A 57233-nucleotide genomic window follows, 5' to 3' on the forward strand; every position below is an offset into this window, starting at 1 on the left:
CTGGTCGACTCCACCCTCAAAACGCGCCTTCGAGACCTCCTGGGCGTCGAGAACGTGGAGATCGAACGCGCAACGTCCTCCCCACTTCAAGACGTTCCCGCCCAAGAACCCCCCTGACCCGGAGAACAGGTCAGGGGAAAACGAGTTCAGAGAATGCGCACCCTCACTGGCCAGGGCGCACCTCGGGAATGATCACCGTATTGACGGCATGCACCACCCCGTTGCTGGCCTCGTGGTCGGTTTCCTCAAGGGTCGCTTCGTTCACCATCACGGCTCCCTGCCCGACGGCGATCGACAAGGTCGTGCCCGCGCTGGTCGACACCACCTCCGAACGGAAATCAGAACTCATCGTCTTCCCGGAAACAACGTGACCCAACAAGATGCGGCGCAAAGTCGCACGATGCGAAGGCTCAAACCACTCTGCGAGAACCCCATCAGGCAACTGCCGGAAAGCTTCATCCGTCGGAGCAAACACCGTATACGGCCCCTTGCGATCGAGAACCCCTTCCAATCCCGCCACCTTCAGGGCCCGGTGAAAGATCTGGAACTCGGACGATTCTCCCAAGTTGACACCCACAGTCTGGCTGCTGTCGAAGTTCTCGGGCATCACTCGGTCGAACAGAGATTTGCCCGGAACGCCCAAGCTCACCGGCATGCGGCTGCGGAACTCGGTCGATACCGGCATCGGCTCCTCCGTCCGCTCCACTTGAGAGCGTTGGGCAGGATTGCCAAAAGGTCGGTTCACTTGCGCCTGCACCGTGGACGGCACGACCACGGCCCAGATACTCATCAGGCTGAGAACAGGGATCGTCTTCATCGTAAAATAGGAGTTGGTGGCGGGGTCCGGCGGCTTCGGAGAATTCGAACCCAGAGGACCATCGGCCGTTGCCTTCACTCCGCAGGTCTCGTTCCCAAACCGTCTCTACCACTGAAATCCCCCTGACCTTAAATCACCTACGGCCCAAACCGTATCAGGTAACGAGCCGCCTTTCCCGGCCGCTTTCATTGCAAGTCGGGCGCCTCATCGTGCAGATCGCACCGCTGGGTCACTTCCAGCGCTGTGCCATCACCAACGAACCCAGCACGAGCACCGCCCCCACCACCAGGCCCCAGCCAGCGCTTTCTCCCTTCAAAAAGATCAGCGACTCCGCCATTCCACACAGCGGAATCAAAAACCGGTAACCCGCCAACAACGGCACCGGATGCCGCGTCGACAAATGATTCCACAACCCGAAAGCCGCCGCCGAAACAAAAGCCAGCCAACAGGTCAGCCCGATCACCGGAGGCGACATCAATTCACCCGCCCGGGCAAAGGTCGAGCCACCTGTCGCCAACAGCATCAGCCCACCCACTCCCAAGGAGAACCCGGTGGCGGCACGGGCACCGATCGTGCCCTTCATTTTCCCAAATTGGAGAATGCCCACCGCGCCCATCCCGGTCGCTCCCACCATCAATAGCGCACCCAGAACCGGTTGCCCAGCGCCCGCTCCCGGCGCGGCCGTCGCCAGCGCGATGCCCGTGCCTCCGATCCCGATCGCCAGCCACTGCCTACGGCTCGGCCACGGAGCCCCCGTCATAAGGGGAGCCAACAACATCCACCAAAAACTTCCCGTCCCCGCCAACAATCCCGCCAAACTCCCACTCGCGATCGCCACCGCAAAATAAAACATCAAATACTGACCATAGGTCTGCGTGAGCGTGAACCCCCACAACCACCGCTTCGGCGTTGCCTTCACCTCCGTCCATGGCTTCCGCGCGACCAGCCACAGCATCAAACCCGCCAACGAAAACCGGACCCCGGCAAACCACCAATACTCCGGTAACCCCACCTCAATGCCCTGCTTCTCCCAGATCGCATAGACCGTTTTGATGCTCGGAAACGCACTGCCCCACAGCGCCGCACAAAACATCGTCGCCGGCAGCACCTTGAACCATCGATGGTCTCCCTCCACGCCGCGGAACTTTGGTGAGCAGATCGAATCCCGCAAGACTTCCCGATTTCCGCTTCCACCCGCGGCATTTCCCGCCCAACCTCCGCCCGCAACGAACCAAGAAGCATTTCTGTCATGGCTTACGATCTCATCGTCATTGGAGGAGGACCCGGCGGCTACGTCGCCGCGATCCGCGCCGCCCAGCTCGGAAAAAAAGTCGCCTGCGTTGAGGCCGATCGCGCAGGGGGTACGTGCCTCAATTGGGGCTGCATCCCCACCAAGGCCCTGCTGAAAAATGCCGAGCTTTACCACACCCTTTCCCACCGAGCGAAAGAGTTTGGATTCTCCTTCGACAACCTCAGCTACGATTGGTCATCCGTCGTCGGTCGCTCCCGCAAGGTCTCTGACCGCCTCGCCGGTGGCATCGAATTCCTCTTCAAAAAGAACGGCATCGACTACGTGCGCGGCCTCGGCGCCGTGACGGCCCCCGGGAAAGTGGAAGTCACCGCTGCGGATGGCACCAAGACCCAAGCCGAGGCGAAGCACATCATCATCGCCACCGGTGCCAAGTCCCGCCAGCTGCCGCCCCTGCCCTTCAACGGCACGTCGGTCATCAGCTCCAAGGAGGCCATGGTCCTCGAAAAGCAGCCGGAAAGCATGATCATCATCGGCGCCGGCGCGATCGGAGTGGAATTCGCCTACATCTACAATGCCTTCGGCACCAAGGTCACGGTGGTTGAAATGGCCCCCACCATGGTCCCCGTCGAAGACACCGAAATCGGCGAAGCACTCGAAAAGTCCTTTACCAAGCAAGGCATTCGATGCCTCGCCAACCACAAGGTCACCGCTACGGCTGACAAAGGCACCCACGTCGAAATCACCGTGGAAGGAGCCAAGGAAAATGGCACCTTGAAAGCGGATGTCTGCCTCGTCGCCATCGGCGTCCAGCCAGTTCTGCCGGGTGGCGAACAACCGGCCCTCACCGATCGCGGATTCATCCAAGTCGGCGACCGCTACGAAACCTCCATCTCCGGCGTCTACGCCATTGGCGATGTGACCGGTCCTCCGCTCCTCGCCCACACCGCCTCCTTTGAAGCCATCCAGTGCGTCGAAGGCCTGTTCGTTGAGGGTCACAAGGTCCGCAAGGTCGGTAATTTCCCCGGCTGCACCTACTGCCACCCACAGGTCGCCTCAGTGGGCAAAACCGAGCGTGCCCTGAAGGAAGAAGGCATCGAATACACCGTCGGCAAAATCCCCTTCATGGCCATCGGTAAGGCCATCGCCGCTGGAGAACCCGACGGCTTCGCCAAATTGCTCTACGGCAAAAAACATGGCGAACTGCTGGGAGCTCACATCATCGGTGACAACGCCACCGAACTCATCGCCGAAATGGGCTTGGCGCTCGATCAAGAACTCACCGCCGAGGAGATCCACTCGACCATCCACGCTCACCCGACCATGAGCGAGGTCATTCACGAGGCGACCCTCGCCGCCGAAGGCCACGCGATCCACTTCTGATCTGGATCTCTGATCCTTCCGCCTTTTTCATCAACGCCCGCCGGTTCGCCCGGCGGGCGTTTTTTGCCGCGCGGCGGGGGCTTGCCGAAACAACCGCGCTGCGATTACATCCGCTCCATGAGCCAATGGTATTACTCGCACGACGGACAACAAAAGGGCCCGGTTCCGGTCTCCGAACTCTCCCGACTCGCCTCCGTCGGCGAATTTGATCCGGAAAAAGACCTCGTGTGGCGGGAGGGCATGCCCGACTGGCAACCCGCCGTCACCGTCGATGACCTTCCCTTTGGCGAACCGGCTGCACCGCCAGAAGTACCCGCGACCCCGGCTCCTCCGGCTCAAGAAGTCGCCTCGCCCTATCAGGCCCCCGTCTCCCCTCCAGCCCCCTCGGCTGGCTCGACTTCTCCGGTGGCCACCACCTCCGGCCTCGCCATCGCCTCCCTCGTCTGCGGGCTCTGTGGCTTCTTTACCTGCATTCTCTGGTTCCTTTCCCTCCCCATCGCGGTCGCAGCGATCATCACCGGTCACATGGCCCATTCCCAGATCCGGGCTCTTCCCGCAGAACGGCAAGGCAAGGGCCTCGCGACCGTCGGTCTCATCCTCGGATACCTTTCGGCCCTCCTCGCGGCCCTTTCCGCCGCCTTCGGCATCTGGATTGCCACCCAGACACCCGATCAAATCCGCGGGCAGGAAATCATTCCTGAAAACCTGCGCGAGGAATTCGCGCGTCAATTGGAACGCCAACAACAATTCCTCGAGCAACACGAAGAGTCCAAGCAGCCCTAATCGGGCCTTCTTCTTCCCACAACCTCAGTCTCCTTACCCATGAATCCCTGGTACTACGCCCGTAGCGGGAAACAATTTGGGCCAGTCCCGGAGCCGGAACTCGAACGCCTCGCCCGAGCTGGCGAACTCGATCCCCTTGCCGACCTCGTCTGGAAGGAAGGCATGGCTCAATGGATGCGCCCTTGCGAAATCCCGGAACTCATCTGGGCTCGACCATCCCCCACGCCCTTCCCCTCTCCCGAACCCGCCCACAACCCCTACTCAGTGGGAGAAGCGGGCATCGCGGCCGGCACCCCTACCGCAACGGCTCCTTGGGTGGAGATCCCCCCAGGAAGCAGCCAATTGGAAGTCGGTGCCTGCATCTCGCACGCCTTCCAACTGACCAAGCGGTCCTTCGGAACCATCATTGCCGTCGGCGCCATCTACCTCGGTCTCATCATCGGGTTTGGGATCCTTCAAACAACGATCACTGCCATTCTGGGCATGGGATCTTCGGGAGACACCTTTGCCGAAATCAGCACCGGGTCCACCACCCTCTCTCAACAGGCTCCACCTGCAGCCCAAATCGTCCACTGGCTTCTGGAAATCGTCTCCCACGTCTTTTCAGTGTTCCTGGGTCTCGGCATCACCCGCATTGGTCTCAACATCGTCGATAGTCGGCCCGTGGAAATCTCCATGATGTTCGGAGAATCTTCCAAACTCATCCGCGCCTTGGTAGCGGGCTTCCTATATGGAATCATGGTCGCCATCGGGTTAGTGCTTTTCATCGTTCCCGGCATCTACCTGGCACTACGGCTTGGCCAGTACCATAGTGCCATTGTCGACCGAGACCTCAGCATCGCCGACGCCTTTGGCTACAGCTCGAAAATCACCGAAGGGAATCGTTTGAACCTCTTTGGATTAGGACTACTGTCATTCCTCATCGTCATCGCGGGAGTGATCGCGCTCCTGGTTGGACTCATTTTTGCCTACCCCATCGTCTGGCTCGCGGGGCTCGTGGCGTATCGCTGGTTGCAATACGGACCAGCAGTCCTCCAGCCGCCAGCACACGCTTGATCCACCCGATCCTCCTTCTCACCGCACCGGGCAACCCGGTGCGGTTTTTTCGTTTTCGGATGAATAGTTCTCACCAACCCACGGTCGAAGAAAGCGAATCAGGAACTCCTTCGAATATCATGAAAAGACTCCTTCATCTGTTGACTCTCTCTTCCATTCTGTTGGGTGCCGCCACCACTGCCGAGGCCCACGGAAACTCCCGCTCCCACCGCTACGTATCCCATCGTACTTCTTGTGGATGCCCCGTGTATGCCGAGCGCTACGTCGCCTTCTACGATTCCTGTGGTCATCCGGTCTTCCGCACTCGCCGCATCCCGGTCGCCCACCAGTGCCGCCCCGTTTGCCCGCCCCCGCGGCCCCATCGCATCGAATACCAACAACCCAACCGTTCTCGAACCGTCGTCCGGGTAAGCCACAACACCCGACTCCCCATTCCGGTGCCGGTCCCAGTTCCTGTGCCTCCTTGGCACCGCTAATCGTGCTCCATCATCGGGCCGGCTCCCCTGCGGACCGGCCCGTCTATTTTCCGGCCTCTCCCCTCTTGGCGACTCGAGCCCTCATCATCACATCCGATCCGAATCGCTCGAACACGACCTCGTCGAGCGCACAGCCTTCGTCAAAACCTTTGCCCTCTAACGGAGGAACCGCTCCTCCTGTCAACATGGGAGCCATGAATGCCACCACCTCGTCGATCAGTCCGGCATCCATCCAACTTCCCGCCATTCTTCCACCACATTCGAGGAGCACGCTGTGAACTCCACGCTCCTCCACCAAGTCCCGAAGCATCTTCTCCGGATTCCCCCGCGGCACCACCAACGTTCGGTCCCGCCATGCATCCGTGAACAATGGCGCATCCGCAGGCAAGGAAAGTGGATCTTCCGTCGCCACCACCCTCCAGGGCGTTTCACGACCCTCCAAATACGATGGGTCCCGTAAATCCAAACGCGGGCGATCCGCCCGTACTGTCGCGCCGCTCGTCACAATCGCCTGCACCTCGGCACGCAATGCCTGAACTTTTTGCCGCGATTCCGGACCAGTCAGCCACATCCCTTCCCCGGGAGGACGCGTCAATCGGGCATCCAAACTCATCGCCGTCTTCCAGATAACCCACGGAAGCCCCGTCAACATCGCCTTGCGAAAAGGTCGAATCCAACGCTTCGCCTCCTCTTCCATCACACCCGAAGTCACTTCCACACCGGCGGCACCTAACACTCGATTTGCGCGACCTGCATGTCGTGGATTGGGATCCATGGCCGCATACACGACCCGCCGCAGACCTGCCTCCAAAATGCCATCCACACAGGGAGGCGTGCGACCCTGCGTCGAGCAGGGTTCCAAGGTCACATAAATCGTCGCTCCACGCAGCTTTTCCTCGTTTCCCCGGCGCCGCGCATCTGCCAACGCCTCCCGCTCCGCATGGGGAAGCCCCGCTCGGCGATGCCATCCAGCACCCAATTCCTCCCCGTCCTTCACAATCACCGCCCCCACCGGAGGATTTGGTGCCGTGCGCCCCATTCCCTTCTGAGCTTCTTCCAATGCCCTCCTCATCCAGTGTTCATCGGCCTCCATGCCTCTTTCCATGGAGATTTGCGGGCTCACTCGCAACTCCGAGATTGAATCCCGACTCGATTGGATCCATGTTTTTAGATACTGGGAAAGGATGTGATTTCCCGGTTTGAACGCAACTCAATGGATTCCATGAAACCCTCAATCTTCATCGCCACTTTGGTCCTCGCCACCCTTCCCGCCATGGCGGATGACGCCGCCGACGCCTACCGCCGGGGAGTCGAAGCGCTGCAAACCAATGATGTTGATGCTGCCAGCAAGGCCTTCAACGAAACCCTCAAACTCAATCCCCAGCATCCTTACGCCCGCTACCAGTTAGGACGCCTCAAACAGGCGGCTCCACAAATGCGGGCGAAGAAGAAAGAGGCCGAACTCGCCTCCGTCCGGCTCCCTGAAGTGCGCTTCGAAGAAGCTCCTCTCAGCGACGTCCTCACCGCCCTGAACGCCATGATTGAAGCGGAGTCCACCAAGACCCTTGGCAAGGACAAGGCCATCACCCCCAATCTCAACGTCCAAGACAGCACGGGGAAACTCGGGGCCAAAGAAATCTCACTGCAACTCAAGAACGTCCCCGCCAACATGGTTCTCCAATATGCCTTGGATCAGGCAGGAGCCAAAATCCGCTACGACGAATACGCCACTGTGATCGTTCCCGCTGGACAGTAAGCAAGCTTGCCAGCCGCCGGCATCCCTCAAAGCTTGTCGGCGGATGGAACGGATCTGTATCACCGGCGGCCAAGGTCGCCTTGCCCACTCCATCGCCGGGGCGTTTTCTGCTCTCGGCGATGCAGTCGAGGCACCCGGGCGAGACCAACTCGATGTGAGCTCCACGCCATCGGTGGACGCCTATTTTGCCCAACGTCCTGCCCCCGATCTCCTCGTTCTCCAAGCCGGCGAAGCCCAGCACACCCTGCTTGCCCGCACATCGATCACGAATTGGGACGAAACCTTCGAGGTCAATCTGCACGGCGCCTTCCGCTGCGCCCGTGCCGTCGCCCGCTCGATGATTCGGGCTCGCCGTGGCCACCTCATCCTTCTTTCCAGCCACGCGGTCGCCCACCCGGCCCCTGGCCAGGCCGCCTACTCGGCTTCCAAAGCCGCGTTGCACGGTCTCGCCCTCTCCCTTGCCCGCGAGTGGGGTCCTGCACAAATCCGGGTCAATGTCATCCTCCCTGGATTCATGGACACACCCATGACCTCCGGGGTCTCCCCCGATCACCGCGAGGCAGTCCTTTCCCACCATACCCTCGGACGACTCAACACACCCGAAGTGGTGGCAGATTTTCTCGTCCACCTTCATCGCCACCTCCCTCATACCTCCGGGCAACTGTTTCAGCTCGATTCCCGCCCCGGTTGAGGAAATGCCGGATTGACCCCGCCGCCACGACCCCTAACCTCCGGGCCCATGAAAACCCTCGCTCCCGTCCTGCTGCTGACGCTCGCCGTCGCTTCCTGCAGCACCGCCGCCCGTACCGTCCAATCGGCGAACCGGACGGCCTACGCCGCGAACCGCACGCTGAACAATTCGGGCCAACTGTCCGCCAGCGCCGCGACCACCGCCTACCGCACCACCTCATCGTTCCCAGGACAAGCTCAGCAAGTCGCCTCTCGCACCTACTCGAACGCTCCCGCGACCGTTCAGCGCAGCCAAGGCACCCTGAGCCGACTCATGGACGCGATCACTCGCTCATTCAACTGAGCCGCTCTCAGCCCGAAACTTTCCGGCCTCCTTCACCCGCTGCCTCGATCCGAAGCCAGCGGGTTTCTTTTGGCATCAATTCCGGAAACCGGTCCGCCCATTCGGCCACCACCACACCGCCCTCATCCAGCAGTTCGTCCCAACCAATCGCCAGCAACTCCTCGGCCGACTCCATCCGGTAAAAGTCCAGATGCGCCAGTCGCAAACGTCCACCTGGGTACTCATGCAACAAGGCAAAAGTGGGGCTCGTCGCCTCCGCTGTGCAGCCCAATCCGGACGCAAAACCTTTCGTCAGATGGGTTTTCCCTGCGCCCAATCCTCCCACCAACGCAATCACCTCGCCCCCTTCAAATCCGGCGGCCAGCTCTTCTCCCAAGGCCATCATGGCGGCCTCATCGGCGACTTGTCGTTCCACAATCCCGAAAAAACCTGCAAAGGAACCGACGTCGAACTCAAAAAATTCCCTTGCCGCTGAGAAAGCCCTGTGCTGTCCTCCCCGCCCGCCCGCGGATCAGCGGGACTCACCATCAACTTTTCCCACGGCCATGGCCTACGCAGTGATCAAAACCGGCGGTAAGCAGTACCGCGTTCAAGCAGGCGACAAACTCGACGTCGAAAACCTCAACGTTGACGAAGGCACCAAGCTTGAGTTCGCCCCCATCCTCGTGGGCGAAGGTGCTGACATCAAGATCGGCACCCCTGCCGTGGACGGCACCACCGTCACCGCAACCGTGCTGGGTAACTTCCGCGGACCCAAGGGCATCGCCTTCAAGTTCAAGCGCCGCAAGGGCTTCCACAAGACCAAGGGCTTCCGCCGCGCTCTCACCAAGATTGAGATCAACTCAATTGGTTGATCCACCGCACCTGAAACTCCCACCCTCTCCGACTCATGGCCCATAAAAAAGGACAAGGCTCCGTCAAAAACGGACGCGACTCCCGCTCGAAGCGCCTCGGCGTGAAAAAGTTCGGCGGTGAAGCTGTCATCCCCGGCAACATCATCCTGCGCCAGCGTGGCACCAAGTGGCACCCCGGCAAAAACGTCTTCATGGGTAAGGACTACACCATCCACGCCGGCATCGAAGGTCGCGTCTTCTTCGACCGCAACGGTTCCCGCGTGAACGTGATGCCCTACGAAGTGGCCGCCAACTAAGCCGCCTCCCTACGATTTCCCGAAAGCCGCCATCCCTTGTGGAGAGGCGGCTTTTTCGTGCCCACTCTGGGCTCCCCTTCTCCCAGTCGATTGCCCGCACTGATCACTTGGCACCGGTCAAGCCACACTCCAACCTCCCGCCATGTCCGCCGCCGACCTCAAAGCCATCCTCCTTTCCAAATCCGTCCGCACCGGCACCTTCACCCTCGCCTCCGGGAAAACGTCCGATCTCTACATCGATTGCCGCGTCACCACCCTGGATCCCGTCGGCGCCAACCTCGTTGGCGAACTCGGCTGGGCTGCTGTTCGCGAAAAGATCCAGACCGAGGGACGATCCATTCAGGCCATCGGCGGCATGACCATGGGCGCCGACCCCATTTCTCTCGCCGTGGGCATGACCTCTGCCCGCAATCACCCCACGGAGGCCCTCCAAGTCTTTACGGTCCGCAAAGAACCCAAAGGCCACGGACAAGGCAAACAGATCGAAGGCAACTTCCAGGCCGGCGACACCGTGATCGTCGTCGACGACGTAATCACCACCGGCGGCTCCACCCTCAAAGCCATTGATGCCATCGAGCGAGAGGGAGGCAAAGTCGCCTTTGCTCTCGTGCTCGTCGACCGTGAAGAAGGCGGCCGCCAAGCCATCGAAGCCCGGGGCATTCCCGTGGTTTCCCTCTTCAGCCGCAGCACGCTGCTCTAAACCAGACCACTGCTGATCACGGTCCCTCGGAGGCTTCCGAAGGCTCCTCGGGCATCGGTGTCGCAGGGATCCCTGCGAGCGTGACGACGGGAGGCGGTGGCTCGTCTCCCTGTTCAAACTTGGAACTCATCGGCGAGCCCATCCGAGCCGGAGGCGGGCTTTGACAAGCAGCCAAAGCCATCGCCCCACTCACCACCCATCCGGCAGTTGCCCAGCCCGGCACCTTCCGGACCATCAGACTCCTCTCTCCATCGTCTGAAAAAACCACCGTTCCGTCGCTTCGCTGCTGGAAGCGCACACACGGCAGCGTCTCTCCGGAAAGACATCGCTCGCCCTCCTCACGAGTCATCGCACTCAGATCGTAAACGTCCTTTTGACAGTGAGCACAAAACCTCTTCCGCTCATCTCCTTGCATCGATTCCCAATCGGCGGAACAGAGGAACGACAACTGTATTTTTCTCGGAGGATTCATTGGCAACTCGATGATCAACAGTGACTCACCATCCTGTCGATACTTTACAACTCGGATGCGAACGCTCGCGCATCCTTCCGCCCCTTGACCACCTGAGGCATCCACTTCCAAGGGTCCACTCCCTTCTCACCGAACACCGCGATCCCAAATACCCCCACATTGCGGGCATCCCCATGGCGCTGGTTCGCATACGAATCACCCACACTTGAGAATTCAAATCTTGCCACGGTGTTCCAACTGGTCCGCCACCCCTTCACTTCCAGAGTTTCTCCCGGCGAAATCACATATCCCCGCTTGGAAAACGCAGCGGGTTTGCCGTCGATCACATCAAGACCATCGACACTCAACACCACCTCCACCCGGCTCCGACACCGATTCTTGACCGTGATCGAATAACTCCGACCCGGCTTCCCTTCCACGAACGTCTCCTGACCTTGCCGGTAGCAAGGCCAATAGCCGCCCCAACCCTTGATCCCCCATTCCACCATCCCTCCTGCCACCTGCATCACGGAAGCGGTCTTCCACCGATATCCCGCCATCGCTTTGATCCCTTCCGCATCATTGTAGAAAACCTTCCCCGTCCCCGCAGGTTGGCGCGCGCTCCTTACGAACGAACCTTTTTGCAAAGGATCCCTCACCCTCTCGCCAAAACCCGTCGCCAAACCCGGACGATCTTCAGGGCGTTCAAGCTGAGCATCTCGATCCACTCCCACTCTCGGCACAGGAGAACTCAATGCCACCTCAGGTGGAGATGAGGGCACAACCGTCGTGCACGCCGCCAGAACCCAGACTCCCGCTCCAGCCAGCACTCTTCTCCAACTCCATACTTCCGCAAATCCATTCATGATGCTGGAAAACCAGCACTTCACAACCTCCGAGTCAAGCCGTGAATGCTGTTTTTCCAGCATAAGAATTGCAGTTTTTCCAGCACCCGCTAGGATGAGAGCCGATGAGCGAAGCGAAGGACAGCCGTCTGGCCCGGCGAGAACGCCAGGTCATGGACATCCTCTATCGATTGGGAGAAGCCAGCGCCCAAGAAATCCTCGAAGCCATTCCAGACCCGCCGACTTACTCGGCGGTTCGCGCCCTGCTCTCCACCATGGTCGAGAAGAACCTTCTTACCCATCGCAAGGACTCCCGCCGCTATCTCTACCGACCTGCCATCTCCGAAACGAAGGCCAAACGGTCCGCCCTCAAAACACTCCTCACCACCTTCTTCGAGGGGCGGCCTGAGAAACTGGTCGCCGCCCTTCTCGATCCCTCGGACCAACAACTTCCTCCTGAAGAGATCGAGAAAATCCGCCGCCTCATCGACGAGCCCGACCCAAAATGATCGCTTCCACACTGGCATTTTCCCTCATCGCCAGCGTGCTGGTCGCGATCTTGGGACGCCGCGAACCACGATTGAGTGGGGTCGCCCTGGGTCTGCTCCTCGCCATGCCTTGGCTCACCCTCCTGCCCAAGTGGGACATCCTTCCGCCCACGCCAGGCGCCCGTCCCTCGGTCTCCCTCACTCCCATTCTCCTCGTGGGAACCTTTCTTCTGCTCCTCCGACTTGCCTTTTCCATGCATGCACTCGCCCGCTTGAAGAAGAGCTCCTTGCTACTCAAAAGCCTCGTCCTCGCAAACGGCCTTCAAGTCGAACTCCGAACCTGCTCCACCCTCTCCGGTCCCGTGGCTGCAGGTGTATTCCGGCCCGTCATCTTGGTTCCTACCGCCTGGAATGCGTGGACCCCCACTCAGCAGCAAATCGTTCTGGCCCATGAACTGGCCCACCTCCAACGCCGCGATCCCCTATGGCGACTCATCGCGGAAATGACCTGTGCCGTCCATTGGTTCAACCCCCTCGTCTGGTGGCTGGCACGCTGTCAACGCCACGCCGCAGAATTTGCCTGCGATGCCAGCGTCGTCCATTCCGGTATTCCAGCGAGAACCTATGCGTCCGTCCTGTGCGATCTCGCCGCCGCCCGGCCCACTCCCGCCCCCGCAGTTGCGCTTGCCGAATCCAGCCTTCTTCACGGTCGTGTGCAGCGCCTACTTCACCCACCTCATGGAGTTCCGCCACGCGCTACCGCGCTCCTTCTCGCGGCCATCGGGCTCCTCGCCGTCGGCATCGCGATCATCCGTCCAGCGGAACCGCTGGCATCCCAGATCGCGCCCGAAGCCACTCTACGCCTTGCGGCCGATCCCTTTCCCGGAAACTGATCCCTCACTCAGCCGCCACCAACCGGCAACCCCCGACCCCTTGATTTCCCCCCACTGACGTCACGACCGCTTGGCGATAGACCCCTTGCTGAAGCGCATCCACCGCCGCCACCAATTGAATCGCAGCCGAGGCCCCCATCGCCTCACCAAGCATCAGCCGGGTGGAAATCCGCGGACCGCACCATGGCACCGAATCCTCCGCAGCATCCAATCGGGGAACTCCTACTCGACCATCGGCCCACACCGTGAAGCCATCATCCACAGCACTCAATTGCGACCACAGCCGCTTCAGCGCCCGCGTCCGATCCGGCTCCAAAGCATAGCTCACCCCATCCGGCACTGCTGCCAACCGGGGACCCGCTCCGTCTTTCTCCAGCAGCACCGCTGCGGCCCCTTCTCCGGGTAAAATCCGCCGATCATAGTAGCCCAGAGCTTCGGCACTCAGCCAGTCCGCCTCCTCTGGTGCCACCACCAGCACGGCATCCGCATCTCCTCGCTCCAACCATTCGGCCGCGAGATCAAGTGCCAGGAAAACCTCCGCACCATCACCAATGATCGTATCATTCGGCGCCGTGCACTGGACCATCGCCGAAAGGTGGCTCGCCGGTGCATTGTAGACCGTCTCCGGAAACAAAATCGGGCTCGCCACCGCAGGATCCGCCAGCACCTCACCGTAAAAGCGATTCGAGTAGTTCACGCAGCCATTCATCATCGAGCAGATCACGCCGAGCCGCAGCTGGCCCGCCTCGATTTCCGCTTTCCGTTCAGGGCCGAGCGCTTCAAGCGCCGCCGCCGCTGCGAATTTCCCCACCGAACTGGCCCGCCGCAATCGCGCCAACTTCGGGAGCAACGCCCGATCCGCGAGCGCTGGCACCCTCGCCATCGGCGTGCGGATCACATCTCCCGCCGAAGTCGTCCGCTCCAGAAACTCCGGAACCACCGCCTCATCACGAGCCAGGAACTCCCGCAGCGCCGCAAGCCCCCACCCCGCAGGCGACACCACGCCGACACCACCAATCGTCAGAGCCTTCATCGCTCCACCTCCCTCCCCAAAATCAACGTCGCATTCGCGCCGCCGAACCCGAACGAATTCGTCAACGCATACCGCACCTCCGCCTCGCGAGGCTCACGCACCAAATCAAACTTCACCACCGGATCCACTTCTCGGACATTCACATTGGCAGGCAACCACTGCCCCTGGAGAGCCATCAGGCAAATCACCGCCTCCACCGCCCCGGCTCCTCCAAGCAAGTGCCCAATCGACGACTTCGTCGAACTCAGACGAACCTCGGAAACCGACTCGCCCGCCCAACGCGCCACGGCATGGGCCTCCGCAACATCGTTCAAAGGAGTGCCCGTGCCGTGAGAATTGATGTAGTCAATTTGCTCCGGCTCCAATCCCGCCATGCGGGTGGCCGCCGTCATCGTGATCAAGGCCGCGTCTCCATCGGGATGCGGCTGCGTCAAATGATGAATGTCCGTCGCCGCACCGTACCCCAGCAACGTTCCCAAAACCTGCGCACCGCGAGCTCGAGCCGACTCAAGACTCTCCACCACCACAAATCCCGCACCCTCCCCAATCGCCAAACCATCGCGCTGCGCATCAAACGGCCGGGGAATTCCACTCGGCGACAAGGCCTGCAAAGAATCGAAACCCGCAAACACCATCTGCGCCAAACCATCATACCCCCCCGCCAACACACGTTCCGCCCGACCCTCGCGCACCAAATGAAACGCCTGACCGATCGCATTCGCCCCAGAAGCACATGCATTCGATATGATTCTCAACGGTCCCCCAATCCCCAGACTCGCCATCATCCGCGTCATCTGACGTTGCGGCTGATACGTCTCCACCCGGCTCCATTGACCCCGTCGGGTGCCCTCAAGCGCCGCTCGATAATAATCCTCACCAATCGGCATCGCTCCCGCCGAAGTGCCCACACATACCGGCATCTCCCCACGAATCCCAGCTTGGCTCAATGCCTCCCGAGCAGCCGCCCACGCCATCCGGGTACCTCGGTCCCAACGCTCCCACTCCCGACCCATCCCACTCCGACCCGTCGGCTGCTCCGGCATCGCCGCCTGCCCGGCACTGCCAACCCGTTGACGCGACACATCAAACAGATCCACCTCTCGAAAGGCCGTGCGCCCCGCCCGAAAGCCATCCGCATTTTCGACGAATCCCGCACCCATGGAGGTATGAATGCCCGCACCCGTGATCACCACAGGTCGGGTCGAGGAGAGGCGGGGCTGATGGGGAAGGTAAGCCACGATTTCCGAGTTTTCTCACTGGCCCAATGCCAGCTGCGGCAGCTAGGCAACCCCCATCGAACTTGTCAAATGCTGCTTCCCCGCTGGCACCAGACCCTCACCCATTTCCGGGATCAGCCCGCCATTTTCCATGGCGAGGCCGTGCTGACTTTCGCCGATCTCGCCGCCGCCCTCGCCACCCAACCCCTGGCCAGCGCACCCGTTCTCGCCACCGGATCGGCCCTCGAGATCGTCCTCGCCACCCTGCGCGGATGGCGGGATGGCCAGCCTGTCGTCCCCGTTGAACGCAAAGACGGAGCCTTGCCCGAACTCGATTCCCTGCCCTCACAGGTCGCCCACGTCAAACTCACTCCAGGCAACGACGGCCGCCCCCGGGGCGTCTGGTTCACCGCCGAGCAATTGGCTGCCGATGCCGACGCCCTCGTCGAAGGCATGGGACTCGCCCGCCACCTGCCCAACCTCGCCACCGTCTCCCTGACCCATTCCTACGGCTACTCCTCCATCATCCTCCCCCTGCTCCTGCACGGAATCCCCCTGCAAACCGTCGAAGTTCCTTTTCCCGCCGTCGTCGCGGCAGCCTGGAAAGCCCACCCTCAAGTCGTCCTCCCCGCCGTGCCCTCGATGTGGCGGGCGTGGCATCGTTCCGGAATCCTTGAGCAGGCACCCATCGCCCTCGCCCTCTCCGCCGGTGCCCCCCTCGCCCTCGAACTCGAACAAAGCATCTGGGATCGCCATCAACTCAAACTCCGGAATTTTTACGGCACCTCCGAAGCGGGCGGCATCTCCTTCGATACCAGCTCTCAGCCCCGCAGCCATGCAGGGGATCTCGGAACCCCACTGCCCGGAGTCCAAGTCACCCTGTCCGACGACGATCGATTCCACATCACCAGCCCTTCCGTCGCCATCGGCTACGATCATCCACGCCCCGGAGAAAAACTCGGCAACGGCAACTTCCTCACCCCCGACCACGGGCACCTCACCTCGGGGCGATTGATCCTCGATGCCCGCGGTGGCGAACACATCAACGTCGCCGGCCGCAAACTCGGCCCCGGCCGCATCGAAGGCGCCCTTCAGGCCACCGGCCTCACCTCTCACGTTCGGGTCTTCGGACTGCCCAGCTCCGATCCCGAACGCGTCGAAGAAGTCGCCGCACTCGTCCCCTCTCACACCGACGTGGCCGCCCTCCGGCGCGCCGTTTCCAGCGCCCTCGCGGGCTGGGAAATCCCGCGACATTGGTTCACCAGCGATCAGCCGAGCGATTTCTCACTCACCCGGGCAGCTCTCCGCGCACGTCACCACCCCGAAACCGGCAGCGATCCGACCTGATCTCCTCCGGCATCTCATGGCGGGGTTCGCCCCGCCAACTGCACCTTCGCTGTCGCCAGCACCCGGTCTCCCACCTTCACCTCCCCCGCGACCTGAATCATCGGTCCGAGCCGACCTTCGACCACCGCCGAAATCTCCAGCACCTCCCCCGGGACCGCCGCTCCAAGAATTTTGGCCCCACGAATCCCCGTCAGCAACAAACCCTCCACCTCCGCCTGCTCAGGGTCACTTTGCGCAGCCACCCCACCGAGCTGAGCAATCGCCTCCACCAAAATCACTCCCGGCATCACCGGATTCCCCGGAAAATGCCCCGCCAAGAAGGCTTCATCACCGCGCACCGTGTAGCGACCTCGCGCCGATTTCCCCCCATCCAGCTCCACCAAGCTGTCAACAAAACGAAACTCCGGACCGTGGGGAAGGGCATCAAGCGCAGACATGACCGAGCCATGACCAAGAATCGCCACCGGGGAAATCCCTAACTTTTCCCCCGTCCTCAAGCCTCTCAACCTCATCCGGCTGCCAAAAACGTCAGAATCCATGCTTGGCCCCGGGCAACGGCACACATTATGTTTGAAACGCTCCGCCATGCCTCCCGCTGACCCCTCCGTTTTGACCGATGCGAGCGCCCTCCCTGCGCCGGCACGGTCGTGGCTTTGGTGGCCTCTTGAAACCTTGGCCGCGACGGGAGCCTTCGCCTATTGGGGCATCTTTGGGCTGCTCTTCACGCTGGCAGCCCTGCCCCTCTGCCTCGCCCTCCCCAAACGAAAGGCCGAGGTCCTCGGACGCTCCTTGCTTCATCGCGCATTCCGCATTTTTGTCCGCTACCTGCGACTGACCGGGCTCGTCTATGCCGATTTGGACTCCCTCAAACCGCTTCGCCAGCGGCGCGATCCCGTCATCATTGCGCCCAATCACACCTCCCTATGGGACGCCGTGTTCGTGATCGCCTGCCTGCCCCAGCCGATCTGCATCATGAAGGAATCCATCCTCTGCAATCCCTTCCTGGGCGGCGGAGCCCGGCTGGCAGGCTACATCCCGAACGGATCTTCCTCCCGACTCGTCCGCGAGGCTTCGGAAGCCCTCACCCGTGGCGGCCAGCTGCTACTCTTTCCCGAAGGCACCCGAACCCGTCACGATGCCCGCTGGATCAACCCTCTCAAAGGTGGATGCGCCCTCATCGCCCGCCACGCCCAAGTGCCCGTGCTGCCCATCTACATCCGCAGCAACACCCGCTTTCTTGAAAAAGGATGGCCCCTCTGGAAACGCCCCGAGTTCCCCATCCGCATGAGTTTTGAACTGGGTGAGGAGCAAAGCCCCCAGGAGGGAGAATCCGCCAAGGACTTCACCCAACGCCTCGAAGCCGAATACCAGGCCCACCTTTCCCGCCCCCACAAGCTGCGGCGGCAGGTTGCAGAATGAAATCCGGGCACCCCGCTGATTTTCCTCACATTCCGCATTCGACAAGCCGCCGCGCCCGCCCCTACCCTCCCCCGCCGCGCGCACCGGACCCGCCGGAGGCGCGACCAGACGTGTCTCATGAAAGCCATCCTCGCCCTTGAAGACGGCCGCCTTTTCCAAGGCCGCGCATTCGGAAAACCCGGCACTACGACCGGCGAAATTTGCTTCAATACCTCGATGACCGGCTACCAGGAGGTCATCACCGATCCGTCCTATCGCGGACAGATCGTGACCATGACCTACCCGCAGATCGGAAACTACGGGGTCAATCCCGAGGACACCGAGTCCTCCGAACCTCACGTCCGTGGATTCGTCATCGGAGAACTCTCCCCGATCGCCTCCAACTACCGCTCCCGCCAAACCTTGGCCGAGTATTTCACCGAACACGGCATCCTCGGCATCGAATGGGTCGACACCCGCGCCCTCACCAAGCACCTGCGTTCCGCCGGTGCCATGCGCGCCTGCCTCACCACCGAACTTTCCGAAAGCGAAGCCTTGGCGACGGCACAAAATGCCCCCCCCATGGAAGGTTCGGACTTCGTCAAAGAAGTCTCCACCACCGAAGGCTACACCTGGGAGCAGGACAGCCGGCGCTTCGCCCTGCCCAACACCGTCACGGGCGTCGAAGGAAATTGGCTGGAGCTCCCCCCCGTCAAACACCGCATCGTCGCCTACGACTTCGGGATCAAATACAACATCCTTCGCCGCCTCCGCCAAGCGGGCTTCGAAGTCGAAGTCGTCAATGCCCGCACCTCTGCAGCCGACGTCCTTGCCCGCAAACCCGATGGGGTCTTTCTCTCCAATGGCCCGGGAGACCCAGCCGCCCTCGGCTACATCCACGACGAAGTGAAACAACTCGTCGGTAAAACCCCGATCTTTGGCATCTGCCTCGGCAACCAAATCCTCGGTCACGTCTTCGGCGGCTCCACCTACAAACTCAAATTCGGTCACCGCGGCGGCAACCAGCCCGTCAAGGACCTCCGCACCGGGAAAATCTCCATCACCTCGCAGAACCACGGGTTTGCCGTCGATGACTCCAAGCTGCCCTCCAACATCGAGGTCACGCACATCAACCTGAACGACGACACCGTCGAAGGCATTCGACACAAAGAACATCCCGTCTTCAGCGTCCAATACCACCCGGAAGCCGCTCCCGGCCCTCACGACGCCAGCTACTTCTTCGACGAATTCGCTGCATTGATCGACTCCACCAAGTGATCCACTGAATCGCCACGAAGACGCCCAGATGACCCAGGGGCGCACACGCGGTCACCGAGATTTCCGCTCCGCGTCTCCCTGGTCCCTTGGCGGTGATTCCCTTCCATTTTCATGAACACCATCGTCACCGGTCTCCAATGGGGAGACGAAGGCAAAGGCAAGATCGTCGATTACCTCACTGAGTCCGCTGACGTCGTCGTCCGCGGCCAGGGAGGCAACAACGCGGGCCACACCGTCATCGCCCGGGGCACCAAATACATCCTTCACCTTCTCCCTTCCGGCATCCTCTGGGACGGAAAAACCAACGTCATCGGCAACGGCGTGGTGCTCGACCCCATCGGTCTCGTCGCCGAAATCGCCCGCATCGAGGCTCAAGGCGTCGCCATCACCCCGGAGAAACTGCTCATCTCCGACCGCGCCCACGTCGTACTGCCCCTCCACAAGGAGCTCGACGCAGCCCGGGAAGCCGCCCTTGGAGATCGCAAAATCGGCACCACCAAGCGTGGCATCGGCCCCACCTACGCCGACAAAATCAACCGCTGCGGCCTCCGTGTGGCCGATCTGCTCGACGAGGCCTACGCCCGTGAAATGATCGCCCTGCGCACCGCCGATGCCAACGAAGTCCTTGCCCGCTTCGACCTGCCGACCTTCGACGCCACTCAACAGGCCGACGAAATCTACAAAGCTTTCGAACGCCTCCGGCCCCACATCTCCAACACCATCCCCGTCCTTCACGACGCCTGGAAAGCCGGTCGCAACATCCTCTTCGAAGGGGCCCAGGGCACTCTGCTCGACATCGATTTCGGCACCTATCCCTTCGTCACCTCCTCCAACACCACCGCCGGCGGGTGCTGCACCGGTTCGGGCCTCCCACCCACCGCGATCGATCAGGTGGTTGGCGTCTGCAAGGCCTACACCACCCGAGTGGGTGGAGGACCCTTCCCCACCGTCGATGAGGGCCTCTCCCAGTACCTCCATGACCTGGGGCGTGAATTCGGCGCCACCACTGGCCGCCCACGTGGCTGCGGCTGGCTCGATGCCGTCCTCCTTCGCCAAGGTTGCATGGTCAATGGAGCGACCGGCCTCGCCGTCACCAACCTCGACGGGCTCGATAACTATCAGACCCTCCAAATTTGCGTCGCCTACGAAATCGATGGCACCCGCCACGATCTCGCCCCAGCCGACCGCCACGCTTGGGATCGTGCCGTTCCCATCTATGAGGAATTGCCCGGTTGGATGAGCGACACGAGCGGCTGCACCGACTACGCCGAACTCCCCGAAAACGCCAAGGCCTACCTGCTGCGCCTTTCCGAGCTCTGCGACACCCCGATCCAATTCGTCGGCGTTGGCCCCGATCGCTCGCAAACCCTGGTCGTTTCCTGAACCAGTTCCGACTCCCTTCGTAAAAAGTACGGGCCGCTCACTCGAGCGGCCCGCTTGGTCTCCCCCCCTCTGATACTCTCAGAGAGAACCTCAAAAAATCAGCAACTCGACGACCCTTCGGCCTCCGATCGCACCCGCCATCGGATCACCGGGGGGAACGAAATCCCAGAATCTCCTGCGAGCATACGCCGACCTTATTGCCAAAAGTCGACGCTCCCGATTCGGGGGTGGGCACTCGCAAAAGCCCCTGTTGTCGCGGTTTCGCTGGCCGCCAAGCTGCTGAAAATCTCGAAAACTTGTCGATCCTGCCCGAGCTCCCTGAGGAATCCCCTTCCCAGACCCCGGCCCTCCCGAAACGAACCTACCTGCCATCCACCCCCTCATCTCGGCGTGGAAATCGAACCCTTTTCGGAGTCCAAAGCTTCTCCGGCATTCGAATTGAGCTGACGAAGCAGCAGTTCGATGCCTTTCTGGATCGCGAGGCTTCCAACCTGCTCCTTTTCAAGGCCAAGCTTCTTCGACGCCTCATCCAACCTCCGGCCAATTTCTGACGGAACGCGAATCGCTAGTAGTGGGTTTCGGGGGGAGTTCATTTTTAGACCTACGTGAGACCATGTAGTCGATATGACTACGCCTTGCAATCCATAATTGTCTGAATTTCAGTTTTTTATTCCATCATCTCCATGAGCAGCCCCAAACGAGTCTCTGCCCCCCTTCGTCTCGACCCAGAAACGCTTGAACACGTTCGGATCGCCGCCGAACGCACTGGGCTGGCCCAGGCGGATATCCTCCGGCTCTGCTTGGCCATCGGTCTGGAAGACCTCCGGAAACTCAACTATCGCATTCCTGAAGTCCTTTCCGACGCCGCCTCCCGACCCCCGGGGAAAAACCTGCGCTACAGCGACGCCTCCACCTCGCCGAGCCTCAAAGTCGCCGAGAATCCCCATCAGGATTGATTTCTGCGCCGCCACGGCCTCGACCCCTCACACCGCACGAAAAAGGGCTCCAAGCCACCGCTTGAAGCCCTGGAAGTCTCGAATTTGGGGTTCTCAATACTTCACCCCGCAGCCATACGGCGCGGCCTTCTTCACGGCCACTTCCTCTTCTTCGGCTAGGGAGTCGAGAGCCGCCGCCACATAATTCGTCGCCGTCTCCAAGGACTCCTTCTTCAAGTCGGGCTTGTCATCAATGCCCCCCATGTAAGCGATCTCCCCTTCATCGTTGATCACGAACAGATGGGGAGTGGTTTCTGCACCATAACTTTTGCCCACCACACCGGCAGGATCCCTCAGCACCGCGGTGGCCTTATTGCCCGCCGCCTCCGCCTTTTCCTCCAATTGGCTCGCCGATGGCAGCTTGCCTTCCGGGCCGGACTGCACCGTCAACCACACCACACCTTCGGTGGTGTATTTCTCCTGCAGCGACGGCATATTGCCACTGCTGTAGTGCTTTTTCACGAACGGGCAGTCGAAATTCACCCACTCGAGAACCACCGTCTTCCCGGCGTAGTCCTCCAATGAAACTTGCTTGCCGCTCGCACTTTCGAGCGTGAATGACGGGGCTTTCTCACCCGGCTCAAGGGCCAAGGCCGAAGCCACGGACAGGGCGGCCGCTGCTAAAGCGACCAAGGAGAAGGGAGTTTTCATGATGGAATCAGTTTTGAAGCTACAAATGGCACCGTGCCGAAGAGTAAGCCGCTGTCCACGGGAATTTATTCCATTTCCTTCCCCCAATGCAGCAGCAGCGGGGCCTTGAGCTTCCCTCCCACCAACACCACTTCCAGCGACTCCCAAGACTCCGCTGCATACTCATGGGCCGGCACCACCGCCTTCCATGCCCCCTCTCCGGGGCCCAAAACAATCTGCTCTTCCGGATTCAATGCATTCGGTGTCGCCGGGATCAATTCAGCTCCCTCACCGTCCAGCGTAGCTGGCAGCACAATCGCCAGCGTGACCTGATCGCCCTCGCGAACCACGTCCAGCGAAGCACCTGACATCGGCTGAGGCACCTTTTGAAAGGCCTCCTCAATCTCCTCCGCCTGCTTGCTGGGTTCCCCGAGCCCTTCTCCCAAGGTCAACTCCAGAGTGGCCTCACCAGGAATGCAGGCCGCATCATCGCAAGTCAGCCAATCCACCTTTGCCTTCACCGTCACGTCACCCGCCGCCTCCTCACCCGGGGTCAAAAATACCGGCATCACGATCTCCTTGGCATAACCAAAACCCACCATTCCCGAAGTCACAAAACGCTCTGGAATCGGATACAACAAGGGTCCTGCCACCCAGCCATCCGGCAACTCCCATTCGATCGAAACCGGCATCCCAGAATCGCCAGGATTCACCCAGTAGCTGTGCCAACCCTCATCCAAGGTCAGCTTCAAAGCGGCCTGCACCGGTTGACCTGCCGCATACCCCTCCGACGCTGCAAACAACTCGGCCTCAGCGTGCCCCGATTTCACCCCAGCCAATGCCCACGAAATCGAGGCCAGCGACGACATTGCAAAAATGACAGGCTTCATGCCCGCCATTCTAACCCCGATCCGCGCCACCGCCAGCCACAGGAAAGAAATGCTCCATCGCCTCCACACAGGCCCGCGAATGGGTCAGATCACACACATAGCCCCCCACCGAAGCCACGTGCGCCCGCACCTCCGGCACCGAATTCCCCGGACAGGCCACCTGCCCGGCGGCATCAGGAGAAAGCATCTCGAAATCATTGTGGCTGTCGCCAATCGCAAAACACTCCGCCGGTCCCAGCCCCAATCCCTCCGCCACCTTCCGCAAGCTCGATCCCTTATGATACTGCCGATGACCAAAGCGCAGATAAACCGAATTCCGCTGCCAACCGAGCAGCGGCTCATCGGCCGCCATCTCCACCACCCGCCGGACAATCCATTCCATCTCCTCCTCCGTGCGCGACACCAAACCAGCCGGATCGCCATCGTGCTCCACCCAGGTCGCCCCCGTGTGCTCCTCCACCTCCGCTCGGATGCGCTTCAATAACTTCGCGATCTTCTTGAAAAACTTGCGGTGATCCTTCTCGCACTGCCGATTCCACCCTTCATCCGGAACCCAGCGCCCCACCGCATTCGGATACCAAATCTCCCGCTCCCGTGCCACCACCCAGTCTGGGCTGAAAGGAAAGTGAGACTCCACCAGACCTTCCACCACGTGATTCATCGCGCGACCCGTATTGATTCCCCACACCGCGCCCCGCTCCTCCCTCAGCCGCTGCAGACACACAAACAACTCATCCACCACCGGCGGCACCGCTGCCGGATCATGCAGCGTGCCATCGAAATCGAAACACAGGACCAAACGGGGAGAATCAGGGCGCGCGAGCGGTTTCACGCCCCTTCGTTACCACGACCCCGTCATCCGGCGAGCCCGGATCACCCGGAAATGCCATCGCATCCCCAGTCCACTCACTCCTCCACTGGTACCGCCCTCGGAGCTTCCTCCTCCACGGGGACGGCACGCGGCGGATCCGCGGGTTCCTCCTCGACCACCCGAGCCTTGGGCGGAGCCTCTTCCTCCACCACCCGAGCCCGTGGGGCCGGCTCCTCCTCCACCACCTGCGCTCGCGGCACCGACTCCTCCATCGGAGCCTCTGGCTCGACGGGCAAGGTCCGAGCGGGTTTGACCAAAATGGCTTTCGGAGGCGCTTCCGGAGTCTCTTCCATCCCTGGATTCGCCTGGGGCCGCACCAAAGTCGCCTCCGCTTCCGGGCGCGCTTTCATCTGTGGTGGCGCCTGGGTCCGCCGCATCTTAATCTCCACCCGACGATTCGGAGCCTGCTGGTCAATATCTCCCTGGTTCACCAAAGGATCCGATTTCCCAAAACCCCGCGTCTCAATCCGCTTTCCGTCGATCTTCAGCGATCCTGTCAGGTAAGACTTCACCGATTCCGCCCGTCGGCGAGAAAGCTCCAAATTGTAGGACTCCGTCCCAAACAAATCCGTGTAACCCTCAATCCAGCAATAGAGGCCCGGATTCCGCTCCACCAACAAAGCCAGCTTCATCAAGCCCACCCGCGCACTCTCCCGAAGCTCGGCACTGTTGTATTCGAACAACAAATCACTCGGCAGCATCGTCTTCTTGCCCACCAAAACATTCTCCGGAAGGCCCACCATGTCGTCCAAGGACACGACCCCCTCCAAGGTACCCTGAAGCGCACCGTCCTCCTGCCCTCGCCGGAGAATTTCCTCGGTGAAATCATCCAATGCCGAATCGTCCACCGTCACCGCACCCGGATCCACAATCACCTGGCCGTCCTCAGCAGCCGGTAGCGGATCTTCCGTGCGGCCCAACTCAGGCAATTCCGCATCCAGATCAAACCCGGCCGAGACATCCATCTCGATCGGCAACTCCGCCACACCCGACAACGCCGGCTGCGACGGCTTGATCGCAAACTCCGGATCCACCGTGTCCGGGGTGATGTCCAGCTCATGATCCTCCGGCAATTGCGTGAGCACATCAATCTCCTCCAACAACTCGGCCGTGCTCTCCACCGGCACACTCTCCGGCTCCGGCGCCACCTCATCCATCGTCGGCGGCAGCACCTCCACCCGGTCAAACTGAATCGGCTGGGTCCGCACCTCCTCCGCCTCCTGGAACGGCAACAGAATCTTCACCTTCCCCAGCGCCAGAAAAGCAATCCCGTGCAGCAGAATCGCCAACAACAACGACACCGTGATCCACCAGCCCAAATGATCCGGGCCGGGGAGTCGGGACGGTCCATCATCCCGAAAATCCTGCCATGAGTAGTCGTCCGCCACGCGCTCAGAATACGCCTTCCCTCGCCCGAAACAATCACGACCTTGTGGCGCGATTTTTCTTTGGCATTGAGCCTGCTGGAGTCACCCACTGTCATGCCTGCGAAAAAAGCTGCAAAGAAGGCTGTTGAGAAAACTCCGGCCAAAAAGGTGACCGCCAAAAAGACCACCCAAAAAACCGCGGCGAAAAAAGCCACTCCCGCAAAAAAGGTCGCCACCAAAAAGGCGGCCAAAAAGACGGCCACCAAAGCCACCGCGAAAAAGGCCGCCAAGCCCGCCGCAACTCCCAAGTTGCCGCCCACTCACGAACAACTTCAGACCCAAGCCTACTACAACTATCTTGAACGCCTTCAGGCCGGCCTCCCCGGCAGCGAAGACGACGATTGGGCTTTGGCCCTGAAACAACTGTCAGCCTGACCCGCTTTGCCCTTCCCCCTGACGCGGAGCCGGGCACACTCCGCGCCATGAAGTGCTCGACCCTTGGCATTGGCCTCGCTGGCGTCGGAACCGTCGGTTCCGGTGTCATCCTCGCGCTCCGCCGCAATGGCGATCTGATCCGTGATCGGACCGGCGGCGCCGTGGACATGCAGGTCACCAAGGCGCTGGTGCGCGATCTCTCCAAGCCTCGCGCCGTCGCTCTGCCTCAGGAGGTGCTCACCACCGATTGGAAGGAACTCGTCGCCGATCCCTCCGTCGACATCGTCGTCGAATTGATCGGCGGCACCACCGATGCCTTCGAAATCGTCGCCGCAGCCCTGAAAGCAGGCAAACCCGTGGTCACGGGCAACAAAGCCCTGCTTGCCGAACGAGGCGTCGAACTCTTCGCCCTCTCCAAGGAACACGACACCCCGATTCACTTCGAAGCTGCGGTCGCCGGGGGCATCCCCATCATCAAGACCGTCCAGGAATCCTTCATCGGAAACCGCATCCACTCGATGAGCGGGATCATCAACGGTACCTCCAACTACATCCTGGAGCGCATGACCACCGCTGGCCTGGATTTCGAAACAGCCCTCGGTGAAGCCCAACAACTCGGCTATGCCGAAGCCGATCCAGCTCTCGACGTCAACGGTTGGGACGCCGCTCACAAAGCCATCCTATTGGCTACCCTTGCTTACGGTTTCCCCATCGACCCGGCAATGGTCCACGTCGCGGGCATCGAGCAAGTTCGACCCATCGACATCGATTTCGCCACCCGGCTCGGCTACGTCGTGAAACTTCTCGCCGTGGTCCGCGAACATCCCAACGGGGCCGTCGAACTGCGGGTGCAGCCCTCCTTCATCCCCAAAAGCCACATCCTCGCCAGCGTCAATGGCGTCTTCAACGCCGTCGCGGTCCATGGCGACGCCGCTGGCGAATCCCTCTTCTACGGGCGCGGCGCAGGCCAGGATCCGACGGCCTCGTCTGTCGTCGCCGACCTCGTTGAAGCCGCCCGTTCGCTCCGCCAAGCCACCGGCCATCGCGGCTTTCTTCCCTACCGCGAATCCGGCCAACTGCTTCCCATCGAGAACACCGAGACGGCCTCATACGTCCGCTTCGACGTCACCGACCGCCCCGGTGTGGTCGCCGAAATCGCCACCGAACTGGCCAAAGAAGGCATCGGCATCTCCGGCACCCACTCCCCGGTCAATCCCGAGAGTCCCGACGCCGACTTCGTCGACATGGTCTTTCTCCTCCACACCTGCTCGTTCGGAAAACTTCAGGCCACCCTCGATCGCATTGAGCAGCTCGATTGCGTCAACAGCTCTCCTGTCGTCTTCCGCATCGAGAAGTTGTAACGTGACGCCTGCTTGACGATTCCGCCCGCCTTGCTTGGTTGGCGGAATGAACTGGCTTGCACCCTTCCTTCTCGCTTCCGCCTCCTGCATGGCCGCCTTGGTGGAAAATCCCGTGACCTATGACGATCACGGCACCGAACTCGAAGGATTTCACGTCTACGACGATGCCATCGATGGCCCCCGCCCGGCCGTGCTCATCGTCCACCAGTGGACCGGACTCACCGACTACGAGAAAGGCCGCGCCCGCCAACTCGCAGAGCTAGGCTACAATGTCCTCGCCGCCGACATCTACGGCAAAGGCATCCGCCCCCAGCCCCCGGAGTCCGGCAAAGTCGCTGGCACCTACAAAGGAGATCGCGCCCTCTATCGCTCACGATTGACGGCTGGACTCGACGTTCTCAAAGCCGACGAGCGCACCCTCCCCGACCAAGTGGCCGCCATCGGCTACTGCTTCGGAGGCACCGGGGTTCTTGAGCTCGCCCGCAGCGGTGCCGATCTCGCCGGTGTGGTCTCTTTCCATGGCGGCCTGGATGCCGCTGAAGGATTCCTGGCCGATTCCGACACCCTCAAGGCCAAGATTCTGGTGTGTCACGGGGCGGAGGACCCCCACGTCCCATCCTCCCAGATTCAGGATTTTCACCACGAGATGGAACAGGCAGGTGCGGACTGGCTGATGGTCAGCTACGGCCACGCCGTCCATGCCTTCACCCAACCCGGCGCAGGCAATGATCCCTCCAAAGGCGCCGCCTACAATGAAGCTGCCGACCGCCGCTCGTGGCAGCAAATGAAGGACTTCTTCGCGGAAATCTTCCACTCCTGAAGCCGCCCTTCACCGGCGCTGCATGCCTTCCGGCATCCAGTCCTTATCCGCCGGCTTCAAATACGACTCCACGGGCTTGTTGGCATCCGTTTCCTGATCCGCGGGCGGCTCCAGTCCGCGCACCGCCACCTCAATTTTGGCGCGGAGTGCATCCTCCGGAATGTCACCAATCACCCGCTCGACCTGCCGTCCGCCACGGTAAATCCTCACATCAGGAATCTCGGAAACCCCTAGGCGGTGAGCCAGGGAACCCTCTTGATCGACGTCCACTTTTCCCACGAGCACCTTGCCCTCAAATTCACCGCCGAGTTTTTCCAACTTCGGACTCAGACTGTGGCAGGGGCCACACCAGTCCGCGTAAAAATCCACGACCACGACCTTCCCCGGGGTATTCTTGAACGCCTCGAAGTGGGCAGAACCGAGACTCTTGAAACCCTCCGATGGCGCCGCAGCCTTCGCTTCATCCGTCGGCTTCAGAGAGTCCAAAACCTTGTCGCACGAAACACTGATCCCCCCCACCAAAACCAGCATCAGGGATCGGCGGATCCACTTCAAAATTCCTTGGCTCATGATGGAATCTTCTCCCTCGCGGAGATCGCCAGAAGACTAGCCGACCGCCCACGAAGCGAAAGCCTTCATTCCCGGCCCGCCACCGGCCACTCCGTCAAGGCCGTCGATAGCTCCGGCAATTCCGAGCGCTCTCCCCGCTTTCGCCACACACAGACAAATCCCCCGCTACCAAGACCTTGCTGGGGATACAAGGTGTAGCCAGGCAGACGCGGATCTTCACTTTCCCAGAGCTTCAGGTCAGGCACCTCAATGAGCTCAAAATCCTCAAATCGGCGGCCAAACCATCGCATATTCTTCCCATTCTCGTCCGGTGAAAACGTACAGGTCGAATACACCAACCATCCTCCCGGTGCGACGCAAGCCGCCGACGACGACAGGATCCCCCGCTGGCGCATCGCATTCCCCTTCACCGTTGCAGGATGAAAGCAGCCTTGGTTTTCCACCCCCCGGGCCAGTAGCGACTGACCACTGCACGGAGCATCGACCAACACCCCGTCGAAAGCCTCAGGTGCCTCCACGGCCAAACGCGCAGGATCCCATCGCTGCGTATGAGCCGCGATTCCACATCGCGAAAGATTGTGCCGGAGAATCCCAAGACGCTTTGGAACCACCTCATTCGCCAAATGAAACCCCGGCGCCAAATGCCTCGATGCCAGCACGCTCTTGCCTCCGGGGGCAGCACACACATCGAGTACGCGCCTCACCGGCCGCGGCACCACAGAGAGCGCCTGCATCTCCCAAACCGACGAAAAATCGAGTCCGTAGCTCTGCTCACCGGCAGCTCCCGTCCGCCGACTCACCCACTCCGGGGTCCACTCCGGCAAGCCATCGCGGCCTCCCGTTTCCGCCCCGATATCGACCGGCAGCCCTCCGTCACCACGGCTCAAAGCCGCAAGGAACGCCTCCCGAGTCGATTCGTCACGCCACAGCCTCGCTGCCAGTCGAGCAGCCAGGGCACTCATGCCTCATCGCGCTGGGCTCGGAGATCAGCGATCTGCCGTCTCCTTGATATCGACCAGAGCCGCGATGAAATCGCCGAGAATTTCGGCCGGCACCATGATCGTGTCGCGATTGCCGCCCACGTCCTCGGTGATCTTCACCACTCGACCGCGCGCGTTCTCCTTAAGATCGAGAAAAAACACCTTCCGGTCCGCCAAAATCTTCTCCGTATGCAAGAGATCGTTGTTGTCCACCATTCCTCCTTTACTTCGTTTCCCCGCGAAGCATTGCCCCCGAGTCTTGATTGTCAAGGCAAAGGCCGCGAGGCTCCCGCAACCCGATTTTTTCGCCATGGAACTCGACCTTCTCGGCGCCCACGCCGATCGCGCTTACCCGGTTCTCGCAAGCCTCATCACCCCCCGCCCAATTGCCTGGATTTCAACCAGTGACTCCAACGGAATCGTCAACCTCGCCCCGTTTTCCTTCTTCAATGTCTTCGGGTCGGAACCGCCCTTGGTCGCCGTAGCACCGGGCGATCGTCCTGACGGAAATCCCAAGGACACCGCGCGAAACATGAGAGAAACAGGCGAATTTGTTGTCAATTTGGTCTCCGAAGCCCTCGCGCCAGCCATGGTCCGCACCGCAGCAAGCCTCGCTCCGGGAGTCGATGAAGCAGCCCGTGAAGGCCTCGCCATGGCACCCTCGATCACCGTCGCGCCCCCTCGCGTCGCCCTCGCACCCGCCGCCCTTGAGTGCAAGGTCCACTCCATCCAGGAAATTGGATCCAATCGACTCGTCCTTGGCATCGTCCATCGCGTTCATGTCCTCGATGAGATCATCGACCCCACCACACTCCGGATCCATCAGCACCTCCACACCCCCGTCGGCCGCATGGCATCGCCCCATTGGTACTGCCGCACCGGCGATCTCTTTGAAATCGAACGTCCCGCCTGATGGCTGATTCACCTCCGCTGCTTTACCTCGCACCCATGCAGGACGTGACGGATCTCACGTTCATGCGGGTGCTCACCCGCTTCGGAGGTGCCGACGTCTACGTCACCGAGTACTTCCGCGTCCACGAGGCTTCGCGCCCCGACCCATGGATCCTGCGCTCCATCGATGAGAACCCGACCGGCAAGCCGATCTATGCCCAGATGATTGGGCAGGACCGCACCGCGCTCGTCCGCACCGCACAGGAACTTCTCCAGCACCCAGTGGCAGGCATCGACCTCAACCTCGGTTGCCCCGCCCCTGTCGTTTGCAAAAAGGAAGCCGGAGGAGGCTTGCTGCGAAACCTGCCGAAGATCGATGCGATCCTTTCCGATCTGCGCGAAGCTATCCCCCGTCACTTCACGGTCAAAACCCGCATCGGCTACCACACCCCGGAAGAATTCGAGGCCCTCTTGCAACTCTTCTCCCGCCACCGCATTGATGCCTTGGCCATCCATGCTCGAACCGTTGCGGAAAAATATCAGACGCCCATCCATCCGGAATACGTGGCGCAAGCCGTCGCGACCCTCCCCTGCCCCGTCATCGCCAATGGCAACATCGTCAACGCGGCGGCTGGCCTCGCCTATCATCGGCAGACCGCCGCTGCCGGACTGATGATCGGCCGCGGCGCCATCCGCAATCCATGGATCTTTGACCAACTCCGCGCCGTCTTTTCAGGAACCCTTCCCACCCTTCCGCGCTGCCGCGAACTCCTCGATTACGTCCGCTGCCTCTATCAGGAAATCGCTGCGGATACCCAGCAGTTCGATGCCCTGGGTCACGTGCAGAGAATGAAGAAAACCATGCTCTTCGTCACCCAGGGATTCGCCCCCGAATTTGAATTCCAGCTCCGCCGGGCAAAAACCGAATCGGAATTCGATGCGATCTGCCGTGATTTCCTCGATCACGACGCACCGGTGCCCGACCTCCCTCCCGAGAACTCGCGACTCTTCTGCGGCTTTAGCGAGCTGTTGCGACCCGCCGTTTCTCAACCCTCTTCACGGTGACTGCCGTCACAAAACGGAGGCGTTGAGGTGCGCTGACAACCGCACCACGAAATCACCTTGGCTTCCTTGAGCTCCCACCTCACTGGCTGAATTCCCGTCCCGGAATGACTGCCATCGCAGAATGGAGGAAATGAGGTGCGCCCGCAGGCACACCAAAAATGCACTCCCGCCTCGACACGAATCGTGCAAGGCGCACGACCACCAGACTCAGGTTCCTGCTGAGGCATGCAAAGCGAAATGGCCCGCTCGGATCCCCAAGCCTCACTTCACCTCCACCGTCGCCAGGCCCTGAAGCAGCGACTCATCCATCGCCGGCTTCGGCTCCTCGACCTTGGCACTCAGCGGCTTGGCGCTGCGACCAAGGGTCGGATAACTCTCTCCGGGGACTTCGCGGAAGTAAGTCACTCCCAACCATGCCGTCAAAAGAGCGGCCGAACCAGATACAAAAACTTTCACGTTCATAGCAATGGGGGATCGGACGCAGCACGTTGATCCTCTGTGGGCGGGACGGGCGGACTCTTCTCCGACCGACTAACGGAAGTAAAGCAATTTCCCTGCCGGATCTGGATCATCGCGCCAATACCACCGGGGCACTGAGATTTCCAAAGCGATCGACCGCACTGATCGACAGTGCCTCGGGGGCCTCTTTCCCCCCGAGCTGGAAATCCAAACCCCCACTGGAAACGGACCTCACCCCCAGCATGCGCCACGTCCGGCCCTTGCGCCCCATCACCGCCACCTTCGCCGTCTGACCATCACCGGACTTCCAACGGATCTGCAACTGACCTCCCGACGCCGAGGCCTGAGCCGAAGGACGGCCCACTTGCCGCTGCCCCATCCACGGCATCGGCGGCACCAAGGCAGGCTCCGCATAAGCTCCTTCCTTCAAAAGATTCGCCACCCCTCCGCGATTCTGCATCAGCCCCTTCATGCTCCATTGAATGTGCCCCACGTAGTTCTTTCGGCCCACTTGACGGCTCAGCCCGACTTGCCGGGTGATCTCACTGGCCGGGCGTCCCGGGTCCTCGGAACTCCCGACTCGGGACACCGCAATCCCCGGCCACACCGGGCGCGTGCCCTGCTCCCGCCACCAATCCAATAGGGCCGAAAAACTCTGCTTTCTCGGTTGGTCCCTCCAGTAGAGCTGCGGAGCCAAATAATCGACCCATCCGTTCGCCAGCCACTTGCGGGCATCGCAACCCAACTGCTCGTAAGCATCCAACCCGGCCTCGATTCCTGTAGGCACTCCCGGCCGCCAAATCCCAAAAGGTGAAATCCCGACCCGAACCCAGGGCTTCGCCCCTTTCACCTGCCGATAGAGATTCTGGACGAAATCATCGACAATCGCTCGTCGCTGCCCCGGAGACCGGCCATCGGGAAAACCTCTTCCCGCCTCCGGATACGGATAGAAATAGTCGTCCAGGTGCACCCCATCGACATCGTATCGCCGCACCACATCGAGGATCGCGGCCATCGCCCGCTGCCGCGTCTCCGGCGCCGAAGGATCGCACCACAACAACGATCCATAGCGTTTGATGATCCCTGGGGCCGCCTTCGACACATGGCTGGAGCACGCCAAATGATTCACGTTCGACAAAGCACGGAAGGGATTGAACCAGGCGTGGACTTCAATGCCCCGCCGATGCGCTTCTTTTACCCAGAAATCGAGCGGATCGTAGCCCGGGCTCCGTCCCATCGTCCCCGTCAACCAAGGACTCCATGGCTCCAGCGATGAAGCATACACCGCATCACAATGAGGTCGCACCTGCAGAATCACCGCATTCATATTCAGCGAGGCCATCTGATTCAAAATCGCCCGTGCCTCTTCCTGTTGGCTCGCGACGCTTAGCCCCTTCGCACTCGGCCAATCGATATTGTGGACCACTGCCACCCAGGCCCCACGGAACTCTCGCGGAGGCATCGGAGGTCGCTCGCCAGACGGCCGATAGCTCTGTCCCAGAGCCGCTGAAATCAAAAGCAAAAGACCAACCAACGTGCGCAGTACCATACCGCCTACCCCATGCCTTCGAACGCCCCGGCACGCAAGCGGAGACCCAGCGAAAACCCCATTCTCTCGTTCCCTATCCACACCGCCCCCCACAAAAAAACCGCCCCCCGTCTCCGGAGGGCGGCCGAATGATCCCAGAGGATCTCGAATTTCTTATTCCGTGACCGGAACGTAGCTCACGGTGAGGCGACCGAACACGCGCGCTTCACCCATCGGAAGCTGTCCGCTGATCTCCGACTCATTGTCGGTCGTCGGCGTCCAGGTCTCCCACTCGACAAGGTCCGTGCTGGTTTCCAGACCATACTGCACTGCCGGATCGGCTGCCGCATCCGCGCCCTTGCCGAAACGAATCGTGCCATCCGCTTGCAGGCTTGGAAGCAGATCATACTGCCGTGGATTCAGGCCCAGGGCATATTCCATCAACTCCACAATCCCGTCGCCATCGGCGTCTTCGTTGAAGTTCGACCCGGAGATGCCATTGAGGGTGGCCCATTGGTCAAACAGGCTCGGCGTGATGATCGCCGTCTGCACGCGCAGCATCGGAGCCGCTCCTGCAAGTTGCGGGTTGTTCTTGATACCCGGGAAGAACGGCTGCCAGCCATCTTCGGTGTCCGGCTTCACATTCACCCCGTAGTTTTCGGCACCGGCACGCCAGTTCCGCACGACGGTGGTGATGTCGACGTAACTCATCGAACTCCAACCCATCCCGTTGAAACGAGCGGCTTCCGGGCTGATATCGGTTCCAACCACCGGACCCAGGTTTCCGAAGTAGGACTCCGTGTTCCAATCGTTGAGCATCTGGTGCACCGTGTAGTCACCACCCGTCTGAGCGTTCCCGCTGCCCAGATAGATCGGCGAGTTCGTCACGATCAACAACTCCGCCTTCACCACTTCCTCACCGATCGGGATCGACCCGTCATCGCCCGTCCCAAAGGTCACCGGGAAGCGCATCAGAGCTTCCGTCGTGCCCGTATTCGCATCGTTCAAGTCGAGGAATAGCGTTTCCACGGCCGAGCCATCCACCGTCGCCCCATCGGGAAGCGCACGGGTGTTGAGCACCGCCGATTGATCCGTCTCATAGTAGTATTCCTTCACGCTGAGGGGCGTGTAGGTCACCACCAAACGAGGACGCAGAACCGGATTCGGGTTCCCCACTGTGCAGATCGACCAGCCATCCGTCGTTCCACCCGAGAAGATCGAGAAACCGTAGTTCGGCTCACCCTTCGACCAAGCCTGCACGATCGGCGTCACATCCGCCGAATTGACACCGCCCTGCACCACCGTTCCGAAACCGGAAACCGGCAACAAAGTCGATGCCCCACGAGCCCCTTCGAATCCTTCGAAGTTGTCGGGAGAATCATCGAAACCAAGGTTCGCCCAGGTCGTCGTGTTCTCTCCAATCGCGGTGACATAATCCACTGGAATCACCAAACGGTCGACCAAATACGGCCCGCCCGTCTGCGCGTTGCCCACCGTAGAGGTCGTCAGATACAAGTGAGCATCGATCACCTCCGAACCCACCGGAATCTGGCCTGGGCCATCCCCGAAGATGTTGTCGAAATGAATCAACGCATTGTCATCCGGACTGCTGTTGGCCGGGCGCCCGTCGAGGAAGTAGTTGTCGTAGTCGACACCCAACTTATCGAACTCGGTTCCCCGCTCACTCACCAGCATATCCAACTGCCCAGTGTAGGCCTCCGTTCCCTCTTGGAAACTGACCGTCGTCGTCGGCACCTGGGGCGCTGCGTTCAGAATGCTCGCCATCGCCTTATTGAAGACACCCACGGTGTATCCCGTACCCGCTTGCAGAGTCACGATCAGGCTCTCTGCCTGCTCCAGTTCAACGTCGCCATTCGCAGCAATCACCAACTCCACGATCGACTCTCCGGCCGGGAACGTCACCGCGCCCGAAAGCACGTCGTAGTCGTCACCCGGAGTGGCCGTGCCACCCACCGAATAGTTCACCGTCAGCGGCGCATCCGTATCTCCCGACCGCCGGAAAGTCAGCACGATGTCGTCATCGCTGTTCTCCGTCGCCTGGTTGTCCGTTGCGTAAACCACCACTTCGTCACCGTTCAGAGTCACCGAATCCATCGGCATCACCACAAAGCGGAATCCTCCCTGCTGGAACTGGGCATTGAGACCCGGAAGATCCTGCGAGAAGACCACGAACACATTGCCGACCGCGGAGTACGACATGATGTTGTCTCCTGCGTTCCCATGATTGTAATCCGCGGCAATCAGCATCACCGAATTGGATGGGTTGATGATCGTTCCATCACCGATGGTCACCTCGTAGCCTTGGGTGCCCAGGTTCACCGAACCACCAACATCCCCAAGCTGATCATTCAGGGCTACCAATTCGCCATCGTTGGTCACCAATCCACTGAAAACCTGCTCAGTCGTCACCGGAACATAAACGAAGCTGAAGGCCGAATTTTGGACACCTTGGCCGTTGTCACGGCTGATGACCGTCCACTTGTCGTCTGCAAGACCCACGCTCGTCACGTTATCGAGGCCATCGCCGTAACCCATCGAGATCAAGTTACCCGATGCAGGCAGGCCCGTGATTTCATAGGCACCTGAGCTGGTGTTCACGATCGATACACCAGCCGGGAGATTGGCACTCCCCCCGATGACAGCACCCGTGGCATCAAAATTGCCACCGATCCAACCATCGGCAAATGGCAGATAGCTCAGCGAAAATCGGGACGATTCATCCGGAGTGGCCGGATTGTCTTCACCCGGACCACCATTGTCTTCCACACTAAACCCATAGTAGCCTTCCTTCTCGAAAGGCGACAGGTTGTTGTCGGCCGCCGCTAGATTACCAAGAACCGTGTAGTTCGAGCCGATCAACAGACCCGAAGCGAACGGCACCGGGGCCCCGTTGATGTTGATCGCAGGTGAACCCAGAACCGTACCAGGGTTGTCGAATGCCAGGGGCGTCGCGGTGGAACTTTCCACCACCCAGTTAGCCGGATCTGCAGGCGAGGTGCCTTCCGTGTCGGCATCCACGTCACCCCCATCGATCACCCCAGCGGTGTAACCCGGCAGGGTCGGAGACGGCAGAGTCACATCGACCACCACCTCACCGGACAGCGAAGTTTCACCGAGGTTATCCGTCGCCACCGCCGTCAGACGATGCAAGCCACCCAGCGGAGCATTGGTGTAGGAGAACTCAAAGGGCTCGGCATTGTCCGATCCCACCAGCACGCCGTTGTCGAAGAAATCGACCTTCGTAATCGTGCCATCCGCATCTGAAGCCGAAGCCGTCAGCGCGATGGTCTCTCCCAGCAAGTAACGGTCGCCTTCAAGCGGACTCGTGACCGCCACCTCCGGCTTCGCGTTCGAGGAGAACGCGTGACCCGCCGTCCAGATCGGACCATTCATCAAGGAACCAGCGACATTGCCCGCAGCCGTGCTGGTGATCGTCTCGCCAGCCCCTTCCGTCATGCCCCAACGACCCACCAATCCCGACTCGGCAGGAATTTCGAAATTCACGCGCTCACGAACCTCGGATTGGGTCAATGCCCGGTTCCAAATGCGTGATTCATCGAGGAATCCGTGGAAGTATCCCGCTGGTTCGCCGAGTGAATTCAGGGCGGTTCCAATGCCAGCGTGCTGGATGCTATCGGCGCGCGGCAGCAAGCCACCCGTGTTCACTACCGCTTCCAAGTTCCCGTTGAGATACAGGCGCCATTCGGTGCCATCATAGGTCGCCACCGCATGCTGCCAGGTGTTCATTTCAACCGGAGTCTTGCCAAACACAGGAGCATTCGTGCCCAGATTGATATCCTCAAAGTCCGCAGCCAGAACTCCCGTCTCCTCGTCAATCCCGAGGAAGTAGTTCATATCGACATTCGACTGGTCCGATTCGCCCCGCCCCTTCGTCACGAGCGGAATCGCGGTCACGCCACCCGATCCAGTGCCCGTCGCCACACCCGAACCTACACGGTAAAACCAAGTTTCCAGCGTGAAGGTCGAAAGCTTCAACGACGGATCGTCGCCAAAGGTGACGTAGTCATCGACTCCATTGAAGAACAAGCCCCCTGAGCCAGCGGGAGGAACCACTGAAAAGTAGACCTGTTCCGCCGTCGTCCGAGCACCCGCGTTGTCTTCGACAATCGCATCGACCGTGAAGTTCACCGGCGAACTGTAAACGGGAGTCGTGTATTCATACGGTGCCGTCGTGTCCGTCGCGACAAGAGCTCCATTCAGGTAGAACTCCACCGCGGTCACCGAACCCGGCGCAGCGTCGGCCGCATCCGCAGTGATCGTCACGCTGCTGCCTTGAGAAAACACCTGACCATTGCTGGGTGAAGTGATCGCAATCGTCGGCTGCTCGTTCTCCGGCTGAATCGTGAAGAATGCGAAGCTGAACATGTCCTCGTCGGCCACCGCACCATCTTCAAGCACCGGATTGTCCGTAGCATTGACGATGTCACGACTTTCCACCACCCAACCCTCAAGGGCCGCGTCCCACTCATAGGAAACGATGTTGTCGAGGTTGTTGGCCTCGCCCGTGCAGGGAGAAACGATCAACGTACCCGTCTCACCCGTTTGCGCAGCGATCTGCAACAACCAGCGGCCTTGAGTAGCGAACTCAACGGCAACACCGCTGCCGCTTTCGCTCACTCCCTTGCTGACTTCAATCTGGGTGCCATCCACCGCCACCACCGTCGTGCCGTCGGCGATTCCCGTGCCGCTGACCTTTTGACCCACTTCAATGCCGCTGGCGTCCACCACCGTCAGAGTCGTGTCGTTCGCCACCGAGATGAAGGAAATCGACACGCCCGCATCCGTGACGAATGCCGGCTCGCTGATCGTGATGGTCGTCCCGGAAATCGCCACCACCGTGGTGCCTTCCGTGATTCCCGTGCCACTCACTTCCATCCCCACAACGATCCCGCTGGCATCGCTCACCGCCAGATCGGTGGAGGTGTCGACCGTGTTTGCAGTACGCTCAAGCGTCTCACGCGCGGTCATGTCGGCCGTGGTGCCAAAGGCATTCACCGCATCCACTCCGGCGACCGGACCCAACAGTTTGGTGACCGTGTAATTGCCCCCGGAAACCTCCGAACTGCCATCACTCTGCACGCGACCCACGGCAGTCACCAAATCCGGTCCAGCAGCGGCAGTCGGAATGTAGACAAATGAAATCGGATCCCGCTCCGTTCCCGTACCATTGCTCTGGTTGTCTTTCAGAACCACATTGAAGGTTCCATCCGCATTATCGGCAGAAAGCGCAAAGTTGTCCTCGTTCTTGAATCCGGTGACCAACAAAACACCATTCTCACCCGTTGCATTCACGCCGTAGGAGCTCAGCGTGGTCAGATCGAGTTTGAAGTTGCCGCTGCCATTGTCGAAAAACTGGGCTCCACTTGCAATCCCAGCAGAAACGTGAAGTTCGTCCTGAACTCCACCATTGGTCCCACTGGAATTCTGGGTGTAACCACAAATCCAGCCTTCCGTGAACGGGAAGAACGCCGCGGCGATGTTGATGTTGAACTCGCTGCCCAAAGGAGAGTGGGCCACCGGAATGAAGAAGTATCCCGATCCCAGATCGCCATGAGAGGTCGCGTAGCTCAGACCTGTGGTGTCGCCGGTCGCGGAGTTGTCACGGCCATTTTCACGCACACTGGTAAGCATGACGCCACCTGCCGTGTCGTCTTCCATGCCAAAGCTGACATCGGTATCGCCACGGTTGGCAGCACGGATACTGAAGTTCGCCGTGCTCCCGGGAGCAACGGAAACGGAAACGGCAGGGCTGGCAGAATCGAGTCCGTTGTTCGTGGCATTCAATTGCACCACGTCCACGTTCCCGAACTCCATGCCCTGCACGCTACATGTGAGGTAGAGTGCCGCGGATGAGGCGGCGGCAAAGGTTCTAGTCATCGCGGCGTGGACCAGACAAAATCGCCCTCCATCCCGCCGAGAAGAGTCGTGCGACGCAAACGTAACTCAGCTGTTTTCAACAATATCGACACATTTCCCCCATCTCACCCGCCTTCCCGTCATACGCCTCGCCCTCCTTCCCCTCACCAAACCTCTGACACTCTGCAAGCCACATCGGAAGGCCTCACTCCTCCCGTTCAGAGGTCGGCTCAGGGTTCCCCCGCACGGATTCTGACGAAAATGTGAGATTCCCCCTCCGGCAGCGAAAAAGTGACCATTCCCCCTGCCCCCTCCACCTGCTCCTGGTGGTCCCAGCTCCACAAATCGTCGCACCACTCGACCGTATAATCGATCCCTTCCGCCCCGGGAAATCGCACTCCCGACGCGTCCACCTCCACCCGAAACACCGAATTCCGGTCTCTCGGATCACTCCCGAATGCGAGCTCATCACCATCGCTGAGACCGTCATTGTCATCGTCCTCATCCTCACCATCGGCCATGCCGTCCCGATCAAGATCGCCCACGAAAGTCATCACCACATCATCCACCGCCAATCCCTGAAATCCCATCGCCGCCGAATCAAGGATCTGCCCGGGATTCAACTCACCCCTGCTCGACGCCGAAAAATTCGCCCATGCGAAATCTGCCGAAGCCGCCCCGCTGCCCACCAACCCAAGTGACGCCCCCAAAGGCGTGCTGCCACTTTCCGCGACCCCGATGTCCACCGAACTCATGCTCGCCGCAGGCCCATCAGAGGCCGTCATGACACCCTCATAGGAGATCAGATGCAGCACCTCACCCGTTCTTTGATCGACCACCGCCAATCCATCGTTCCCCCCATTTTGCAACCCATCCGCGGGCAAATCCGCAACCAGGATCTGATACCCCCCTTCGACCGAACCCTCGGTGAAATCCGACGCCAGGGACAAAGCCTCCCCATAAACCGTCGCTGCCGCCGCCACCGATCCATTGTAACGAAACACCGCCAAATCTTCGCGCGAACCCGTGAAACCAGGGCCAACCACCACCTCAATGAACTCGCCGCTGTCCGAACCCTCATTGTCGTAATGGAGTTCATTGATCCAAACGTCCGTCGATGGCGGCGCCGCCGAAGCATCCACGAAAAACGCCATTCGCAGCCCAAATTCGCCCCCCGGTGGAATCGCTAACCCCGTCACTCGGGCCTCATGATGCGTGGTCCAACCCCCGTCGATCGATCCCGATGGCAAATCAGTCCGAGCCCCGTGAGTAAGACCAGGGACCGCAATGACCTGCCCCTCCACCACCACCGATATCTCGATGCCATCCGCTGAACCGCCCTGCGACGATCGCCACTGCTCAGCATCGTACGCCAGATCCAAAATCGACAACCATTCCTCCGAAGTGTTGCGAACACTGGCCTGCCACACCGCACGACTTCCCAACACTCCCAGACTCCCATCTGTGCCGATGCCATACGACCGTGCTCCCGCACTCACGAGACTGCCGGCATCTCGTCCCAACCAGATGGGTTCCTCCTCTCCCTCCAGCCACTGCTGCCAAGGTGCCGGAGCCGAAGTTCCTTCGAAACCATCGAAGCTCTCCACCACCGAGCTTTCAGCCCGGCCCAACTCATAAGCTCCGTCGCCCTCGTGCACCTCCAATACTGCCTGGGCCGAATCAAATCCACCTGCACTTGCATTCACCGTCACCTGCCGGTCGCCGGTCACCAAAAAATCCCGAGGCACGGAAAACGACGTCGTCCCAACCGTTTCCCCTGCGGAAATCGTCAAAGTCGACGCTCCAAAAACTCCTCCCTCCTCCGTAGCCGTAAGAGTCACTTCCACGGCGGAGCTTTGAACCGAAGGCAAAGTGACCGTCATCTGCACCGCCTCATACCCTTCCGTCAGGACCACCTGCGAAGCCGCTAACCCCAAGCTCCCCAAATCCGAATCCAATTCGAAGTCCGCAAACACCGCAAAATGGTCCGACGCATCGGCACTCGCCTCTGCATACGGCAAGGGACCGGGCTTGGCGAGCCCACCTCCCATGGCCACATCGGCCGCCGAATCGTACACCTCCGATCCATGCGGTCGACTCGCCATAGCAGGCGACACCATCAGCAAATCAAGAGTCTGCCCATATTCATAGGTTCCGTCATCTCCATTCAACTGCCGGGGGTCCAATTGCACGGGTGAAACCTCCTGAAAATACGACAACATCTGCGTCGAATACTTCACCGGAAAACTCACATCTCCTCCCAGCACATAGGTGGAGGGCAACCCAGACGGCAGACTGGTGAACGTCGTATCTGAAGACGAGGGATTGAAATCCCCCATCACGATGAAATTGTCAGCTTCCGTGAATCCCGAGGCATCGAGGTATTCCACCAACCGATGCATCTCAATCGCTCTACGGAATCGATCCGCCGTCGTCGTTCCCGACTTGAGGTGCGCCGACAGGATCAGAGGATCAGCCGTCGTCCCCGGCACATCCACCACCACCGCCGGAACGTGCCGACTGATCTCCTTCGCCCCGCCGGGTGAGGTCACCGAATCCGCCATCAACAACGGGTAACGGGACAAAATCACCACCCGCAGGCTGGTGTCAAAATTGCCCGAATTGCTCCCAGCATGCACATACGGCAACCCCAGTTCCTGCCCCAACAACTCGACCTCACTCAGCGGACTTCCACTCAGATCCGAGGTGTGCACCTCCTGCAGAGCCACCACGTCGGCATCAATCCGCTCCAAGATTGCCGCGACGCTGTCATGGTCGAGAGTACCTGGGTCTCCGAGCGCATAATCCGGCCAGCCCTCCGCATTGCGATGGGTCTCAATATTGAACGTCGCCACCCGCAAGCCCGTGGCCGACGCGATCCATGCGGGAAGCCAGGCAAGAACGACGAACCGGAACATCGCCGATTCCTAGCGCCGCGAACTTCGGGGGTCGACTTCCGAAACGTCGCCCCCGAAATTCCACGAATTCGCTGATATCAAATCTCTTTCGGAATCTCGAAGCCTTCCCGGTATTGCGGCTTGGCAAGCTCCTCGATCGCAGCCCCACCGCCGACCTTGCCATCCGCATCGAGCGTCGCCACAGGACCATGATGATAAGGCACCTTGTTGGTATCGATTCCCCAAAAAGCCAGCTGCTTCTCCTGCCGTTCGATCACCTCGGCAATGGATTCGGGCACCTCCTCAATGAGCTGCTTCCGCGGCACCGGAGAACCCGACCGGTGAGAAAGATTCCCCAAGTGAATCACCTCGCAGGCATTGATGGCATTCGCCAGCTGTCCCTTCAGAGACTTCGCATCCCGTGACTTTACGGCATCCAGGAAATTCCGGGCGTGCCCCCCACCGGCATCTCCCGGGAACTTAGCAATCTTCGTCTTGCCATCCTCGCCCACCACATAGCCGCCACCCCGCCCACCGCGAAATTCCCCTCCCTCACACGTCACCACCACCCCAACCCGCACGCCGCGATAGGCAGGCGAAGCATTCAGGTCCGGCTTCATCATCATGTCATTCACCTCAAACACCACCGGCACCCCCGCCCAATCAAACCATACCGTCTGCAAATTCGGTGTATTCCCTGCATCGTCCCAGCCAAAGCGCTGGCCGATCGATTCCACCCCTCCCGTGAATTGAGGATCACCCAAAACCCAGCGGATCAGGTCGAACTCGTGCGGAGCCTGATTTCCAATATCACCGTTCCCCGTGTTGTAGTCCCAGTGCCAATCGTAGTGCAGCTTCGGACGCAAAATCGGCCGATCCTGGCACGGACCCAGCCACAATTGATAGTCGAGGCTCTCGGAAGGCTTCAGCGGCGTGTCCCGTTTGCCAATCGACGTCCGGTTCCGGTAACACAACCCCCGAATCGCCTGAATCTTGCCGAATTCTCCCTCCTGAATTCTGCCAAACGCTTCGATCAGCCCCGTGTCGGAACGATTCTGCGTACCGGCCTGAACAATCCGCTGATACCGGGTCGCCGCTTCCAGCATCGGTCCACTCTGATCCAAGGACGACGTGACGGGCTTTTCGACATACACATCCTTGCCCGCCTGGCAGGCATGAATGGTTTGCAAGGCATGCCAATAATTCGGCGACGAAATGATGACCGCATCGATATCATTTCTTTCCAGCAACTTACGATAATCCTGATACTTCGCCACGCCGGGCACCTTGGCGGCCTGCGCGTCGAGATGCTTCTGCTCTGGATCCGCCATCGCCACGATCTCCACATCCGGCTCCCGGGAAAACTGATCCCTCAAGGCATCCGCACGCCCCCCACAGCCAATCATTCCAATGCGGATTCGGCCATTGGCGCCAAGGGCTCCAAAAGCCGGACCCGCCAAACTGACCAAGGACGCCGCGCCGATTCCTTGAAGAAACTGACGACGGCCGAAACGGAAGGATGCATGCATGGGTTTCATCACAGTTTTCCCTTACGCACCAAGGGATCAGATCTTTGTCATCATACAACTTTTTCACCGAAAATCCGCGCCATCTTCGATTCCTCTTCCGCCCGCACTCCCACCCTCCGCCCCCAGCTTGCCGATTCCCTCCCATCCTGTTAGGATGCGGTTGAGGCAAGAGATTCAACGATTCTCCCCATGAAATTCCTCTCCCGACTATTCTCTGAAACTGCCATCGAAATCCGCTCGGGCCAAGCCATCCTCCGCAAGGGAAAACATCACGCCGGCATGCTCTCAGACATTACCTCAATGGCGCGGGAACACGATCTCTCCCGAGGCGAGATTTGGATCGAATCCACCGGCAAGATCCACTTCTCCCATGAGATCCCTAAAGACCTGCATCAGCGCTTCCGCAACACTCTGGTTCTTTCCCTTTCCTGAGAATCATCCGTCCCCCCTCGCCTCCTTTCACCATTCGCAGCTCTTCACATCCACCCCACCGATCGGGATTCAGACTTGATCAGATGGGCGCACAAATTACCTGCTCCTTCGCACGCCCTTCCCCGAATGGTCCAAGATCTCCAAACCCCCACTCACATCGCCATCATCATGGATGGCAACGGCCGCTGGGCCAAAGAACGCGGATTGCCCCGCCGCGACGGACACCGCGCCGGTGCCGAATCCGTAAGAGAGTGCGTCGAAGCCTGCAAACAGCTCGGCGTCAAGTTCCTCACCCTCTACGCCTTTTCCTCGGAAAACTGGAATCGACCCGCGGCAGAAATCACCGCGTTGATGGCCCTTCTCGAACGCTTCCTCGATCAAAAGGCCGAGGAAATGATGAAACAAAATGTCCGCCTGCAAGCAATTGGCCAAGTTGATCGACTCCCCGAAAAAACCCGCGCGAAACTGAAAGGCGCAATCGATCGCACGGCGGGAAACACGTCACTGACCCTCATTCTCGCCCTTTCCTATGGCTCAAGGGAGGAAATCACGGAGGCCGCCCGCGCCCTTGCCCAAGACTCCGCCGATGGCCGACTGAACCCTCAGGACATCACCCCCAGCCTTCTCGCATCCCGCCTCTGGACCGCTCCCTTCCCCGATCCAGATCTGCTCGTCCGCACTTCCGGCGAACTGCGGTTGTCGAACTTTCTCCTGTGGCAAATCAGCTACGCGGAGATCGTCATTTTCAAAAAGTTTTGGCCGGATTTCAAACAGGCCGATCTCTTCGAAGCGGTTCAAGAATACTCGAGACGGCACCGCCGATTCGGTGGACTTTGATCCCGACTCCGACTTCCCCCTGATCGTGAAACACTTGCGATGACTCATTCCGAATCATCGCATCACCCGAATGAGGTATTCCGGTCATTTACGATGCGGGAAACTGCGGCAACACCCCCCGCAGGGTGAGCCAACCTCATGATTGCCTGTGGTCTTGCGTTGGTTGAGCGATGGCCCCACGCTCCCCCCGCCCCCGCCCATGGAGCACACCCAGGAACAAACCATTCTCATCGTCGACCAGGACCACGACTTTCTGGAGTGGGCGACGAAACACCTGTCCGCTGACGGAGTTCGAATCCTCCGCTGTGACAATGCCGATAATGCCGTGAAGGTGGTCGCCAAGACGCAAGTCGACTTGGTCATCGCGGATCTCCAGCTCCAGCCATTCGATGGTCTGGAGCTGCTGGCAAAAATCCGGCTCACCTCACCGGATACCCTTTTCATTCTCACCGCTGGATTCCCCAGCACCGGTCAAGTCATCGAGGCCACCCAGCAGGGCGCTCACGACGTGATGCGCAAGGAGGCCCTTTCCTTCGAGCTCCGTCCGGTCGTCGAAAATGCTCTCCAAGTCGCCGAGGACCGCCGCGAAGCCCATCATCCCGAGGCCGAACCCCAGGCCACCGATGCCAGGGTCAAAATCATCGGCGTGTCCCGTCCCCTTCAGGACGTTTTCAAAATCGTCGGCCGCGTCGCCCGCTCCGATGCACCCGTTCTGGTCACTGGAGAATCGGGATCCGGAAAAGAACTCGTCGCCACCGCCGTCCACGAATACTCCCCGCGGCGGCAACGCGAGTTTCTCGCCATCAACTGTGGGGCCATCCCGGAAAACCTGCTGGAGAGCGAACTTTTCGGCCACGAAAAAGGAGCCTTCACCGGAGCCATCGCGAAACGCGCCGGACGGTTTGAACAGGCCGATGGCGGAACTTTGTTCCTCGATGAAATCGGCGAAATGCCCCTCTCCGTGCAGGTCAAACTGCTGCGTGTCCTCCAAGACGGCACTTTCTCACGGGTCGGCTCGAATGAAGTCATCAAGGCCGATACCCGGATCGTCGCCGCCACCAATCGCAATCTCGCAGAAGAAGTCTCCGCGGGACGCTTTCGTGAGGACCTCTACTACCGCCTCAACGTGGTCGAAGTGAAACTGCCGCCCTTGCGCGACCGGCCGGAAGACATCCCGCTTCTCGCCGAGTTCTTCCTGCAGAAAATCACTCGCAAGAACGGCATGGCGCGCATTCGCCTCTCGTCCGAGGCGATTGGCGCTCTGCAAGCCCACCATTGGCCCGGCAACGTCCGCGAACTGGAAAATACCATCGCACGCGCCTGCGCACTCGCCTCATCGAACGTTCTCCTTCCCGGTGACATCCCGCTGGCCGTGGCCCCCGAGCAGATCAATGGCATCAACAAGGCCATCGACACCCTGCTCGACCGCATGCCGTCCGATAGCGCCCACAAATGGCTCATGGAAACCATCTCCTCGCGGGCACTCGAACGCAACGATGGCGACATGAAACGCGCCGCCAAGCTTCTAGGCCTCTCTCAAGTCGAGTTCCGCGATTGGAACTCCCGCGACTGAAGCGACGGCCGCCATTGCCATGACCCGGCTGCCCGGCATAGCTTCCCGCATGCGCCTGCCCCGCCTCCGTCCTGCCCTGCTCGTGGCGACATTGTTCGTCCCGCCGCTCGGCGCAGAGGACTTGGCCCAGCTCGAAGCCTACCGCCAAGGCATGGATGCCCTGTCCGGGGAACTTTGGCCGGTCGCCATCGCGCGCTTTCAAACAGCCCTGGAAGCCCCCGACCTCACCCCTGAGGACCTGCGCACCCTGCGCCTGCGCCTCGCAGAATCCCAGGTTCGCAACCAACAACCCGAGGCTGCCCTCCAAGCTCTCGCCGATCCCACGCTGGCGGAAGACCCCGAAGCCCTATTCTGGAAAGCTCAAGCCCTCACCGGTGCCGGTCGCTTTCAAGATGCCCTTGAGGTCTTTGCCCTCATCAAAGAAGGCTCTCCCCATTTCAAGGAAGCGCTGCTCACGCAAGCGTTGGTCGAGCGCTCCCTCGGCGACCTTGCCGGCGCGGTCGCCACCTTCGACCGCTTGGGGCGCGAACGCAACGCTCCCCTCATCGCCCGGCTGCTCAAGTCCGAAACCCTGCTCGAGGCCAAACAACCTCAGGCCGCGCTGGAAGCCCTGCCCAAACGCAGTGACCTGCCCGCCAACATTGCCAAACGAGCCGACTTCCTCCGCGGAGAAGCCCTCATCGATCTCGAACGTCCTGCCGAAGCGGAAACACTTTTCAACCAGCTCACGGAATCTCCCGAAGGCCAATCACTGCGCGACTTCCACCTCGCATCCATTGAACTCGCCCGCGCCCGACTGGCTCAGGGCGCCACCCAGCCCGCGGCCGATGGACTCCTGGCCTTCATCCAACTCCATCCGGATTCGCCGGTTCTGGATGCTGCCTTCTCCACTCTACTACGGTGTTTGCCCGAGCAACCCACTCCCAATGACCCCATCTTGACGCGACTTCGCGAATGGGCTCCCTCAGCCCTCACCGGGTCGCCCTCCATTCTGGGAGAATCGGGAAACGCCTCCGGCTCCTGGCCGGCCCTCCCTGTTGCCAGCGCCCAAAGCGTTGGCGCGGAAGCCCTTTACTACCTCGCCATTGCCACCCGCCAACTGGGCGTCGCCGATGCCTCCCTGCAGGCACGTCGGCTTCTCATTCGCTTGCGCCAAGAGTTTCCCCAACACCCATTGGTCGCGCGCTCGCTGCTCGATCTCGGCCGCTGGGACCTCGAGGCTGGCCGCAAAGATCAAGCCGCCGCTCACTTCGCTCTCCTTGGCAAACGCGGAGTCCCCTCCCCCGCCACCTTGCGGGCAGAAGCCCTCGCTCTCGAAGCCAGCTCGCGATTCAGCGATGGCGATTTCCAACAGGCCTCCACCCTCTTCCAAGAAGCCTCCACCCTTCTGGAAAACGAACAACAGGTCGCCGCCCAGCAAAATGCTGCCGTATCCCTCCTTGCCTCCGGGCAACTTGCGGCCTTCGACTCCCTCATCGAACAAGTCGCAGACCCCGAGCTCACCGCGCACCTAGCTCTGGAGCGTGGCATCTACCTCGCGACCCATCGCGATCCCGGCGCGCGGGCGGAGCTTGAGGCCTTCCTCGCTCAACATCCCCAACACCCTCGGGCCGCTGAAGGACGCCTCTATGCCGCTCTCGCAGCGGTCAACGCCGTCCCACCCGATCCCATCGCCGCCAAGGCTTTCCTCGACGCCATTCCTGCCGATGCCCGCAGCTCGTTGCCCGCTGCCACACTGACCTTGGTCGAGATTCGCCGCCTTCAGGCTCTCAGCGATTGGCCCGCCGCCGCCGCCCTCGCCGCCGAGTTCCTCACCCAACACCCCCAAGACCCAGCCCGCCCCTTGCTCCTTTACGAACGGGGCCGCGCCCTGTTCCAAAACAAGGACTTCAACGCTGCAGGGATCGTCCTCAAAACTCTCGTCCAGGAGTCACCCGACCACCCCGATGCCCCCGCCGCACTCCTGCTCGCCGCCCGCGCCGCAGCCGAAGGAGCCACCCCTCAAGCCCGCAAGGAGAGCATTGGGCTCTTCAAACAACTCGCCGAAAAGGACTCCCCCTTTCGCGATTTCGCACGGCTCGAACTCGCCGACCTCTACATCCTGCGCTCGCAGCTCGATGACGCCATCGCCCTGCTGGAGCCGTGGATGAAAGAACTCCAAGCCCAAGACCCGCTGCTCGTCGACGTTGGCCTCAAACTCGGCGAGGCCCTCTACGCCCGGGCGCAGGAAAGTCCTCAAGTTCTGGAACGCGCCCTCGCAGTTCAGGATCGTCTCCTCTCCATGCTCCCCGAGGACGCCTCTTCCCGACAGTCCGTTCTTTACCAAAAAGGCATGACCCTCGAGCAATTCGGAGACCGTGAAGATGCCGCTCTGGATGCCTACATGCAGGTCGTCCAGAATGCCTCTGAAGCCAAGGATGGCGATTGGAATGCCATCGAAGGTTGCGGCCGCAAAGCGCTCCTCATTCTTGAAAAACGAGAGCAGTGGTCCGCCGCCATGAAGCTCGCCAGTCGCATCGCCAGCCTCAACGGGCCCAATGCCGCCGAAGCCGCTGAGCGAGCCAAAAACCTGCGCTTGGAGCACATGATTTACGATCGCTGACGCTCCTTGCTCGCGATCGTCCCCACCTCACGGAAACCGCTCACTCCCCCGTGAGTTCGTCGAGCAAATACGGCTTCCAAGTCTCAAGATCAACGACCCCGAATCCCACCTTCCACTCCCACCAGCACCACGGAATCTTGCGCTCCTCCGCCGCGCTCCGCACACCCCGTGCATAACGACTCCTCGATTCCGGGTCAGCTTGCCGCACGCAGCCAAACTCCCCCAGATGCACCGGCCGACCAAACACCTGCGACCACTCTCGGGCCTTCTCTAACAAGCGAGTGACCGTCGCCAAGGACGATGGATTCGGTTCAACCGTTGGATCACTATAGTCCCTAAACCACGCCTGCAACTCGGGGTGACTCGATGGCGCCGACCGCGCGTCTCGCGGAGGCCCTGGAAATCGAACCTCTCGCACGTCCTCATAATGGACCCAACTGGCCTGTTGGTGCGTGAACGGGAACGGGTCGTAGGCATGAAAACTCACCATCACCCGCTTCTCATCCTCCGGAATCCATAACTGCCCGAGTTCGTCTGCTGATGCCCACCGCCCGGGATCCAGCACCACCATGCGCCCCGGATTCTCCGCACGAACGACCTTCAGAGTCTTTTCGTAAAGCCGATTCAATCGCTCTCCTTGGAGCCGCTCAGCCGGCTCATTGAGCAGCTCAAACATCAACTCCTTCGGCCAATCCCGGAAATGCCGAGAGATCTTTTCCCACCCCTCAACAAAGGCTCCCTCGTGCTTGTCAGGTTCGGCCGTCAGCTCCGCATATCCGTGCCAATCGAGCATCACCCACAACCCGCGCTGCAACGCCCGACGCATGACCGGCTCCAGAGCATCCAACAACTTTGGAGAAATTTCCCCATCCTCCCAGCGATGGTGCCAACCCACCGGCACCCGGATGTGGTCAAATCCCGCATCAGCAATGCGATCGATATCCTCCACGCCAAACGTCACCCCCCACGAATCCACCGGAGCCTCCCAGCAATTCCCCAAATTCACTCCCCGGACTAACTTCTCTGCTACCGCATGCGCAGGCGTCGGCTCGTCCATGCGCACCATTTTCCGCTCTCCTTTCGGCAGCGCCGCCATCGCCTCAAAATGCAGCACCACCGGCCGATCCTTCTTCAGCTCCAACTCCTGCACCAACGGCCGTCCCAACCAAGAGGCCCCCCGCGCCTCCCCCTCCAAAGGCCAATCGTTCTTCTCTGGATAGGCACTCCACGGAGACGTCCAACCCTCCACTCCCTTGGAAAAATCTCCATTCACCAAATCCGTGCCCTCCGCCGATACATCATCCCATAGCACCTCCTGACGCCACACCACCCCGGGCTCAGCTTCCTCCCAAGGACCACTCAAATGCAACTCCACCCGACCGTCTTCCCGCGGTGTGAAACGAATCGTCGCCTCGCACCACCTCCAGACATCGATCGGGAAACTCACATCTCGCCCCGCATCCTTCGCCTCTCCCGGATCCATCCACGATCCGTCCAGATTCACCGCAAACCCATCAAACAACTCGCTCCCCTCCAGAGGCTTCAACTGCAGCCGCGCCTGCGCCGCCCGTTGGATCGGAGCATCCGCACCCAGCGCAACACTAGCCCAGCCCACGAGGCAGCCGATCCATCCCAGTTTGACCCAAGTCATCATCGCTCACCGATAGTCTCTCCGAAGCTTGCCGTCACCCCCCGTCTTCGCTTGCCTCAGCCCATGGAACACCACGTCTACTTTTGGCTCAAAGAGGAACACCTCCATGCAGAGGATCGCGCCTCCTTCGAGGCCGGCCTCGATACCCTATTCACCATTCCCGGCTGCACCGGTGGATTTTGGGGACGGCCCGCCCCGGTCATGCCCCGCCCGGTCATCGACTCCTCGTGGCACTACGGCACCTCCATGCATTTCCCCGACGTCGAAGCTCAAGACACCTATCAGATCCATCCCACCCACACTGCGTTTATCGAGCGCTTCGCTTCATGGTGGGAAAAAGTTGAGGTCCGTGATCTCGCCAAGGGCTGACCACGGACCTCTCGCTCGCAACGGGCAACCTGAGCCCACTTAAGGAGTCGTCGCCCTCAACCGGACAAAGAGCCGACCCTGCGCGGCGAGCGAGCTTGGCAACGTCACCGTCACACGGTCGGGGGAATCCCCCTCGTTCACCTCGACCGCAACTCCTGACGTCGACGTTTCACTCGAAGCGCCCACGGCCACCCCCGTCCAAGGCCCGGCCAAATCCGAGGCATACTCGACCTCCAGGGCCGCCATCCCCAATGACTCTTCGACCCGGGTAAACTCCAGCACCCAGGCCCCTCCTTCGCCTGCCTGCCACACCCAAGGATTCCCATCCACTCCGCCCAGCGGGTCACCACCCAGAATCCACTCCAGGCCGTTCGCCAGCCCATCGCCATCGGGATCCTCTTCGAATCCCGCCTCACCGTCTAACCCGGCATCCGTCGCCCAAAGGTCATAGGGCGAAGCCACCGTCGTGGAGGTCAGTGTGATCTCATCCTGGTCCGCGTAGTGAATCACGAAGGTATTCGCCCCCGCGCTCACCGTCGCCCCTTCCGGCAGCCCCGCAAAAGTTCCCGAAAGGGAACCCTGATTCCAATCTGCGAGGGAAAACACCGTCCCTGCCGGGACAAGCCCTCCCCCCATCACCTGCACCTCGAGCGTCGCCCCTCCCAAACTCAAAGGACCACTCATCACCAACGTGTCGGAGTATCCCGATTCGCGATCCAAATCCACTGCCAACACCGCTCCCGACTCGAAGCTTAGGCGGCTCGCATAAAAGTATTCCGCTGAATTCTCGCCTGGCTCCAGACGCGCTCCCGAGTGAATCCAAACATCTGAAAAGTCACTGCTTCCATATCCAGCTAACGTCCCTTCTTCGATCACCGTGTCCCCGGTAAAGTCATTCAGACTGGTCACCACCAAAGTCCCGGGGCCTCGCTTGACCATCCCCCCATCCCCATCAATGCCACCCCGTAAAGCGATCTGATGGTCACCAGTGTCGATCACCAGATCCTCACCGTCACCCGTCAGCGTCATGGCCAGATCTGTGCTCCAGTCGGCCAAGGCTCCCAACGTGCCTTCACCCAACCGCAGCTCATACAACAGCGACGCCGACGTGATCCCGCCGCCGCCCACATTCAGGCGGCCACCCGACAAATCGTAGATGCCCGTCCCCGTATTTAAGTAAGCCCCCAACTCCAGAGTTCCTACATTCACCGTACCTCCGTTCTGGACGAACTGCGCTTCAATCGGTCCCAATGCCAGACCCAATCGCTTATTCGGAAGATCCAACACGCCCCCTTCGATACGATAGCTTGCTGTGGTGGCAGAGTCCTGGGTCGCCCCTACAAACAAATACTCGTGCCCCGTAGGATCAAAATGCACCATGCCGCCATTTTGCACCACCTCAGCGCTGCCACCATCACGACCCAGAACCATCGAATCCTGGATCGGGCCCACCACCGAAAAGGAGCTCCCTTCTTCAAAGATCACACTCGTGAAACTTCCAGCACCACTTCCCAGCCAAACCACATCCCCACCCGTTACGGTCGTCGATCCCGTAAAGTGCAAACTCGCGGATGTCGTCACCATCCCCGCAACTTCCGTATCACCCGAGAAGTCCACCTCGCCACTCTCCGCAAGCCAACGACCCGCGACCCGCGTCTCACCCGCGAACTCCGCCTCTATCGTCCCCGCTTCCAGAGCGAATTGCCCCCCAATCTGGCTCGTCCCAGCAAGTCGCAATGAACCGCCATCCATCCGCCACGATCCGCCAAGGTCCAAATCAACCTCCATGTTCAACGCACCGCTACCCGACTTCTCAAGCCCCGCTGCGCTGTCAATTTGACCACTCCCTGCCACGGTATAGTCCTGATTATCATTCGCCACCACGATCTTCCCCGGCGATACCGTTTCCTCCAAAGTCACCGACGGCAACGCAGACCCTGCATCATCAAACATCACCGGATCCCCGTCCGCAAAGGTCGCTGGCGATCCCGATTCCACCCAATTCGTCGAGGTGAAATCCCACCGGTTCACAGAACCGTCTCCCTGCCACACCAAATCGCGACGGCTGCTTCCGAAGACCACATCGGACCATGACTGACCGACCCGAATCTCATCATGCCGGACCGTCCTATTGTTGACAAAGGCCGCCATGGAAAGTCCGTCAAATGCCATGTCGGAAGCCCCCAAAACGGAGAGCGTCGGCACTCCCGGTTCCGTCGAAGAAACCGGGTTTTGGTAAACCATCACGTCGTCGGGCCCCTCTTTGAAATCGATTCGCACCACATAGAAATTCACGCCGGTACTCCCCGGCCCAATCGTCGTGGTGAACCCACCGGTGCGCAGCCCGACAATCGGCTGATTCGTATCATTCCCCACCCCTCCAATTCGGCCCGGATCGCCAAGGTCATCACGGTGGAACTCGAACTCGTAGAACAGACTCGCGCCATCCGGCTGCTGAAGAAAGCTGATATACAGAGTCTTTCCATCGGCACCGATGTCCCCATTTTCGTCGAGATATCCCGCCACGTCGAATACCCCGCCAGGCGAGGTATCCAGTAACCGGCCTGCCCTTTGCTGGTTCGGCATGTCCAAACTTTGACCGACCGACTCCTCATCAAACCCATTCGGAGCATTGGCAGCCGCCGTCAAACTGCCCTCCACCAAATTCCCTCCAAAGCCATTCACCCCTGCCCACGGAGCCCCCCACCCAACACCACCTTCCATGCCCGCAATGCGGTCCACCGGATAATCGAATCCTTCGTAGGCCAACAATCCCCCCGGGGCAGAAATCACCTCCAAAGTCGCCACCGCACTGGTTACAGTACCAGCATCATTCGTCGCTTTCAGAGTATAGTCCCCGGCATCTGCCGCCGACAGGTTCTCCAATTTCAGTCGCTCTTCCGTTCCGCCGGGAACCGGCTCGTCTCCCTTGAACCATTGGAAGCTCGGTTGGGGCAGACCATACACCCGAGCGGCAAGAGTCACACTCGTCCCTGCAAAGCCCTCAGTCCGAGACTTCGGTTCCGTCACCATCTCCGGGGCCACGTCCTCCGGCACCGTCACATCTTCCCAGCTGAGACCCATTCGAACCTCGTCGTGAGCCACAATCCGATCGCTATCGAATGCCCCGAAGGCGATCCCATCGAACGACATATCTGCCGCACCGAGGCGCACCAATGACGCCGTCTCGGGCTCCGTCAGCGAACTCGGATTCCGGTACACATAAACATCATCATTCCCTTCCTTGAAGTCGATCCGGACAACGTAGAAATTCACCTCAGTCGACCCCTCACCGATCGGCGTGTGCGTCCCGTTCGGGGCCCGCAGGTTCACCTGAGTCCCTCCCTGATCATTGCCGATCCCCGCAATGCGTCCCGGATCCCCCAGATTTCCCCGGTGAAACTCGAACTCATAATACTTCGAGGTGCCGTTGGGCTGTTGCAGAAAGCTCACATAGAGGGTCGTTCCATCAGCCCCCACACAGTGATTCGCATCAATCAATCCTGCTTTCCCAAGCGGACCGCTGGCAGAAATATCTACATTCCGTCCCACTCGGCGGGAATTGATCAGCAAGCAATGATTCCCCTCCGAATGCCCATCGTAGGCACCGGGAACCGCCGACTCTCCCAGAAGGTTGCCTTCAGTCACGTCGGCAGTTCCGTTGTTAACCGTGGTCCAGGCACCTTTCCATCCAAACCCTCCTTGGAGGCCGGTCAGGTTGTCAAAATCAGCAGCATAATCGAAGCCCTCATAAACGAGGGGTGCCGACCAAGCCGTGGTAGCCAAAACGGCAGGCAGACATGCCAACGGCAGGATTCCTATAGGAAGTCTCAAATGTGTTTTCATGGGTTAGAAACTTGGGTTCCACCAGATGAAAACAGCCACTCCCGCTTGGAAAACGGGAATGGCCGACTCGTAAAGAATCCTGCACTTACCGAGCAGGAAAGTTGACAGCCTAAGCTGACAAGATCTGCCGACTGGGATTTACGATTTCCACAGTTTTTCGATTTCTTCCAACGGACGACCCTTGGTTTCCGGCACCATGAACATCACCCAGAAGAGTTGGACGGCCATCATGAAGCCAAAAAACCCAAACACCACCGCAGGCGCAAACTTCTCCACCATTGACGGGAAAAACAGGGTCAGCAATGCAGCAAAAATCCAGTGAGTGAAACTCCCCAGCGAAGTCCCTTGAGCCCGATGCAAATTGGGGAAAATCTCCGAGATGAACACCCAGATCACCGCTCCCTGACCCACTGCGTGCGCGGCGATGAAGGCAAAGACAAAGTAAGGAACCAACGCGCCTGCACCGGTATTTCCTGCCTCGATCGCCGAAAAACTCCAGGCGCACAAACCCAGAGAAATGATGTACCCCACCGAGCCAATGAACAGCAAGGAGCGGCGGCCAAATCGATCAATCATCCACAACCCAACAAAGGTGAACACCAGATTGGTGAGACCAATGCCCACCGACTGCAAAAGCGCTGCATTCTTCTCTAGCCCCGCCATCTCAAAAATCCGGGGCGCAAAATACAACACCGCGTTGATCCCTGAAAGTTGATTGAAGAACGCGATCAGGAAGGCTAACAGAATCGGTGTCCGCAACCGGCGGCACCAAAACGGCCCCGCACTGGTCGATTGATCCGCCGCAGCGGCAATCTCCTCCACCTTCTCTGCGATCTCCGCATCGCTCGCATCCGGGTAAATCCTGCGCAAGATCCCTGCGCCCTCTTCCCGTTGTTGACGCTTTCCGATCAGCCACCGTGGGCTCTCCGGCAAACCGAAACACATCAGGCTATAAGCCAGCGCCGGGATGGCTTCCGCACCCAGCATCCAACGCCAGGCATTGTCGCCAAGCCCACTCAGCATCCGATTCGAAACAAAAGCGATCAAGATGCCAAACACGATGTTGAACTGGAACATCCCGGCCAAACGACCGCGTTTGTCCGCAGGGGCAATTTCCGAAATGAACAACGGTGCGACCACCGTCGAAATCCCCACCCCAAGCCCGCCGATAAATCGAGCTACCATGAAGCTATACACGCCACCGGCGAGTCCCGACCACACAGCTGAGACAAAATAAAACACCCCGATCCACAACAACGTTTGCCGCCTCCCCCATCGATCTGCGGGCCAGCTCGCCACCAGCGATCCGACCACCGTTCCCCACAGCGCCATGCTCATGGCCAACCCGTGCATCGTGGAGTCCAAACCCCATAATTGCTGGAAAGATTGCTCGGCACCGGAAATCACAACGGTGTCGAACCCGAATAGAAATCCCGCCAAAGCAGCGGTGATGGACCAATAGACGATTCGATTCATGAATGGGTTGATACTGGGTTGACGAAGCGTTTCAGGATCGAGCGCCATGCTCTCCCTCAACGCAAGCCGTCAGGGTGGCACCCTTCGCAATTGCCTTGGCAACTTTGACAGGCTGTCACCCCTACGGGCCGGTCACGACTGGGTTTTGGCTTTGCCGAATCGGCGACCGCGTGACCATGCATCAACGGATGTTTCCGAAGCTCCCTTTCCAGAAATCCCTGACAGCCTTGCTTCTTCTGGCAGGAACAACCTGCCTTCTGCAGGCTTCCCCGGTCACCACCGAATCGCTTCTGGAAGAAATGGGAGACTTCGACGCCATCGCTCGTTGGCCAGACCCCTCCTATGTCCAGATGCAGGCCAGCAGCCATGACCGGCGCACGATTTCACCTGATCAGGACGGCTGGTTTGCCAATGACGACCATACCCAATTCCTTCGAGAAGAAGAAATCGACGGGCGGAGGGAGAAAGTCATGCTCGATGCTGAAGGTCCCGGCGCACTCGTCCGATTTTGGTTAACCACCGTTG

At 60.3% G+C, this 57233-nt stretch carries 55 protein-coding genes (2 of these 55 cut by a window edge); 29 read left to right on the top strand and 26 right to left on the bottom strand.

Annotated features, from left to right (window positions below):
• Positions 1–117, top strand: the end of a protein-coding gene (locus HNR46_RS07880; protein WP_184017508.1) for a DUF4230 domain-containing protein. Its footprint begins 570 nt before the window's first position; only the last 117 of its 687 coding nucleotides appear in the window; the start codon falls outside the window, past its left edge; the stop codon is at positions 115–117.
• 46 nt (positions 118–163) lie between these two features.
• On the opposite strand, the gene HNR46_RS07885 is transcribed toward HNR46_RS07880, so the two are convergent.
• Together HNR46_RS07885 and HNR46_RS07890 are read right to left on the bottom strand one after the other, a co-directional pair.
• Positions 164–817, bottom strand: a complete 654-nt coding sequence (locus HNR46_RS07885) for a fasciclin domain-containing protein (RefSeq protein ID WP_184017510.1) — start codon at positions 815–817, stop codon at positions 164–166.
• Between the two features lie 229 nt (positions 818–1046).
• The gene (locus HNR46_RS07890) at positions 1047–1952 is read right to left on the bottom strand and encodes a DMT family transporter (protein ID WP_184017512.1); all 906 of its coding nucleotides are present in this window, start codon (positions 1950–1952) and stop codon (positions 1047–1049) included.
• A 114-nt stretch (positions 1953–2066) separates the two neighbouring features.
• Between HNR46_RS07890 and lpdA the strand changes: the two genes are divergently transcribed.
• The 4 genes from lpdA to HNR46_RS07910 all read left to right on the top strand — a co-directional run bounded on the left by lpdA (position 2067) and on the right by HNR46_RS07910 (position 5764).
• Positions 2067–3449, top strand: a complete 1383-nt coding sequence (gene lpdA, locus HNR46_RS07895; protein WP_184017514.1) for a dihydrolipoyl dehydrogenase — start codon at positions 2067–2069, stop codon at positions 3447–3449.
• A gap of 117 nt (positions 3450–3566) precedes the next feature.
• Complete coding sequence (locus tag HNR46_RS07900) at positions 3567–4232, top strand: DUF4190 domain-containing protein (protein WP_184017516.1); 666 nt, start codon at positions 3567–3569, stop codon at positions 4230–4232.
• Between the two features lie 39 nt (positions 4233–4271).
• The gene (locus HNR46_RS07905; RefSeq protein ID WP_184017518.1) at positions 4272–5288 is read left to right on the top strand and encodes a DUF4339 domain-containing protein; all 1017 of its coding nucleotides are present in this window, start codon (positions 4272–4274) and stop codon (positions 5286–5288) included.
• Between the two features lie 119 nt (positions 5289–5407).
• The gene (locus HNR46_RS07910; RefSeq protein ID WP_184017520.1) at positions 5408–5764 is read left to right on the top strand and encodes a hypothetical protein; all 357 of its coding nucleotides are present in this window, start codon (positions 5408–5410) and stop codon (positions 5762–5764) included.
• Positions 5765–5807: 43 nt separating this feature from the next.
• On the opposite strand, the gene ribD is transcribed toward HNR46_RS07910, so the two are convergent.
• Entirely contained in the window at positions 5808–6857 is a 1050-nt protein-coding gene (gene ribD, locus HNR46_RS07915) for a bifunctional diaminohydroxyphosphoribosylaminopyrimidine deaminase/5-amino-6-(5-phosphoribosylamino)uracil reductase RibD (protein ID WP_184017522.1), read from the bottom strand.
• 129 nt (positions 6858–6986) lie between these two features.
• Between ribD and HNR46_RS07920 the strand changes: the two genes are divergently transcribed.
• From HNR46_RS07920 to HNR46_RS07930, 3 genes are read left to right on the top strand one after another with little or no spacing between them, the layout of a single operon-like run.
• On the top strand, positions 6987–7520 hold the full coding sequence (locus HNR46_RS07920; RefSeq protein WP_184017524.1) for a tetratricopeptide repeat protein: 534 nt from the start codon (positions 6987–6989) through the stop codon (positions 7518–7520).
• Positions 7521–7563: 43 nt separating this feature from the next.
• Positions 7564–8211 (top strand): SDR family NAD(P)-dependent oxidoreductase, encoded by a 648-nt coding sequence (locus HNR46_RS07925; protein ID WP_184017526.1) that lies wholly within the window; start codon positions 7564–7566, stop codon positions 8209–8211.
• A gap of 48 nt (positions 8212–8259) precedes the next feature.
• Positions 8260–8553 carry a hypothetical protein gene (locus HNR46_RS07930; protein ID WP_184017527.1) on the top strand — a complete coding sequence of 98 codons (294 nt, stop codon included), beginning with the start codon at positions 8260–8262 and terminating at the stop codon, positions 8551–8553.
• A gap of 7 nt (positions 8554–8560) precedes the next feature.
• Here the strand turns inward: HNR46_RS07930 and tsaE are convergent, their stop codons facing one another.
• A complete protein-coding gene (tsaE, locus tag HNR46_RS07935; protein ID WP_343076024.1) occupies positions 8561–8968 on the bottom strand; it encodes a tRNA (adenosine(37)-N6)-threonylcarbamoyltransferase complex ATPase subunit type 1 TsaE in 408 nt (135 codons plus the stop codon).
• Between the two features lie 130 nt (positions 8969–9098).
• On the opposite strand from tsaE, the gene rplU reads away from it, so the two are divergent.
• The 3 genes from rplU (at position 9099) to pyrE (ending at position 10403) form a co-directional block, all read left to right on the top strand.
• Positions 9099–9407: a 50S ribosomal protein L21 gene (rplU, locus tag HNR46_RS07940; protein WP_184017529.1), complete on the top strand. Its 309-nt coding sequence runs from the start codon at positions 9099–9101 to the stop codon at positions 9405–9407.
• Between the two features lie 35 nt (positions 9408–9442).
• Positions 9443–9703 (top strand): 50S ribosomal protein L27, encoded by a 261-nt coding sequence (gene rpmA, locus HNR46_RS07945; RefSeq protein WP_184017531.1) that lies wholly within the window; start codon positions 9443–9445, stop codon positions 9701–9703.
• A 142-nt stretch (positions 9704–9845) separates the two neighbouring features.
• On the top strand, positions 9846–10403 hold the full coding sequence (gene pyrE / locus HNR46_RS07950; RefSeq protein ID WP_184017533.1) for an orotate phosphoribosyltransferase: 558 nt from the start codon (positions 9846–9848) through the stop codon (positions 10401–10403).
• Positions 10404–10419: 16 nt separating this feature from the next.
• Here the strand turns inward: pyrE and HNR46_RS07955 are convergent, their stop codons facing one another.
• Entirely contained in the window at positions 10420–10752 is a 333-nt protein-coding gene (locus HNR46_RS07955) for a hypothetical protein (protein WP_184017535.1), read from the bottom strand.
• Positions 10753–10919: 167 nt separating this feature from the next.
• Entirely contained in the window at positions 10920–11720 is an 801-nt protein-coding gene (locus HNR46_RS07960; protein ID WP_184017537.1) for a hypothetical protein, read from the bottom strand.
• 104 nt (positions 11721–11824) lie between these two features.
• On the opposite strand from HNR46_RS07960, the gene HNR46_RS07965 reads away from it, so the two are divergent.
• Positions 11825–12208 carry a BlaI/MecI/CopY family transcriptional regulator gene (locus HNR46_RS07965; RefSeq protein WP_184017539.1) on the top strand — a complete coding sequence of 128 codons (384 nt, stop codon included), beginning with the start codon at positions 11825–11827 and terminating at the stop codon, positions 12206–12208.
• Positions 12205–13080, top strand: a complete 876-nt coding sequence (locus HNR46_RS07970) for a M56 family metallopeptidase (RefSeq protein WP_184017541.1) — start codon at positions 12205–12207, stop codon at positions 13078–13080. The genes HNR46_RS07965 and HNR46_RS07970 overlap by 4 nt, the downstream gene beginning before the upstream one ends.
• A 4-nt stretch (positions 13081–13084) precedes the next feature.
• Here HNR46_RS07970 and HNR46_RS07975 read toward each other — a convergent pair whose 3' ends face one another.
• On the bottom strand, positions 13085–14113 hold the full coding sequence (locus tag HNR46_RS07975) for a beta-ketoacyl-[acyl-carrier-protein] synthase family protein (RefSeq protein ID WP_184017543.1): 1029 nt from the start codon (positions 14111–14113) through the stop codon (positions 13085–13087).
• Positions 14110–15351, bottom strand: a complete 1242-nt coding sequence (locus HNR46_RS21355) for a beta-ketoacyl-[acyl-carrier-protein] synthase family protein (RefSeq protein WP_343076025.1) — start codon at positions 15349–15351, stop codon at positions 14110–14112. The genes HNR46_RS07975 and HNR46_RS21355 overlap by 4 nt, the downstream gene beginning before the upstream one ends.
• 69 nt (positions 15352–15420) lie before the next feature.
• Between HNR46_RS21355 and HNR46_RS07985 the strand changes: the two genes are divergently transcribed.
• A complete protein-coding gene (locus HNR46_RS07985; protein WP_184017545.1) occupies positions 15421–16677 on the top strand; it encodes an AMP-binding protein in 1257 nt (418 codons plus the stop codon).
• Between the two features lie 14 nt (positions 16678–16691).
• Here HNR46_RS07985 and HNR46_RS07990 read toward each other — a convergent pair whose 3' ends face one another.
• Complete coding sequence (locus HNR46_RS07990; RefSeq protein WP_184017547.1) at positions 16692–17114, bottom strand: 3-hydroxyacyl-ACP dehydratase FabZ family protein; 423 nt, start codon at positions 17112–17114, stop codon at positions 16692–16694.
• A 148-nt stretch (positions 17115–17262) separates the two neighbouring features.
• On the opposite strand from HNR46_RS07990, the gene HNR46_RS07995 reads away from it, so the two are divergent.
• From HNR46_RS07995 to HNR46_RS08005, 3 genes are all read left to right on the top strand, one after another.
• Positions 17263–18096, top strand: coding sequence for a lysophospholipid acyltransferase family protein (locus HNR46_RS07995; protein ID WP_184017549.1), 834 nt, complete (start codon positions 17263–17265; stop codon positions 18094–18096).
• Positions 18097–18213: 117 nt separating this feature from the next.
• Positions 18214–19353 carry a glutamine-hydrolyzing carbamoyl-phosphate synthase small subunit gene (carA, locus tag HNR46_RS08000; protein ID WP_184017551.1) on the top strand — a complete coding sequence of 380 codons (1140 nt, stop codon included), beginning with the start codon at positions 18214–18216 and terminating at the stop codon, positions 19351–19353.
• A 111-nt stretch (positions 19354–19464) separates the two neighbouring features.
• Positions 19465–20736 carry an adenylosuccinate synthase gene (locus HNR46_RS08005; RefSeq protein ID WP_184017553.1) on the top strand — a complete coding sequence of 424 codons (1272 nt, stop codon included), beginning with the start codon at positions 19465–19467 and terminating at the stop codon, positions 20734–20736.
• Between the two features lie 380 nt (positions 20737–21116).
• Here HNR46_RS08005 and HNR46_RS08010 read toward each other — a convergent pair whose 3' ends face one another.
• Positions 21117–21329 (bottom strand): hypothetical protein, encoded by a 213-nt coding sequence (locus tag HNR46_RS08010; protein WP_184017555.1) that lies wholly within the window; start codon positions 21327–21329, stop codon positions 21117–21119.
• Positions 21330–21419: 90 nt separating this feature from the next.
• On the opposite strand from HNR46_RS08010, the gene HNR46_RS08015 reads away from it, so the two are divergent.
• On the top strand, positions 21420–21692 hold the full coding sequence (locus tag HNR46_RS08015; protein ID WP_184017557.1) for a hypothetical protein: 273 nt from the start codon (positions 21420–21422) through the stop codon (positions 21690–21692).
• A gap of 93 nt (positions 21693–21785) precedes the next feature.
• Here HNR46_RS08015 and HNR46_RS08020 read toward each other — a convergent pair whose 3' ends face one another.
• The 4 genes from HNR46_RS08020 to HNR46_RS21360 form a co-directional block, all read right to left on the bottom strand.
• Positions 21786–22382, bottom strand: a complete 597-nt coding sequence (locus HNR46_RS08020; protein WP_184017559.1) for a redoxin domain-containing protein — start codon at positions 22380–22382, stop codon at positions 21786–21788.
• Positions 22383–22447: 65 nt separating this feature from the next.
• Positions 22448–23251, bottom strand: coding sequence for a protein-disulfide reductase DsbD domain-containing protein (locus HNR46_RS08025; protein WP_184017561.1), 804 nt, complete (start codon positions 23249–23251; stop codon positions 22448–22450).
• 10 nt (positions 23252–23261) lie between these two features.
• Complete coding sequence (locus HNR46_RS08030) at positions 23262–24083, bottom strand: HAD hydrolase family protein (protein WP_184017563.1); 822 nt, start codon at positions 24081–24083, stop codon at positions 23262–23264.
• A gap of 74 nt (positions 24084–24157) precedes the next feature.
• Entirely contained in the window at positions 24158–25510 is a 1353-nt protein-coding gene (locus HNR46_RS21360) for an OmpA family protein (RefSeq protein WP_184017565.1), read from the bottom strand.
• A 93-nt stretch (positions 25511–25603) separates the two neighbouring features.
• On the opposite strand from HNR46_RS21360, the gene HNR46_RS08040 reads away from it, so the two are divergent.
• The 3 genes from HNR46_RS08040 to HNR46_RS08050 are packed head-to-tail and all read left to right on the top strand — an operon-like array spanning position 25604 to position 28105.
• Positions 25604–25924: a hypothetical protein gene (locus HNR46_RS08040; protein WP_184017567.1), complete on the top strand. Its 321-nt coding sequence runs from the start codon at positions 25604–25606 to the stop codon at positions 25922–25924.
• A gap of 47 nt (positions 25925–25971) precedes the next feature.
• On the top strand, positions 25972–27285 hold the full coding sequence (locus HNR46_RS08045) for a homoserine dehydrogenase (RefSeq protein WP_184017569.1): 1314 nt from the start codon (positions 25972–25974) through the stop codon (positions 27283–27285).
• Between the two features lie 46 nt (positions 27286–27331).
• Positions 27332–28105 (top strand): dienelactone hydrolase family protein, encoded by a 774-nt coding sequence (locus HNR46_RS08050; protein WP_184017571.1) that lies wholly within the window; start codon positions 27332–27334, stop codon positions 28103–28105.
• Positions 28106–28114: 9 nt separating this feature from the next.
• Here the strand turns inward: HNR46_RS08050 and HNR46_RS08055 are convergent, their stop codons facing one another.
• The 3 genes from HNR46_RS08055 to HNR46_RS08065 all read right to left on the bottom strand — a co-directional run bounded on the left by HNR46_RS08055 (position 28115) and on the right by HNR46_RS08065 (position 29871).
• Complete coding sequence (locus HNR46_RS08055) at positions 28115–28675, bottom strand: thioredoxin family protein (protein ID WP_221285072.1); 561 nt, start codon at positions 28673–28675, stop codon at positions 28115–28117.
• A gap of 65 nt (positions 28676–28740) precedes the next feature.
• Complete coding sequence (locus HNR46_RS08060) at positions 28741–29637, bottom strand: RsmB/NOP family class I SAM-dependent RNA methyltransferase (RefSeq protein WP_184017573.1); 897 nt, start codon at positions 29635–29637, stop codon at positions 28741–28743.
• 24 nt (positions 29638–29661) lie between these two features.
• Positions 29662–29871, bottom strand: a complete 210-nt coding sequence (locus HNR46_RS08065) for an RNA-binding protein (RefSeq protein ID WP_184017575.1) — start codon at positions 29869–29871, stop codon at positions 29662–29664.
• Positions 29872–29965: 94 nt separating this feature from the next.
• On the opposite strand from HNR46_RS08065, the gene HNR46_RS08070 reads away from it, so the two are divergent.
• Together HNR46_RS08070 and HNR46_RS08075 are read left to right on the top strand one after the other, a co-directional pair.
• Complete coding sequence (locus HNR46_RS08070; RefSeq protein WP_184017577.1) at positions 29966–30568, top strand: flavin reductase family protein; 603 nt, start codon at positions 29966–29968, stop codon at positions 30566–30568.
• Entirely contained in the window at positions 30568–31611 is a 1044-nt protein-coding gene (locus HNR46_RS08075) for a tRNA dihydrouridine synthase (protein WP_221285073.1), read from the top strand. Before HNR46_RS08070 ends, HNR46_RS08075 begins: the two co-directional genes overlap by 1 nt.
• Here HNR46_RS08075 and HNR46_RS08080 read toward each other — a convergent pair.
• The 6 genes from HNR46_RS08080 to HNR46_RS08105 all read right to left on the bottom strand — a co-directional run bounded on the left by HNR46_RS08080 (position 31593) and on the right by HNR46_RS08105 (position 43931).
• Positions 31593–31838: a CDGSH iron-sulfur domain-containing protein gene (locus tag HNR46_RS08080; protein WP_184017579.1), complete on the bottom strand. Its 246-nt coding sequence runs from the start codon at positions 31836–31838 to the stop codon at positions 31593–31595. The genes HNR46_RS08075 and HNR46_RS08080 overlap by 19 nt on opposite strands.
• A 34-nt stretch (positions 31839–31872) precedes the next feature.
• Positions 31873–32073, bottom strand: coding sequence for a hypothetical protein (locus tag HNR46_RS08085; RefSeq protein ID WP_184017580.1), 201 nt, complete (start codon positions 32071–32073; stop codon positions 31873–31875).
• 106 nt (positions 32074–32179) lie between these two features.
• Complete coding sequence (locus HNR46_RS08090) at positions 32180–33532, bottom strand: glycoside hydrolase family 10-like protein (protein WP_246417984.1); 1353 nt, start codon at positions 33530–33532, stop codon at positions 32180–32182.
• A 240-nt stretch (positions 33533–33772) separates the two neighbouring features.
• Positions 33773–39517 (bottom strand): Ig-like domain-containing protein, encoded by a 5745-nt coding sequence (locus tag HNR46_RS08095; protein WP_184017584.1) that lies wholly within the window; start codon positions 39515–39517, stop codon positions 33773–33775.
• 209 nt (positions 39518–39726) lie between these two features.
• Positions 39727–42414 carry an endonuclease/exonuclease/phosphatase family protein gene (locus HNR46_RS08100; RefSeq protein WP_184017586.1) on the bottom strand — a complete coding sequence of 896 codons (2688 nt, stop codon included), beginning with the start codon at positions 42412–42414 and terminating at the stop codon, positions 39727–39729.
• A 77-nt stretch (positions 42415–42491) separates the two neighbouring features.
• Entirely contained in the window at positions 42492–43931 is a 1440-nt protein-coding gene (locus HNR46_RS08105) for a Gfo/Idh/MocA family protein (RefSeq protein WP_221285074.1), read from the bottom strand.
• Between the two features lie 180 nt (positions 43932–44111).
• Between HNR46_RS08105 and HNR46_RS08110 the strand changes: the two genes are divergently transcribed.
• The 4 genes from HNR46_RS08110 to HNR46_RS08125 all read left to right on the top strand — a co-directional run bounded on the left by HNR46_RS08110 (position 44112) and on the right by HNR46_RS08125 (position 49366).
• Positions 44112–44354, top strand: coding sequence for a DUF3634 family protein (locus HNR46_RS08110; protein ID WP_184017591.1), 243 nt, complete (start codon positions 44112–44114; stop codon positions 44352–44354).
• Between the two features lie 126 nt (positions 44355–44480).
• Positions 44481–45191: an undecaprenyl pyrophosphate synthase gene (uppS, locus tag HNR46_RS08115; protein WP_184017593.1), complete on the top strand. Its 711-nt coding sequence runs from the start codon at positions 44481–44483 to the stop codon at positions 45189–45191.
• A gap of 199 nt (positions 45192–45390) precedes the next feature.
• Positions 45391–46764, top strand: a complete 1374-nt coding sequence (locus tag HNR46_RS08120) for a sigma-54-dependent transcriptional regulator (RefSeq protein WP_184017595.1) — start codon at positions 45391–45393, stop codon at positions 46762–46764.
• A gap of 49 nt (positions 46765–46813) precedes the next feature.
• Positions 46814–49366, top strand: coding sequence for a tetratricopeptide repeat protein (locus tag HNR46_RS08125; protein ID WP_184017597.1), 2553 nt, complete (start codon positions 46814–46816; stop codon positions 49364–49366).
• Between the two features lie 40 nt (positions 49367–49406).
• Here HNR46_RS08125 and HNR46_RS08130 read toward each other — a convergent pair whose 3' ends face one another.
• Positions 49407–51020: a glycoside hydrolase family 5 protein gene (locus HNR46_RS08130; RefSeq protein WP_184017599.1), complete on the bottom strand. Its 1614-nt coding sequence runs from the start codon at positions 51018–51020 to the stop codon at positions 49407–49409.
• 60 nt (positions 51021–51080) lie between these two features.
• Here HNR46_RS08130 and HNR46_RS08135 point away from each other — a divergent pair, with 60 nt between their 5' ends.
• Positions 51081–51386 (top strand): Dabb family protein, encoded by a 306-nt coding sequence (locus tag HNR46_RS08135; RefSeq protein WP_184017601.1) that lies wholly within the window; start codon positions 51081–51083, stop codon positions 51384–51386.
• A 39-nt stretch (positions 51387–51425) separates the two neighbouring features.
• Here the strand turns inward: HNR46_RS08135 and HNR46_RS08140 are convergent, their stop codons facing one another.
• Complete coding sequence (locus HNR46_RS08140; protein ID WP_184017603.1) at positions 51426–55232, bottom strand: immunoglobulin domain-containing protein; 3807 nt, start codon at positions 55230–55232, stop codon at positions 51426–51428.
• 138 nt (positions 55233–55370) lie between these two features.
• Positions 55371–56708: a sugar porter family MFS transporter gene (locus HNR46_RS08145; RefSeq protein WP_184017605.1), complete on the bottom strand. Its 1338-nt coding sequence runs from the start codon at positions 56706–56708 to the stop codon at positions 55371–55373.
• 188 nt (positions 56709–56896) lie between these two features.
• Here HNR46_RS08145 and HNR46_RS08150 point away from each other — a divergent pair, with 188 nt between their 5' ends.
• Positions 56897–57233, top strand: the start of a protein-coding gene (locus tag HNR46_RS08150; protein WP_184017607.1) for a glycoside hydrolase family 172 protein. Its footprint extends 1721 nt past the window's final position; only the first 337 of its 2058 coding nucleotides appear in the window; it begins with the start codon at positions 56897–56899; its stop codon lies beyond the right edge, outside the window.

The sequence above is a fragment of the Haloferula luteola genome, from assembly GCF_014201715.1.
Taxonomy (GTDB): Bacteria; Verrucomicrobiota; Verrucomicrobiia; order Verrucomicrobiales; family Akkermansiaceae; genus Haloferula; species Haloferula luteola.

Coding starts and splice junctions, on each gene's coding strand:
- HNR46_RS08045 (WP_184017569.1), top strand. CDS start 25,972: ATGAAGTGCTCGACCCTTGGCATTGGCCTCGCTGGCGTCGGAACCGTC.
- HNR46_RS08005 (WP_184017553.1), top strand. CDS start 19,465: ATGAACACCATCGTCACCGGTCTCCAATGGGGAGACGAAGGCAAAGGC.
- HNR46_RS08105 (WP_221285074.1), bottom strand. CDS start 43,931: ATGAAACCCATGCATGCATCCTTCCGTTTCGGCCGTCGTCAGTTTCTT.
- HNR46_RS08080 (WP_184017579.1), bottom strand. CDS start 31,838: ATGCCTCAGCAGGAACCTGAGTCTGGTGGTCGTGCGCCTTGCACGATT.
- HNR46_RS08100 (WP_184017586.1), bottom strand. CDS start 42,414: ATGTTCCGGTTCGTCGTTCTTGCCTGGCTTCCCGCATGGATCGCGTCG.
- HNR46_RS08040 (WP_184017567.1), top strand. CDS start 25,604: ATGCCTGCGAAAAAAGCTGCAAAGAAGGCTGTTGAGAAAACTCCGGCC.
- HNR46_RS07925 (WP_184017526.1), top strand. CDS start 7,564: ATGGAACGGATCTGTATCACCGGCGGCCAAGGTCGCCTTGCCCACTCC.
- HNR46_RS08015 (WP_184017557.1), top strand. CDS start 21,420: ATGAGCAGCCCCAAACGAGTCTCTGCCCCCCTTCGTCTCGACCCAGAA.
- HNR46_RS07975 (WP_184017543.1), bottom strand. CDS start 14,113: ATGAAGGCTCTGACGATTGGTGGTGTCGGCGTGGTGTCGCCTGCGGGG.
- HNR46_RS08110 (WP_184017591.1), top strand. CDS start 44,112: ATGAAATTCCTCTCCCGACTATTCTCTGAAACTGCCATCGAAATCCGC.
- HNR46_RS08085 (WP_184017580.1), bottom strand. CDS start 32,073: ATGAACGTGAAAGTTTTTGTATCTGGTTCGGCCGCTCTTTTGACGGCA.
- HNR46_RS08060 (WP_184017573.1), bottom strand. CDS start 29,637: ATGAGTGCCCTGGCTGCTCGACTGGCAGCGAGGCTGTGGCGTGACGAA.
- pyrE (WP_184017533.1), top strand. CDS start 9,846: ATGTCCGCCGCCGACCTCAAAGCCATCCTCCTTTCCAAATCCGTCCGC.
- HNR46_RS07955 (WP_184017535.1), bottom strand. CDS start 10,752: ATGACTCGTGAGGAGGGCGAGCGATGTCTTTCCGGAGAGACGCTGCCG.
- HNR46_RS08130 (WP_184017599.1), bottom strand. CDS start 51,020: ATGATGACTTGGGTCAAACTGGGATGGATCGGCTGCCTCGTGGGCTGG.
- carA (WP_184017551.1), top strand. CDS start 18,214: ATGAAAGCCATCCTCGCCCTTGAAGACGGCCGCCTTTTCCAAGGCCGC.
- lpdA (WP_184017514.1), top strand. CDS start 2,067: ATGGCTTACGATCTCATCGTCATTGGAGGAGGACCCGGCGGCTACGTC.
- HNR46_RS07985 (WP_184017545.1), top strand. CDS start 15,421: ATGCTGCTTCCCCGCTGGCACCAGACCCTCACCCATTTCCGGGATCAG.
- HNR46_RS07965 (WP_184017539.1), top strand. CDS start 11,825: ATGAGCGAAGCGAAGGACAGCCGTCTGGCCCGGCGAGAACGCCAGGTC.
- HNR46_RS07910 (WP_184017520.1), top strand. CDS start 5,408: ATGAAAAGACTCCTTCATCTGTTGACTCTCTCTTCCATTCTGTTGGGT.
- rplU (WP_184017529.1), top strand. CDS start 9,099: ATGGCCTACGCAGTGATCAAAACCGGCGGTAAGCAGTACCGCGTTCAA.
- HNR46_RS08010 (WP_184017555.1), bottom strand. CDS start 21,329: ATGAACTCCCCCCGAAACCCACTACTAGCGATTCGCGTTCCGTCAGAA.
- HNR46_RS07900 (WP_184017516.1), top strand. CDS start 3,567: ATGAGCCAATGGTATTACTCGCACGACGGACAACAAAAGGGCCCGGTT.
- HNR46_RS08025 (WP_184017561.1), bottom strand. CDS start 23,251: ATGAAGCCTGTCATTTTTGCAATGTCGTCGCTGGCCTCGATTTCGTGG.
- HNR46_RS08095 (WP_184017584.1), bottom strand. CDS start 39,517: ATGACTAGAACCTTTGCCGCCGCCTCATCCGCGGCACTCTACCTCACA.
- HNR46_RS08070 (WP_184017577.1), top strand. CDS start 29,966: ATGGAACTCGACCTTCTCGGCGCCCACGCCGATCGCGCTTACCCGGTT.
- HNR46_RS08090 (WP_246417984.1), bottom strand. CDS start 33,532: ATGCCTCCGCGAGAGTTCCGTGGGGCCTGGGTGGCAGTGGTCCACAAT.
- HNR46_RS08020 (WP_184017559.1), bottom strand. CDS start 22,382: ATGAAAACTCCCTTCTCCTTGGTCGCTTTAGCAGCGGCCGCCCTGTCC.
- HNR46_RS08075 (WP_221285073.1), top strand. CDS start 30,568: ATGGCTGATTCACCTCCGCTGCTTTACCTCGCACCCATGCAGGACGTG.
- HNR46_RS08050 (WP_184017571.1), top strand. CDS start 27,332: ATGAACTGGCTTGCACCCTTCCTTCTCGCTTCCGCCTCCTGCATGGCC.
- HNR46_RS08120 (WP_184017595.1), top strand. CDS start 45,391: ATGGAGCACACCCAGGAACAAACCATTCTCATCGTCGACCAGGACCAC.
- HNR46_RS07960 (WP_184017537.1), bottom strand. CDS start 11,720: ATGAATGGATTTGCGGAAGTATGGAGTTGGAGAAGAGTGCTGGCTGGA.
- HNR46_RS07885 (WP_184017510.1), bottom strand. CDS start 817: ATGAAGACGATCCCTGTTCTCAGCCTGATGAGTATCTGGGCCGTGGTC.
- HNR46_RS07905 (WP_184017518.1), top strand. CDS start 4,272: ATGAATCCCTGGTACTACGCCCGTAGCGGGAAACAATTTGGGCCAGTC.
- HNR46_RS08065 (WP_184017575.1), bottom strand. CDS start 29,871: ATGGTGGACAACAACGATCTCTTGCATACGGAGAAGATTTTGGCGGAC.
- uppS (WP_184017593.1), top strand. CDS start 44,481: ATGGTCCAAGATCTCCAAACCCCCACTCACATCGCCATCATCATGGAT.
- HNR46_RS08125 (WP_184017597.1), top strand. CDS start 46,814: ATGCGCCTGCCCCGCCTCCGTCCTGCCCTGCTCGTGGCGACATTGTTC.
- HNR46_RS07990 (WP_184017547.1), bottom strand. CDS start 17,114: ATGTCTGCGCTTGATGCCCTTCCCCACGGTCCGGAGTTTCGTTTTGTT.
- HNR46_RS08140 (WP_184017603.1), bottom strand. CDS start 55,232: ATGAAAACACATTTGAGACTTCCTATAGGAATCCTGCCGTTGGCATGT.
- rpmA (WP_184017531.1), top strand. CDS start 9,443: ATGGCCCATAAAAAAGGACAAGGCTCCGTCAAAAACGGACGCGACTCC.
- HNR46_RS07920 (WP_184017524.1), top strand. CDS start 6,987: ATGAAACCCTCAATCTTCATCGCCACTTTGGTCCTCGCCACCCTTCCC.
- HNR46_RS07995 (WP_184017549.1), top strand. CDS start 17,263: ATGCCTCCCGCTGACCCCTCCGTTTTGACCGATGCGAGCGCCCTCCCT.
- HNR46_RS08145 (WP_184017605.1), bottom strand. CDS start 56,708: ATGAATCGAATCGTCTATTGGTCCATCACCGCTGCTTTGGCGGGATTT.
- HNR46_RS07970 (WP_184017541.1), top strand. CDS start 12,205: ATGATCGCTTCCACACTGGCATTTTCCCTCATCGCCAGCGTGCTGGTC.
- ribD (WP_184017522.1), bottom strand. CDS start 6,857: ATGGAGGCCGATGAACACTGGATGAGGAGGGCATTGGAAGAAGCTCAG.
- HNR46_RS08135 (WP_184017601.1), top strand. CDS start 51,081: ATGGAACACCACGTCTACTTTTGGCTCAAAGAGGAACACCTCCATGCA.
- HNR46_RS07930 (WP_184017527.1), top strand. CDS start 8,260: ATGAAAACCCTCGCTCCCGTCCTGCTGCTGACGCTCGCCGTCGCTTCC.
- HNR46_RS08055 (WP_221285072.1), bottom strand. CDS start 28,675: ATGAGCCAAGGAATTTTGAAGTGGATCCGCCGATCCCTGATGCTGGTT.